The organism is Streptomyces sp. PA03-3a (genome assembly GCF_033792735.1).
Taxonomy (GTDB): domain Bacteria; phylum Actinomycetota; class Actinomycetes; order Streptomycetales; family Streptomycetaceae; genus Actinacidiphila.
This window is the reverse complement of sequence record NZ_JARAVM010000005.1, coordinates 225,937-280,688: the sequence shown is the minus strand read 5'-3', so window position 1 is coordinate 280,688 and position 54,752 is coordinate 225,937. Positions and strand designations below refer to the sequence as shown.

Here is a 54,752-nt window from a genome sequence, read left to right as displayed (position 1 = left end):
GTGCCGCAGCCGGTCGCAAGAGGCGGCGACGTCGAAGGCGTCCTGCCCCGGGCGCAGTGCTAACCGCGCCACCAGGCCGGTCCGGGTGGGGCGCAGTCGCAGGATGCGCGGTGCCCGCGAGGTGGGGGCCGGGCGGTTGGTGGCCCGCGCGAGGGCCATGCGCCAGCGGGACGGCGGCACGGTCAGCCCGCACGCTTCCATGACGGTGGTGTAGCGGACGAGGACCCGCAGGACAGCGAGGGTGACACCGAAGGTCAGCCAGTACCAGGCGGGGCGCCGCCACCGCAGGATCAGCGCGGTGGCGACGACCAGCAGCAGCGCGACCGTGAAGCGGGTCATGGCTCAGGCCGCCTTCGCGGCGCCGGCGAGCGAGGTGACCGCAACCGCGCGGAAGCTGATGCCGTGGCGGCGCTGGCCGTTGAACTCGTTCTCCCACGGCCGGGCGATCAGACCGGTGATCGCGACCGGGGTGCCCATCACCAGCTCGCCGGAGATGCCCGGCTCCGGGACGGACACCGACAGGATCTCGACCTCGCCGTTCGCCGCGAAGAAGAAATCACGGCGGGCTGCGCAGAGTTGAGCGAGCGTCAGTCGACAGCGGGGATGCGATAGGTAAAAACGAACTGGTCAGCGGCCATGAGCGTGTCGCACACCTCCACCACCCGCCCATCCACGGTGACCGCGTTACGGATCAGGTGGATCACCGGCGCACCAGGGCTGAGCGCCAGCTCCGAGGACTCCGCCTTGGAAGCCGGCCGAGCTTGCAAGGTCTCGACGTACTCGGCGAACTCGTGCCCGTGGTCTTCGAGTCGGGCGTAAATGCCACCGCCGCCCGGGTTCTCGGCGAACAGCTCGGGGATGTCCTTCGCGACGTCCCACGGCAGGTACGAGGTAGCCGTCTCGACCGGGGTGCCATTGCGGAAGTAGAGACGCCGCCGGGCCAGCACCTTCGCGCCGGCCTCCACACCCAGCCGCTCGGCAATGTCCTCGGGAGCCTCCACGGGGCCGATGTAGAGGACGCTGACCTTCGCCGTTGCGCCGGACTGCTCGGACTCGGCCAGGTATGCAGCCTTGCCGCCCCGGCGGAGCGAGCGGCGGAAGCGGTCCGACGACCGATGCCGCACTGGCGGGCGGTCCTTGACCGTGGAGCCCTTGCCGTGCCGTGTCTCCACAAGGCCGCTCGCGCGAACCTCCGTCATCGCTCTACGGATCGTGCCACCGGAGACGCCGTACCGGTCCATCAGTTCCGACTCGCTCGGCACCGTGTCACCAGGCTTGAGAACGCCCTGCCGGATCTGCAGAACGATCTCATCGGCGATCTCCACATACCGAGGCACCGACCTCTCCCCTCCTACCGCGGTTCCCATAGTCCTTCTCAGCCTCCTATGCTCCTGTACATGAGTAAATCGCAGGGGCCCACACCGACGCCAGCACTGCACTCGGTATCCGTAGCCGGAGCCGTAGTACGCGAGGACGGCCGGCTCCTCGCGATCCGCCGCGCAGACAACGGCACTTGGGAACTCCCCGGCGGCGTCCTCGAACTGAACGAGACCCCCGAGGCCGGCGTCAGCCGTGAGGTCTGGGAAGAGACGGGCATCCACGTCGAGGTGGACCAGCTCACCGGTGTCTACAAGAACACCACCCGCGGCATCGTCGCCCTGGTCTTCCGCTGCAAGCCCTCCGGCGGCACCGAGCGCACCTCCGATGAGTCCACAGCCGTCGACTGGCTCACGCCCGACGAAGTCGCAGAGCGCATGTCCGAGGTCTTCGCGATCCGGCTCCTGGATGCCCTGGACAATGCCGGCCCGCATGTCCGCAGCCACGACGGCAAGCGCCTCACCACGGTCCAATGAACGTCGAGCACAGCCGAAGGATGAGCCGCGACGAGGCAATATCCCTCGTCCAATGCCTCCTGACCGGCGACACAGCCGACGAGGCGCAAGCCTCTGAGCTCCTGACAGCCTTGGAGCGCGGGCTGCGGTGCCCGCACATCTCGGACTACATCTTCTGGGACTTCGACCCTTCGCTGCCGCGGAGAAGATCGTCGACCGAGCCATGGCGTACAAGCCCATCCCTCTTTGAAGTCTGCCGGGTCTCGATCGAGGCGTTACGCCGAGGGATGCCTGACCATCGACCAAGATGATCTTCCAGATAGGGACCGGGCTACCACCCGAACTCAGGCGCTCCGACAACGTCGGCACCGACCTGCGCGGCCAGCCATGCAGCCCGGTCGTCATCTCCAGGACGTGAGTGGATGAAGACCGTGTGCTCGGCGGCCCAGTCAAAGCAGTGGATATCACTGCTGTGGCATGCGATCTCCAACTCCGCGTACTTGTACTCTTCGTCCAGCCCAAGCTCGGGCACGGCAGGCCATTTCATGTCAGACCAGAGGAGGTAGCACTGGGTGACGTCTGCCCAGGTACGCAGCGCTTCCCTGGCCTCTGCAAATGTCCTGGCATCCCCCGAAAAGCTGACTGGCAGACCGACGCCACCCTTCCCGCGAGACTCAATCTCGGCTCCGGGCAGAGCTGCGGTAAGACGCAGCAGATCGTCATCACTGCTCGCCGAGGCATGCAGGAAGCTGCTCGGATTGTGCCAGGACGCAACCGACAGCAGCCTTTCAGCGAGACTCAGCGCCTCCCCGAGATTCGTGGTCCGCAAGACAGGCCACGCACGTGTGTTCCCCATGGCGGCATCCTGTCAGAGCCATCCTCCCTGCGGCACGCGCGACGAAACCGAGGCAGGGACACAGGCACGGATCCCGGTCTAGGTTCAGTTGATGTTTGACGGATTGGCGTCAGGTGACGCTTGACGTCTGGCCTAGACATCGCAGCCGACCATCTCGGCAGGTGGAATGTCTCCCTGAGATCCCATTCGGAGGAAATCGTCCGTCCCGTGGACGTAGTCAGCCCGGGGTCATGTCGTACTCGTCGACATCCAGAGCTGCGCCGGTGGCGGCGAGAAATCTCAGCACGTCAGGGTCCAAGTGCCAGCCGAACAGGTTGGGCTGATCTGACGCGGCGGCTCCGGGAGTGGCCTCGTCGCCGTTGAAGTAGCGCACGACTTCCAGTACGGCATGGCCATATTCCGCATCCTCAGCCGCCAACCTCGCGGCAAGTTCGGCGATGCGATCCGTGTACGGGCGGAGTCTGTCCAAGAGCCGCGCAACCAGCTCGTCAACCGACAGGCCAGGCTCACGGCACACGACCTTCCAACGATGGGTGACCGGCAGAGTCGGCGAATCGGCCCTGCGGCTTCCACGCACGGTCGTCTCGTCGGGCTCGATGCCCAACCACGCGGTCATCTCTTGCGCGGGCGTGCGGCTGCTGCTCAAGGCGAAGTAGACGTACTGGCGAAGCGGCATTGCGCGAGCGTAGCCCTGGATCTGTCGTAGGTGCTCGCCGCGTCGGCAACGAGCCAGGCAGCCCGTCCAGGCGTCGTCACCCGAATCAGACGCACACAGCCAAGCCGAGGAAGCGGTGTCAAGCATTAGGTGAAGCCACACTGTCAACCATCAACCGAGACAGGACAACAGGCACCGATCCCAGCGCGGTAAGACTTTCTCTACTTCATCAAGGCGCTCCCGCCGCGCAGAGCGCGGCGGCGCGCGGCCCGGCGTCTCGGGCCGCCGCTCCTGTCTTCGCCCCGCTCCGGCCCCGCCGCCGGCCGCCCGCCAGACGGCGAGGGGGGGCTGAGTGGAAACCCGCTGTGGCTGGGACGGTCGGCTCCGCGGCTTTACGCAGCCACCATGGGGCGAGCCTCGAAGATCGGGGCCCACATCGGGCTATTGCGGGCAGGCAAGGAGCCAGCCCGATTCGCGGCCAGCGTACGGGCCCCGATCTCTCGCCCCATGGCAGCTCCCGCCCAAAGCCGCTGCGTCGACCGCACTAGGAACCTGGCACGGGAGTTTTATCGAATGAGCGGTAGGAGCGGAACTATTTGTTCGATTTATACACCAATGGGAGGGATGGCAAAAATAAGCCCCTATCGGCTGCGAGGCGTCATCCCGTTTGATTTGTTCATTAGAAAAACTCTGAGTCACATGTCGCATGAGTGGACAAATGGTATTTCACTGGATCGAAACCTGAGGGACATGTTGCGTTCATCACTGCCCACCCCTATCCCCGTGAGTGCGATGGGCCATCTAATATGAAATGGCCCGCGAATCAAGTTGACAAGAATGCGGAGAAAAATGGGAATTCGGAAAACTTTCGCTATCCTCACTGCCACTCTTGGGCTCACAGCCGGAGCGGTGGCCGGGGCTAATTCCGCATCGGCATTTGAGCCCTGGCTACAGAACTATGCTTTGAGCGAAGACGGGGCGTTTTGCGCAACACCTTTTGGTGGCAGTGAAAGCAATGGCGCATACGTAACCCAATGGGAGTGCGACGAAGACCACAACACAAGCCAGCGTTGGCACTGGTACGGCAATCGCATCGTCAACAACAACAGCGGTAAGTGCCTGACTCCATATGGCGGCGGAACGGCCGACGGAACCATTCTTACAATCTATGACTGCAACAGCGACGCCAGCCAGAATTGGCAGGTCGTCTATGACGCCGAGACCGCTCAGTCCCGTATCAAAAATCTGCAAAGCAAAACGTACATAACCACCTATGGCGGCAGTAAAACGCACGGGGCCAATCTCACCCTCTGGAGGGAGAACAACACCGACGCCCAAAAGTGGCAATTTTGACCGGTCGAACTGAGGAAGGTGGCTCCACTCGAGTGTCAGCAGTGACTGGCGTTGGCCAACCGGAGTACGCTTCTGTGAACCCTAGACAGGGAGCGGTAGGTGAATGCCGGGGTACCGCGCACGAAGACTTGGATGGTTGCTCTGCTGGCACCAGAATAGACACTCACGGAACCGTTCTGATTCTGCTTCGAGGCGTAGCTTGAATCTGGGGTGTCTGGGCAGTCGAATTCGGACTGTCTAGACTTTTCCTAGCTGCCTTCCTGTTAACCGAGTCAACCGGGCCCCGAGCCTGAGCTCACGGCGAGTGTCGAGAATGAAGGAGTGGGGCCCGGCGCGAACCTGGGCCTGGCCCCACTCACGTGACAGTGGAAGAATGTGAACCTTGGTCAATTTCGCGCACGGAATCAGTTAACGCGAGGTGCAGCCCAGGTCGTTATGAAGACGGCATCTTTCGGGTGGCAGGTCGCAAAATTGTTCATCAGGTCACAAACTTGAGCGAGCAGCGTCTCGATCAGGCGCATTGACCGCTCAGGCGGAACTCACACGCTGGCGCCGGTCCAGTTGTGCACCGTGGTGCCTACCTGGCAGGACCACTGTACGGAGACTGCGCCGTTGGAGCTACTGCCTCCGTAGATGGTGAGGCAGAGGTTGCTGCCGCCGTTGACGAGCACTGATCCGCCGGCGGTTCCTGTGGCCCGCGACCATTCCTGAGCGGCACTGCCGTTGCAGCGCCACTGCGTCATCTCGGCTCCGTTGGAGGTACTACCGCCATAGACGGTCAGGCAGCGGTCGCTCTGGAAATTACGGATACGTGCTCCATCCCAGTACCAGTTCTGAGCGCTCGTTCCGTTGCAGTCCCACTGGATTACTTGTGCGCCGTCATTGAGGCTGCCGCCATACGGGAGCAGGCACTTGCCGCTGCTGACGTTCCGGAAGCGGACGGTCTCGATGGGGCGCGCTGTTGGCGCGAAGTCGAAGACCAGGCGCTGCGGGAGTACTCGGTCGTCCTGACCCACCTCGTTGACGCCGCGCACGCGCCCAGTGGACGCGTCCCAGTCCAGGTTCTGCGTCATGTCCGGGACCGCCGTCAGGACGTACGGGGCCGCGCCGGGTCCGGCCTTGTGGACGCAGGCGCTTTCCCGGTAGCCGGTGGCGAACGACGAGGGGCACAACCCGCTGATGAAGAAAGAGCCCTGCGTGAATACCGCGCCTTGCATGCCCCAGACGGGCGAGGTCCAGGCAGCGGAGGCGGTGACGGTGTTGTCGCTGCCCGTCTTTGGCAGGCCCTTCGCCAGATCGAGCGGCCACTCCACGAGACGGCCACCCGCCGCGCTACCGACATATTCGCTGGACAGCACGTTGCCAGTGGAGCGGTCGAAGCTGAGGGAGGTGAGGCAGGGAGCGTTCCCAGTGATCACCGTGCAGGGCGTACTGCCAGTCGGCGGCGTCCGGTAGAGGTATCCCCTAGGCAGGACATAGTCGAAGCCGGATGGACGGTTGGAGGCCCGCAGTAGATCATTCAAGCGGAAGACCTGCAAATATCGGCCATTGCCGATCAGAAGGTTGTCGTTGTACCAGACGACGCTGTCCGCGTGGGAGGCGAGCGGCGTGAGGGTGCCGTCAGCAGTAAGGGTCGTCAGGAGGACGTCGGTGTACCGGGGAGTGGCTGCGCCGCGATCTATGAAGCGGAGCTTTGCCAGTGTGTCGCCCTGGTTATGCCACGAGACGACATCCCAGCGGTGGTTGCGCCATGTTCCGTCGGCACTCTCACTGTGCGGTACTGAAAACCCCTGCGGGTTCCAGCCGTTCGCACCGCTGTCATCACCAGCGTTATTCCAGCAATAGCCGTCGGCATCGACACCCGGGTTAAAGGGAGTCGGAAAGCAGAGACCGTTTGTTCCCGGCGTCCCGGCCCCGGCGAGGGTCGTCAGTTCGATCGGACTCAGTTGAGGGTTGGCTGCCGCACCCTGACTGACGGCAGAAGTGGAGTCGCTGTCCAGGGACAGCTTGAACCCGCTCGCCGAGATCGGGCCAATTCCACTCGCCGCCTCCGCCGGGCTGACAACCGCGCACGTGCCACCCAATGTCAACGCGAAGACCGCAGCCAGGCGAGCCAAGCGCCCGACTTTCCGACGCGGCTTAGAAGAAATCGAACGATGCATCGCATGATCATGACATGAATGTCCAGACCGCGTTTGAGATCTGCCGTGTCCCGGGGCCGGAGGGGTCGTTCAGCCCCTGAGTGAGTGGCTCTGGGGGCGGGTATCCGTCGGACTGACGGATGAGCAGTGGGCTCTGGACGAGCCGTTACTGCCGGCGGCGAGGGTCGGACCGAAGGGCGGGCGGCGGGAGAAAAGCAGCCACGTCGGCGGATCGTGGACGCGATCTTCTATGTAGTACGCACCGGGTGCGCTTGGCGTCAGCTGCCGAGAGACTTCCCGCCCTGGCCCACTGTGTACTGGTACTTCACCTGGTGGCACGACGACGGCACCGTCGAACGGGTCCACGACACGTTGCGCGGCCGGGTCCGGCTGACGGCCGTGACGCGGAGCCGAGTGCCGGGCTGATCGACTCGCAGTCTGTGCGCACGGCCGACACGGTCCCCGTCGGCACCCGGGGCTTCGACGCAGGCAAGAAGGTGAAGGGTCGCAAGCGGTTCATCGTCACCACCAAACGTTAGGTGACCCGACAGTCACCACGAATCGCCCGGTTGGGCGCGCGCTGGTGCACCAAGTGACGGCAACGCTGACGGCAACGAGTGCGGACAGCGACGGCACCCGGCAACTTGTCGCGGAAGTCGAACGGGCTCGCTGAGCCAGGCCGCTTAAGTCTGCCCGCATCTTCTAAGCGCCGGCTCCGTCGCGGCTGACATCACCAGCTGACATCAACGTGGGCGGATGACTGCGGAGCGGGGCGGCCGGGGACCGACGATAGACCGGCCGTTCAACCGCCGTTTGACAGTCCATACGGAGCCTGGCCCGAACTTAGAAGCTGTTGTCTTTCCGCAGGTGATCGCTGCGTTTCCGCTGGTCAGGAATGATGTCGGTGGTTCGGCGGCAGGGATGACGTGTCGTGTCGTCTCTTGGGTGGAGGTGCCGGATGCCGTCGGTGATGGGGCTGTTGGAGGAGCGGGAGCGTGCTGCCCGGCAGAGGGTGGAGGTGCTGCAGGCCGAGTTGCGGGAGGCGGAGGCCGCGTGGGAGCGGTTCGTGATCGCCCGTGAAGCGGTCGGGCAGGTCCTGGCGGAACCGGGTGATCGCCGACAGGCACCGGTGGCGGTGGCCGATGACCGGCCGGTGACGGTGGCGGGTGCGGTGCGCGGTTCGGTGGTGCCGGTGTGGCGGGACGGCCTGGAGGCCGTGGTGCTGGCGCCGGACTACCGGCGGATCATGGAGATCCTGTCCCGTCTGGGTGATGGAGCGATGGACTGCCGGCAGCTCGCGGTGGCTCTCGGTCTCCAGCCGGTGCCCGCGAAGGTCGAGGGGGTGCGGTCGAAGGCCAAGCGCCTGGTCGCGCGGGGCTGGCTGGCCGAGCAGAATCCGGGGATGTTCAGCGTCCCCGCTTCGCGAGGCGGCGGCTCATGACCATGCTCATCGACCAGTGGATCATCGCCTCCGAACTGTCGGTGCGGGCCTCGTAGTCGCGGGTCAGGCGGCGAGAGCGCATCAGCCATGCGAACGTGCGCTCCACCAGCCACCTTTTGGGCAGCACGGTGAACCCGCTGGCGTCGTCGCTGCGTTTGACCACGGTCAGGGCGATCCGCAGGATGCTGCAGGCGAGGTCGACGAGCTGTCCGGTGTAGCCGCCGTCGGCCCACACCCGCGTGATCCGCCAGTGCCGCTGCCGCAGCCGGGCCAACAGTGTCTGCCCGGCCTCGCGGTCGGTGATCGACGCCGCGGTGACGGTGACGGCCAGCAGCAGCCCGAGGGTGTCGACCACGATGTGCCGCTTGCGTCCGTTGATCTTTTTCCCCGCGTCGAAGCCACGCGTGGCGGCCGGAACCGATGCCGCCCCTTTGACCGACTGCGCGTCGATGACGCCTGCGGTCGGTTCCGGATCCCGTCCCTCGGCACTGCGAACACGGTCGCGCAGCCGGTCGTGGAGTTCACCGATCAGGCCGTTGTCGCGCCAGCGCCGCCAGAACGCGTAGACGCGGTCCCAGGCGGGGAAGTCCGCGGGCATCGCCCGCCAGGTGATGCCGCCGGCGACCAGGTAGCGGATCGCGTCGATCATCTGCCGGTGGCAATAGCCCTCCGGCCGGCCGCCCCTGCCCTCCAGCCAGCCCGGCACCGGCAGCAGGTCCCGCACCACCGCCCACTCGACGTCCGTCAGATCCGACGGATACCGCCGGGAGCGGTGCGGACGATCGGCCGCGTTGCCGTACACATGCGCGAGACAATCACACGGCAGAGTGGCTGAGTTGGACCCGGCCGACGCGAGGGCGTAGAACTGCGACAACAGGGCCTCCTGGGCGCTCGTTGGTCTCGACAACCGCGAGATGCACAGGAGGCCCTGCTGTCATGCGTACTCGGCCGGAAGATCACCCACCCGGGAAGCCACACTCGAACCCACGCTCACCATGACCGGTAGAGCAACGGCTACTTACAAGGCGGTGGTCCTGCGTGCGGGAGGTCATGGTTCCCGCGCAGGCGGCCGGGCGGTGTCGGGGCGTTATGTAGGGCGCAGTCCGGCACCGAACGGCTCAGCACCTTCAGCAACCGATCAGGCAGGGATCCAGTCGGGCCACCACGGCGGGATGTTGCTGGGTGGACAGAGCCCGGAAGCGCCGAAAGGACCGCCGAGAGTCCCCTCTGTCTTGAAGTACCACCAAGCCAAGAAGGTCAGCGTCGTCACGACCAGCACCATCGACACACACCCCCGTAGTACGGTCGGCGCACGGAAGGTCAGCAACCAGGCAACACCGTGCAGGACGAGCGCACACAGGCCGTAGCCCACTATGTGCTGGGGCAGTTCGACGTACCAGAACCCGAACCTGTCGCCGGCCTCCATCCCTGCATCGCAGTACGCCCCCGCGCTGAAGGCCAGCAGCCAGGCTCCGTAGCCCACGGACATCCCGAAGACGGGCGCGCTGACCCACGGAATCCACGCATACGACCGCGCCTTGGTTTGGCTCATGATCTGGCATGACGCCACAGCGCCGTTTCCAGTTGCACGTGCCACAACCGTGCCACATCGAGCGGTCAGCCACGGTCAACGACGGCTCGCCGCAGTCGAGATGACCCGTAGAGCTGGGATCCCTCCAAACTTGACTTGACCTGCGCACCCTCGATGACCCTGACCACCAGGCTTACAAGGCAGATGTCGGCGGTTCGAAACCGTCCACGCCCACCAGTGAGAAGACCCCCAGCCGGTCATGGCTGGGGGTCTTTGACATCCAGATCTGACATCAACGGCCACGCTCACTCGCGGCCGGGACGCCTCCGCAGCAGCCGGTCCATGTGGCTGACGGCTTCACGCTGGGTGTCCTGCACCACGTGCGTGTAGACGTTCATCGTGACGGCGATCTGGGAGTGCCCGAGGATCTCCATCACGACGCGGGGCGCGACGCCGGCCGCGGTGAGCAGCGTGGCGCAGCCGTGCCGGGCGTCGTGCAGCCGGATCACGCGAAGCCCGGCGCTTCCCGCCACGCGCGTGAACGAGCGGTACAGGTTCCGCGGCTCGACGGGCCGCCCCGTGCGGGTGGTGAAGACGTAGTCGCTCTCGGTCCACTGCTCCCCCGCGCGCTCGCGCATGGCCGCCTGGCGCATGCGCTGCCACCGCAGGGGCGCGACGCACATCGCCGGCAGGGGAAGCGACTGCTTGCGGCGGCGCCCCTTGGGGTCGTCGTCGTACACCTCCCCATGGACGCGCTGACGCTGCTTGCGGACCCGGATGACGCGCTGCTCCAGGTCGACGTCCTGCCAGCGAAGACCGATGATCTCGCCGCGCCGGAAGCCGAGCGCGATGGCGATGACGAAGGCCGCGTAGAGCGGATCGGTCCGGGCCGCCGCGAGGAAGTCGAGCGTCTCGTCCAGCGACCACGGCGACAGATCGCGCTGTTCGACCTGCGGCGGCTCGACGAGCGACACCACGTGTTGCGCGCGACCAGCTCCTCGCGACAAGCAGCCGACAGCGCCGAGCGCAGCACCTTGTGCGACTCCTTCGCGGTGGCTGCGGTGGTCTGCTGCTCCAGGCGCACCAGGAAGCGGCGGACGTCAGCGACGCTCAGGGCCTCCAGCTTCTTGGAGCCGAGCAGCGGTACCAGGTAGAGCCGGACGTGCACTTCGTACTTGGCAAACGTGGTGCGCTTCCGCCGGGGCTTGATGACGTTCTCCAGCCGGCGTCGGCGGGGATGCGGCGGGCGCGGCCACGTCGAAGTCGACCAACTCACCGGCGTCTACAAGAACACCACCCGCGGCATCGTCGCCCTGGTCTTCCGCTGCAAGCCCTCCAGCGGCACCGAGCGCACCTCCGACGAGTCCACAGCCGTCGACTGGCTCACGCCCGAAGAAGTCGCAGAGCGCATGTCCGAGGTCTTCGCGATCCGGCTTTTTACTGCCGAGTGCGGCTCCGCAGCAGAAGCTACAGGGGCGGATGCATCGTTTGCTCTGGAGCAGATCGAGCAGCACGAGGGCTTTGCGACGCTGCGTTCTGTCGCCAAGAAGCTCCGGACCGCTGTCTCTAGTTACCAGCAGCTGGGCTGCGCCAACAACCCGACCGAAGCATCGACTCGTCACGCCTGCCTTGAGCCTGCGGCCCTCATCGCTCAAGGCTTCCCAGATCTCCGCAGCGGCGCCAACCTCGGCCTGCGGGGTGCATAGGTCAAGGTATGACTGGGCCGTCTGCGGGCCGTCCCAGGACGCACAACGGCGACCAACGCTGACAACCGTTGACGGCTCGATCGCAGGCCACAGGGCTGATCGCCGAAGTAGGCCCCGGCCAGCGTGCCCCCGAATCACTTCCAGAAGAACTGATCAGGGCTACTGGCACCGAGAGCCAAGACGATCGCCCGCTATTGTGCCGCCGTGGCTGAAGACTCGGTGATGATCACGCTGACTGGCGACCAGGCCCTCGTCCTGTCCGACTGGCTGGAACGTATGGAGAGCTCTGACGCCTTCGACGCCCTGATAGACGACCGGGCCGTTTGGTCGGCCTTGGACCGGATCTCGGGCACGCTCGACAAGTCGCTCGTAGCGATCTTCGCGCCCGACTATGCCGAGCGCCTCCAAGCGGCTCGACAGCGGATCAGCGGCTCCGACGGGGACTGACGGACGAGCGGTCCGTGCCACACCCGTGCCAGACGCGAAGGGGAAGAGCGGGCAATCACGGGGAACAGCGGCCAAGAACGACTGTCTTGCCAGGTCGGTGTTCTGCCAGCTCAGCTGAGGGCCGCAGCCTCAGTCTTCCAAACTGGGGCCGTAGCTACTTCTGCAACTCGCCGATTGATACCACAAAAGCGACAACTTGAATCGCCGTTTCCTTGTCCATCTGGCAGATGGCCAGGCCGAGCGCTCGTTCGCCGCGATCCCAGAAGTTGCCGCTGATCGCTCCTTGCTCTAGCACCAGCTCGGTGAAAGGGGACGTCTCACCCCCTGCGAGCCGATGCGTGATGTCGACCAGGCGCGGGTCACCCCAGGCGACTGCGGCGGCAATCTCGTAGTTGCGGTACACCGACGCCAGGTGCTCTCCGGCCGCCGCGGCGGCTGAACCATCATGGTCATCCCAGAACTCATCGGACTCAGCGAGCACGATCGCATGGCCGCTCTCGTTACTAGTAACGGTCAGACCACCGTGTACCCATTCGGTCCAAGACCCCGGAAAAGCCCGGGTCTCGAACTCGGCATAGAGCGCTTGAAGATCCACATCCGGCATGCCCAGAGGCTACATCTTGTTCATCCAGGGGCGGCGGTCGGACAAGATGGGGCCTTTCTTGCCGCGAGGCTATGGATCACAGCAGCCACAGCTCCCGCTGACATCCAACGTTGACATCAACGACCACGGGCAGCGGCAACACCCGGTAACCACCTGCGGCCCTCGTGGACGCGGTGGCCCGTAACCACACCGAGGCGAGATCGAACTTACAAGGCAGATGTCGGCGGTTCGAAACCGTCCACGCCCACCAGCCCCAGCGCATGGCAAAGGCCCAGGTCATCCGGAATGGCTCCGGAAACCTGGGCCTTGATCTTTTGCCGCCCTTGAGGGCCGCCGTGCCACTCACGTGCCAGAAAGTCCACCGGAATCCACATCGGAGCCCGTCCCCTTGACCCGCCGGATCTGGTCGTCCACATGCCCGGCGATCTCGTGGTCCCGGCCGTTGACGAGGTGCTGATAGATCAGCGCGGCCCGCACCGATGAGTGCCCCATGCGGTGCATCAGCTCCCGCGTGGAAGCCCCGCCCGTCGCGGCGAGAGTGTTGCCGGTGTGCCGCAGATCGTGGAAGTGGACGTCCGACCAGGTGCTGCCCGAACCGCGGCAAGCTTACGGGCCCCCGATCTCTCGCCCCAAGGCAGCTCCAGCCCAAAGCCGTTCCGCCGGCCACGTGATTCCGTGCGGGCACCAGCCAGAAGGATGCAACAGCGACCGACCAACTAATGAGTGCCCCGAGCATTGGGGGCAATGACGCCATCCCGGTATGCCTGGAGAGCCTGCCAACTGCGTGGATCGTCCTCACGGAGTAGCTCGCCTGCGGAGCAGTCGAACGGACGACAGCCCATGACCCGGGAGACGCGGAAGATCACAGGCAGCACGTCGTCCTCCCCGCCGCGAACGTGCAACATGACCGACTCGACGGGATCCCCCGTGCCGATATTGAACTCGATTACCCACGTGGGACGCAGCAATTGGCCCCATGCCGGATCCGTCAGATCGATGTCTGGGACAGCCGAGCGCAGAAGTTCAAGAACCTTTGAGCGTGAGCCCACAGGGAGCGGCACGTGATCGACAGGCAGATCATCGATGGATGTAAGTTCCTCCGGCAGCGGCAGCAGGAGAACGTCCCAGCTCATGGCACCCCCAGGTAGGCAGTTCGCCTCCGGCGAGGGTACCCCGTACCGCTGACACCGGTTCGCCGGATGACGTACAGATGACGTACAGGCGCCGACGGTCCTACGAAGCCGTTGCCGTACAGCAGCGAAGTACAGCAACGACCGCGACCGCAGCCGACCACCAGCAGCTCCACATGGCCGTCTGACCGGACGAGCTGACCTGAGCGACCGTCGTGCCCATAGTTCGCATCGAGGGGCGCGCGCATGCACTCGATGTTGGTGTCAGTCCCGCCATACACATGCCGTCCATGAGCACTCGCTACGAAGTCGTCTTCTCCTGCTACTTGAGCGACGACACCCCTGAATGGGTAATGGCCGCACTGCGATGGCATCTGGGCATGGACGCCGACTTTCCCGATGGTCTCGACGACCAAGACGGACAGCTGTACCCACTGCTGGTCCCCGACAGCTACGCCAACCGCCGTCTGCCCGGTGGAGACGCCGTGTCCCTGCACCGCGAGGTGCAAGAGTTCACGAACCATGGGGAGCTGTATGAATGGGAACTTTTCGCACGCAATCATTGGGTTGACGACTCGATGCTCTACCTTCGGAGCCTGTTGGACCTGCTCGCCCCGCACATCGCGCGGCCCGGCTACGGGGGCCACTTCCGCGACATCCACGACACCGACGTGACAATCTTCGACTTCCGCGACGGAACGTACGAGCCCATCGAGATATGGGGAGTCGACCCGCTTTGACAGGGCAGTGAGGGGTTCGCGCGCGCCTCACCGGACGGGAATCAGTGGGGAACCACGGGGACGGCCGTTTTGAGACGAAGAGCGGTCGTGCCACATCCGTGCCAGAACGAGCGGGGTCCCACGGGGAATAGAGGTGCACCAGGGTACGTGCTGCCGGACTCCGCCCAGGGCATGGAACCCCAGGTCAGGACAAGGGCCGTCCCACCTCGCTCCCAAAGCGGGTGTCGCAGGTACGAATCCTGCCTGAGGCACAAGGGAAAAGGCCCGCACCGATCATGGTGCGGGCCTTTTTGACGGCAGGGTTTGACGGCAACCGGGTCTCAGGCTCCCGGCAGTCGGCGCTTGAGTAGGCGGTCCATATGGCTGATGGCTTCCCGCTGGGTGTCGTGCGTGACGTGGGTGTACACGTCCATCGTGATGCTGATCTGGCTGTGCCCCAGGATCTCCATGATGACGCGGGGCGCGACGCCGGCCGCCGTCAGCAGCGTGGCGCAGCCGTGCCGGGCATCGTGCAGCCGGACCACCCGCAGCCCCGCTTGCGCGGCAACTCGGGTGAAGCTCCGGTACACGTTCCGGGGCTCCACCGGGCGGCCGTTCCTGGTCGCGAAGATGTGTCCGGCCTCGGACCAGACGACGCCGGTGCGCGTGAACGCCTCGCGCTGCCGGAGACGGTGCCAGCGCAGCGGCGCGATGCAGAGTGCCGGCATCGGGACGACGCGGCTGCGTCGGCTCTTGGGGTCGTCGTCGTACAGCGTCCCCCTACGACGCTGCGGCTGCTGGCGCACGTGGAGCACGCGGTTGTCCAGGTCCACATCCGACCAGCGCAGACCGACCAGCTCCCCGCGGCGCAGCCCCATGCAGATGGCCAGCACGAATGCGGCGTACAGCGGGTCCGTGCGCGACGCTTCCAGGAACGTCAGCGTTTCCTGCAGCGACCACGGGCGAATCTCCCGCTGCTTCATGCGGGGCGGCTCCACCAGGGCCGCCACGTTCCGAACGATCAGCTCCTCCCGCACTGCTGCCGTCAGCGCAGTACGCAGCACCCGGTGCGCCTCTTTCGCGGTCGCTGCGGTCTGCCCGTTCTGCACTCGGGTGATGAAGCGGCGGACGTCAGCGACGCTCAGCGACTCCAGCCGCTTCGTGCCCAGCAAAGGGATCAAGTAGATGCGCACGTGCGCCTCGTACTTGTCGTACGTGCTGAGCTTGCGGCGCGCCTGGACGAACTGCTCAAGCCAGTAGGGCAGCCACTCGGAGAGCTTCGCGGAACGGGTGGGCGTCGGGATGCCCTGGCGGTCACGCCGGACCAGCTCCTGACGCTTGGTGTCGCACTCCTCCCACGTGTTGCCGTAGACGGTCTTGCGCTTACGCGTGCCGTCCGGCTGCGGGACGTACACGCGGGCCTCGTACCGGCCGTCTTTGCGGCGCCAGATGCTGCCCGCGCCGTTGGGGTTGCGCTTCGCCATCAGGCTGCGGCCTCCTCGGTCTCGTGGGCGATGAAGTCCCGCAGGGCGTCGGCGGGGATGCGGCGGGCGCGGCCGATGGTGATGGAGACCAGGCGGCGCGAGCGGATCAGGTCGTAGACGGTGGAGCGTCCGAGCTTGAGCCGGGCCATGACTTCCGGCACGGTCAGCAGCTCTGCGGTGGCGGTCGTCATGCGGGCAGGTCCAGAGACTGCCCGATTCGCGACCGGGCCTTGGCCCCGAGTCCTGGGGCCTTGGCCCCGAGTCCTGGACACGGGTTATGCGGCTGGTGTCAGCGTAGTTGATGTTGCCCGAGACGCCGTTTCGTAGGCGATTGGGCTGCGGTATCCGAGGCGGGAGTGACGGCGTCGGGTGTTGTAGCGGTGTAGCCAGCGGAACGCGTCCAGGCGGGCTTCGCGTGCGTTGGTCCAGCTCTTTCGGCCCTGGAGCGTCTCGCGTTTGAGGGTCGCGTTGAAGGACTCGGCGAGCGCGTTGTCCGCCGAGCTGCCGATAGCGCTCATGGACTGTCGGACGCCGGACCTGCGGCAGGCGTCGGCGAAGGCCCGGCTGGTGTACTGAGCGCCGTGGTCGGGGTGCAGGACCGCGCCGGCGAGGCTACCGCGGGTGCGTTCGGCGGCGGCCAGAGCGTCGGTGACGAGCTCGGTGCGCATGTGATCTGCGATCGCCCAGCCTGCCGGGCGGCGTGAGGCGAGATCGATGACGGTCGCGAGGTAGAGGAACTTCCTTCCCTCCAGCGGGAGATAGGTGATGTCGCCGACGTACCTTCTGTTCGGCTCGGTCGCGGTGAAGTCGCGGCCGATCAGGTCCGGGGCCTTTACCGCGGCCGGGTCCGCGATCGTGGTGCGATGCCGGCGACGCAGCCGCACGCCCGCGAGATCGATGCTCCGCATGACACGCGCGATCCGCTTGTGGTTGACCCGCTCGCCCTCTTCGCGGAGCTCGGCGGTGATTCTGGGGACGCCGTAGGTGCCGTCCGATTCACGGTGCACGACCCGTATCCGTGCAGCAAGGCGGGCGTCGGACGCCGCCCGGGCGGCCCGGTCCGCAGCCGTCGCACGCCAGTAGTAATAGCTGGAACGGGCGATGCCGAGGATGGCGCACAGCCGCTTCACGCCGTAGCGGCGCTGGTGGTCGGCGACGAACTGGAAGCGGTTCACCAGCGCGTCTCCCCGGCGAAATACGAAATAGCCAGGTACGGCCGGGGGTTGCGGAAGACGGGAAAGGCCGTGCCCCTAAGGAGCCCCACGCATCCGCCAGCTTTGAAGGTCGGTCCTATTCGCCAGAATTGCCGAACGCGGCTTTGACCAGACTGGCGTCTCCGCTGTAAACCCTCATGCGCCGCACGTTCCCGTCGGCAAGCGTAAGATCGAATCCGGCAGTGCCCATGAACAGGTGCTTGTCCGCGGGGGCGACACTGGTGGTGGCAAGCGGGATCGTCAGCGCATCCTTGCCGACCCTGGCTTCCCATATGGCGTCCGCGGAGTTCGAAAGGCGCAACTCGCCCCACTGCGTCTTGACCTTGCTGTCCGGCATGACGAACAGTGCACGTACCCGGAGTTCAGTGCCCTGGCTGAAGTCGGCTACGTCCTTGGCCGAGCTGAGCGGGGCCCTGCGGATAGCCGCCACCCAACGAAAGAGCGGAGGCGTGCTGCCGAAGGATGATCTAGAGGAGACTGTCACGGGCTGCATGCTCGCACTCCGCATACCTGCTCTACAAGGTGCGTTGGACCAACTCTGTCGAAGCGACCACACGCACGAGGGTCGTCTGGGGACTCGCTGACCAGACTTTTTTGCCTCTGAGCCGCCTCGGGTTCGTCGCATCGAGTTCGAGTGCAGGCCCGTCAGCAAGCAGCCGCCCGCATGCTTGTCGACGGCAGTGACAGCAACGCCGGGAGACAACTGCGGAACGCGGCGGCCGATGACGGACGAGGGCCGTCCGTCGCGGGGGTTCCCGGCAGGCGGACTAAGGTACGGCGCGAACTTACAAGGCAGCTGTCGCGCGCGCTGTCTGGACATCCCCCGGACCGGTTGGAACAGGTGCGACCGGACGGAGCGCAGTGACACCGTACATCTCGAAGCGGGTGGCGGAGAGCAACAGCAGCCACTCGTCGCAGCCCTGCCACGGGTAGAGGTCACCGGCGCCTCCGCGCGCCACCCGCGGACCGTCACCGGTGCGTGGGCGGGCATCTGCCGGCGCGCCCTTGAAATGCGGTATCCACGCGTCAGCGCAGATTTCGTTCGCCGACCCCATCGCAGCCAGCCCGAAGGCGTTCTCGGCCGCGGCGGTCCGCTCCTCGTCGGCGAAGTCGTCGAGCACCTGGTCCTCGTCCGGCTTGCCGTCCCCGCGGAAGGTCAGGGTGGTCGTGCCTGCCCGGGCCGCGTACTCCCATTCCGCCTCGCTCGGCAGCCGGAACGGCCACGCGCCGAGCAGGTCGTCCAGGTCGTCCTCGACCCGGGCCGTGCCCGACACCGAATCGGCGAGGCTGTCCTCGTACTCGGGCAGCCAGTGCTGTACCTGCGCGACCGTCAGCGGATGCCGGGCGATCAGGAACGGCTCGACCCGCACTTCTCGCACCGGCTGGGCCTGGGCGGCAGCAGCGAAGAACGGTTCGAGGTCGTCCTCGGCGCCGCCGGCGCGCTCGATGGCGCGGACCGCGTCCAGTTCCGCGTCGGACAAGCCCATCCGGAACGTCCCACCGGGAACTGCGCGGAAGACCACTCCGGACGGCGTGTGCCGCCAAGCCGGTCGGCCGGCCACGATCTCTTGAGCCCACATGGTGCCGGACGCTAGCAGCGGGGCATCCCGGATGAACAAAGGGCTCTGCATTCCATCTGGCCGGTATAGCTACGGGTCACGAGGTGCCGTGCCGCATTCGTGCCACATCGGACGGCCGGCCACGGTCAATGACGGCGTGCGGCAGTCGAGACGACTCGTTGAGCAAGGGTTCATGGCCGCGTCTCGACGCCGAGTTCGACGAGCAGGCCCTTGATGCGCTGCTCGATCTCGTCGCGGATGGGGCGGACGGCGTCGACGCCCTGGCCGGCGGGGTCGTCCAGCTGCCAGTCGAGGTAGCGCTTGCCGGGGAAGTACGGGCAGACGTCGCCACAGCCCATGGTGACAACCACGTCGGAGGACCGCACCGCCTCGGTGGCGAGGACCTTTGGCACCTCGGCGGAGATGTCGATCCCGGCTTCCCTCATGGCCTCGACCACGGCGGGGTTGACCGCGTCGGCGGGGGCGGAGCCGGCCGAGCGGACCTCGACCCGCTCCCCGGCGAGGTGGGTGAGGAAGGCGGCGGCCATCTGGGAGCGGCCGGCGTTGTGGACGCAGACGAACAGCACGGACGGGACGGCAGAAGTGCTCACGGGGGTCTTCCTTGTTCAGTGACCAGTGACGGCGGGTTCGGGGTCGGCGGGTTCGGCGACGGACGCCACAGCCGGGGCGGTACGCCCGAACAGGACGGCGACCAGGCCGAGACCGAGGGCGGCGCCGATGAACTGGGCGACGACGAAGGGCGCCACGGAGGCGGGGGCGATGCCGGCGAAGGTGTCGGAGAAGGTGCGCCCGATCGTCACGGCCGGGTTGGCGAAGCTGGTGGAGGAGGTGAACCAGTACGCCGCGCCGATGTAGGAGGCGACGGCGACGGGTCCGATGCGCTGCCGTCCTGTGCGGCCGAGACCGAGGACGAGCAGGATCAGGCCCGCGGTGGCGACGACCTCGCCCAGCCACAGGTGCCCGGCGGACCGGTCGTGCGCGGACCAGGCCACGAGCGGTTCGGCGAACATCGCGTCGGCCAGGACGGCGCCACCGACGGCGCCGGCAACCTGCGCGGGTACGTAGGCCGCGACCTCACGCGAGGACGGTCCGTCGCCGGTGGCTCGGCCGGTCCACCATGCGGCGAGGGTGACGACGGGGTTGAAGTGCGCGCCGGAGACCGGGCCGAGCAGGGCGATCAGCACGCCCAGGCCGAACACGGTGGCGAGGGAGTTGGCGAGCAGCTGCACGCCCACATCGCGGGACAGCTCGGTGGCCTGGATGCCCGAGCCCACCACGACTGCCACCAGCGCGGCGGTGCCGACGAACTCGGCAGCGACACGGCGGCCGAGCGGAGAGGGGACGGTCATCCGCGGGCCCCGGCAGCGGCCTGCTCGGCCGGGGTCTGCAGAAGGGAGGAGAGCCGGGTGAGCGCGGGCGGCAGGACCCAGTAGTAGACCCAGGTGCCGCGCCGTTCGGAGCCGACCAGACCCGCTTCGCGCAGCACCTTCAGGTGATGGGAGATGGTCGGCTGTGACACGTCGAACGGCCCGGTCAGGTCGCACACGCATGCCTCGCCGCCCTCATGCGAGGCGATCAGCGACAGCAGCCGCAGCCGCACCGGGTCCGCCAGGGCCTTGAACATGCGCGCCAGGTCGACGGCATCCGCTTCGCCCAGGGGTTCACGGACCATCGGCGAGCAGCACGCGGCGGCCTGGTCGTCCTGCCCGAGGACCCGCAGCTCTGATTTCGACATGTGTCTATGTTGACGCCTGTCGATGCAGCTGGCAACCTCGGGGTTGTCGAACTGTATCGATGGATGTCGATACAGAAGCAGATGAGGGAGACCGTCATGTCCCGCGTTCAGCTCGCCCTGCGCGTCGCCGACCTCGAAGGGTCCATCGCGTTCTACTCCAGGCTCTTCGGCGCCGAGCCCGCCAAACTCCGCCCCGGCTACGCCAACTTCGCCATCGCCGAACCCCCGCTCAAGCTCGTCCTGATCGAGGGCGAGGACGGTCAGGACACGCGCCTGGACCACCTCGGCGTGGAGGTGGAGTCCACCGAGCAGGTCACCGCGGCCGCCGGCCGGCTCCAGGAGGCCGGGCTGGCCACCTTCGAGGAGAACGACACCTCCTGCTGCTACGCCCTCCAGGACAAGGTCTGGGTCACCGCCCCCGGCAAGGAGCCGTGGGAGGTGTACGTCGTCAAGGCCGACGCCGACACTCTCGGCAGGAGCGCGGACAGCACCCCGGCCGTGTGCTGCGGCTCCGGCGAGCACGGCGAGACCGCGCGGGACACCACCTCGGCCACCACCGGCGGAGGCTGCGCCTGCGGTCCCCGCTAGGCCGTGTCGTCACATGAGCTCCCCCAGCTACCGCTGGGAGGGGCCCCCACCGCCCGAAGGGCGGGCTCAGCGGCTCCCCAGCTGACGCTGGGAGGGGCCCCCAGGTGCGGTGCATCGCAAGGCGGAGGATCGTCCTCGTAGGGGGCTACTCGGACGATTCGACAACGCAGCGAGCGTGGGGGCACCTCCCAGCGTCAGCTGGGGGTACCGTGCCAGGCGTCGCTGAGTGGGGGCACCCCCGGCCGAAGGTCGGGGGAGGGCATGTGACGACACGGCCTAGGCCTTGGCCTAGGCCGCCGGGCGATACGGCCGGGAACCCGTGCCCGGTCGGCGTCCTTGGGCCGCCGAAGCGGCAACGGCGGGGGCCACGTGCGGAAGGGCCGGCCTGCGGTCGTCCAGGTCCACTGGGAACGCCCCGCTGACGGAAGCCGGGCGGGGCGTTCACGGACAACGTGCCGCCGTTGTCGGCGACGCGCCGGTCTGTTCAGGCGCGGTGGTAGACGTCCACCCGGGGGCCGGGCGGGAACTGCAGGCTGTCGACGCGCCGCCACGGCGTTCTGCGCACCGTGTCGGGGAAGACGCGGAGCCCGGCGCCGATGGTCACGGGGAAGACCATCAGCCGCAGCTCGTCGACGAGGTCGTGATCGAGCAGGGTGTGCACCAGCCGCGCACTGCCCGCGACCAGGATCGGCCCGCCGTCCTTCGCCTTGAGCTCGGCGACGCCCTTGACCGCATCGCCGGTCAGCACCGTCGTGTTCTGCCAGGCGGGGTCGGTCAAGGTGCCGGACACCACGACCTTCTGCATCGTGTTGAGCTGGTCGGCCAGCTCACCGGTCCGCTCCGGCCAGGAGCCGGCGAAGGACTCGTAGGTCACCCTGCCGATGAGCAGCGTCTCGGCGGCGAGCGTCTCCTCGACCTTGTACTGCCCCTGCTCGGGGCTCATGTGGTCGAACACCCACCCTGAGTGTGGATGGGTTTCCTCGCCTCCTGGCGCCTCCATCACGCCGTCCAGCGTCACGAACTCGGAAACGATCAGCTTTCGCACGGATCTCTCCTGGGAGTCTGCACCCGGCGCCCACCGGGTCTCCTCAGTGGACCGCTCACGGCGCGCGAACTCATCGGTGCCGCTGCGCGCCGGCGGCGCGGCCGGTGTCTCCGCACGTCGGCCGAGGGCACTCCCCCGCACGGCCCGGCGCCTGCACGAGTACCCAGGCGCCGTCGGCGAGCCGCTTCCCACGGGGGAACGCGATCACCCCCAGGGCGTCCTGTGGAGCGGACGCCCCGGACCCTGGACCTCCGGACCCTGAACCCCGGGACCCTGGACCCCCGGACCCTGAGCCTCCGGACCCTGAACCCCGGGACCCTGGACCCCCGGACCCTGGCCCGGCACCCCGGTCCCCACCTGCGGTGCAGGGCCGAGTTGGTCACCGGGCTGGTTCCCCGCGCCCGGGGCCTGCGCGGCTCCGGTGGCCCACAGCTGGTCGACGCGCGAGCGCTCGGTGGCGTTCGGATAGCGGTTGGTGCAGGACGGGCCGGGGCCGCCGCCCGACATCAGCTCACTGCACGGCCCGCTGTAGTCGTCCGCCAGGCCCAGCACATGGCCGGTCTCGTGGGTGACGACACGAAGCGAGTCGTCCTGCCGGTTCTGGGTGTAGTCGAGGAAGACGTAGCCGCTTCCGTGGCCGTTGGTGGAGGCGTACGACCCGCGCGAGTCGTTGCCCTCGTAGTAGGAGAAGTCGGCATCGGCGCCGCTCGAAGCCTCCTGGAGCTTGACGTTGGACACGGAGCTGTTCCATATCGAGGCCGCGCTCGATATCTGCGAGCGGAAGGTCGGCGCCTTGGAGTCGTTGTAGTAGACGGTCACCGCCTGCCCGTCGGGCTGGGCGGCGCGCTTGGCGGCGACCGACTTGAGCACGGCCTCGAAGAACGCCTTGTTGTTCGCGGCCTCCCCGGCCGACCCGTCGTACCGCGCCACGGAGGTACCGGCGGAAGCGGACGGGGTGGCGGCCGTCGCGGCACCGGCCACCGCGCCCAGCGCGCTGGAGGCCAGACCCACGCCGAGAGCGAGGGCGAGGAGCCTCGCGGACGTTCGGGACGACTTCATGTGAGGCTCCTACTCACTCGGTGACGCCGAGCGCCCGGTGCGCGGTCGAATCCGCGGGAACACCGGCTCTGAACTGCAGCGACGTCCTTTGGGTCGTCATTGTTAGAGCGGCTCGGCAGGGAGCGCAAAGGGTCCCGCCACTACGTCGCCTCGTAGGTCCCGGGACCTCGCCGGGGCGGTGCGCGGCCCTCCGCTTCGCATGTGGCGACGGGAGCGCATAACTGTTGCGCCGTCAGAATCCTTACGTCGCCGGGCAGTGGGCGTGCGTGTCGGTTGCATGGCATTCCGGGACGCACGCCAAAATCCGCATTCGGGCAAAAATGGACAAACGCGTAAATCTCGACCACGCCGTGTCTACTAAGCACGCCAGGTGGTAGGCGCGACGCTGTGACCGATGTCATAGAACATGGGCTTCCGTCTGTTTCGTGCTCCACCGGCCCCGAGCCGCCCCCCAGGCGTCGCCCTCGCCGCCGGGCGGCGTCCCCCACCACTGAGCCGCCGCCCCTCAGTCGGCCGGCTGACCGCCTCGACCGGGAAACGCACTGGTCGACCGGCGTCGCCCAGGACAGGATGCGGCCATGCGTCACGCCGATGAGGATGATCCCGGGCTGCTCGCTCTTGTCCACCGCTACGTCACGCCCGACAGGCGCTACCTCAAACTCGGCGGCCGGCTCATGCGCATGACCGGGCCTGAACGCGCCACATTCGCACGGGAGCTCGGCGAGGCCGCCCGCGACATCACACCCCGCGAGCTGACCATCCTGCTCGAAGGCAGCCGGCGCGAACGCAGGACCGCGGCCTGGCTCATCGCCGCCGCCCGCAGAACCGGGTTCCGCGAACGCCTCGGCGACACATGCTTCTCGCCAGCGAGGTCTGCCTCGCAGGCTCGGGCCTACTGCGTCACCCTCGCCACGTTCGCGACTCCCGCCGACGCCGACCTGCCGGCCGCCTACCTCGATCGCTACCTGCGACGCCCTGACCTCTCCTACGACCAGACCGCCGCCATGGGCGCTCTCCTGCACCTCGACGCAGAGCTCCGGTCCGATCGGGCGGCCCGGTTTCTGGCCCCGGACGGCCTATGGCGTCAGTGGATCGACGGGCCGCCCCGCAAGGAGCACCACGGCACGCCGGACGGCTACCGCGAGAGCGTGAGCCGGCTCTGCGCCTTCGCTGACGAGAGCGCCGAGCACGCCGGGCACCGCCCTGAAAGGCGGCTGCGAGTGCGGCCACCCCGGATCCGGATCCGGATCCGCCAACGGCTCGCTCCCGTTCGGGCATCTCCCCGCTCAGCCCAGTTGCTCGGCCAGGCCGACGATGACGCCCTCCGGGCCGCGAAGGTAGCAGAGCAGATAGCTGTCCTCGAACCGGGCGATCTCGCCGACGAGTTCGGCGCCGTGGGGGCGCAGGCGGGCGACGGTGTCCTCGATGTCGTCGACGGCGAACATCACGCGGTGCGTGCCCAGGATGTTGTGCGGCCGGTTGCGCGGCCCGGCGCTGGTCGCCTCGGGGCTGCGGTACTTCGCCAGCTCGAGCCGACTGTGACCGTCCGGGGTCCGGAGCATCGCGATGTCGCAGTGGACGCCGTCGAGTCCGGTGCACCGGTCGGCGAAGAGGCCCTCGATCTCCGCCCTGCCCTCAAGCTCCATGCCGAGTTCCTCGAAGAACGCGACGGCGGCGTCCAGGTCCTCGACGACGATGCCGACGTTGTCCATCCGCTGAATCGCCATCCCGGCTTCTCCTTCTTCCTCGTGCGGCCGGTGGTGGCCGCTGACACCCCTGGGACGGAGCCGGCGGCACGTTCTCGACATCAGGCGCACCGCCGGACCACGGGAGATCCGGGTCGCGCCTGAAGTGAGTCGTGCCGGCCGCAGACAAGAGCATGGCGCAGAAGCTCACGTGCGACCGCCGCGACGGCGGCGCACACGGAGGGCGGACGTACGTCGCATCGCAGGCGGCGATGCGCGGTTCCTGCTCACCACCGACGGATGGCTCGGCACGGCCTCCGGCCTCCGGCATCCCGGCAAGGCGGAGAGGGGGCCGGGGCGAGTGGTGACGCAGGGTGGTGCTGGACGGGTGAGCCCCGCGCCTGACGGACGGGGCTGACACGCAGGACGGCGGGCCGCAGCCGTGCCGCATCGACGGCGGTGCCGCGCGGTGGCCGCCGCCCGCGGCCCGGACCTCCGCGTCGGAGCCCGCCGGGACCGGCTCCGTCTGCCGCACGGCACCGGTGCGCGTCTCGATGACGGCCGGGGCGTCGGCGGGGATCTCCGTGCAGCGGCGCGTCGGCAGGACCGGAGGGTCCCGCGGCGCCGTCCCGGCGACTCTCGCCGCCGCATCGGCGACCCGGCCCGGAAGCCGCCCCGGCGGCTGGGCTCACCCGTTTGCCGACGGGCGCTTCACCCACCTGGCCCAGGTGCTGGCGGTGCTGGGGTGTGTCCGCCGTTCGCCGTGCTTCCATCCCGTCAGGAGGCACACATGATGCGTGAGGACCGACAGCAGGACACCCACCCGCAGGCGGGTGCGTCACGGCGGCATCTGCTCGCCGCGGCCACTCTGGCGCCGTTGCTGGGCGGGGCGATCTCCGCGTGCGCGCCCACCGGGACGTCGAAGCAGCACAACCACCCGTCGGTCATGCCCGTGCGCACCGCCCTGACGGACTGGAAGGAGGTGGCCCTCGCGCTGGGACGGACGGGCGACATCAGGCGCGAGTTCATGTACCACACGGGTCTGCCGCGCCGGGACCTCACGGTGGTCTCGCAGGGCGTCACCGTCAAACCGGGGCTCGCACTGGGCTCGCACGTGTCCTTCGTCCGCTACGCCGACGGGAACACGCTGCTGATGGGCGACGTGGTGGTCACCGAGAAGGAGATGCAGTCGTTCGCCGACGTGCTGCACGAGCGCAAGATCGAGCAGACCGCGATCCACAAGCACCTGCTGTCGCAGGACCCCGAGATCTGGTGGTTCCACGTCCACGCGCACGGCAAGGACCCCGTGGCCATCGCCAAGGGCCTGCGCGCGGCGCTCGACCGGACCGGCGCCCCGCCCCCGGGACGGCCGGACCACTCCGTACCGCGCCAGCTGGACATGGACACCGCCACCATCGACAAGGTGATGGGCGTCAAGGGCGGCATCGACGACGGGGTCTACAAGAACACCTTCGTGCGCCGGGAGACCATCACCGACAACGGCATGGTCCTGCCGCCGGGCCTCGGATCCACCAGCGCGATCAACTACCAGCCGCTGGGCAACGGCCGGGCCGCGGTCAGCGGCGACTGCGCCATGATCGCCAGCGAGGTCCAGAACGTCCTGGCGGCCCTCCGGAAGGCCGGGTGCCAGCTCGTCGAACTGCACAACCACGGGCTCGTGGACGAACCGCGGCTCTTCTTCGTGCACTTCTGGGCCGTGGGTGACGCGGTCAAGCTCGCCAAGGGGATCCGCAAGGCGTTGGACGCCACCAACGTCAAGGGGATGGCGGTGGAGATCGGCTGACCACGCGCAGCCGGTGGCTCCGTGTGACCCGGCCGCCGCTCCGCGCGGGACACCCGCTGCGGACGCGGCGGTCGGCCGTGTCTCCCCCCGGTGTACCGTCTCGGCAGGCGATCGGGGGACGAGGATCATGGCGAGACGGTGGTACACCGCCCTGGGTGTGAACCTGCTGCTGGGGATTCCGGGCGTTGTCCCGCTCTGGATGCTCTGGTACATCGCCTCCAACTGGCCGCTCGCAGAGCTCGGGTTGACCGTTCACGAGCCGACGGAGAACGACGGCGTCATGCCCGCGCTGGTGCTCTGCGGGCCCGTCGTCCTCCTGTTCGCCGTGCTCTGGTGGTTGGCGAACCGGCCTCTCGCCGAGCGGACGGCACTCACCGCGGGCGGCTACTGGCTGCTCAGCGTCTCGGCCACGCTCCTGCCGACGGCGGCGCTGTTCGCCAACTCCTGATCCCCCGCCGGTGCGCGGGCCGGGTCAGGCCGGCGTACGGACGCCGGGCTCCGCCGCGGCGGGCCTGGGGGCGACGCGGCGGCGGCGGGTGGGGATGCCCATCGTCGGGTTGGCGACGCCCCAGGCTGCGCCCTTGCAGACGAGTTCCTTGTAGACGGCGGCAACCCTCCCGGTCATGGCCGCGCCGACGGCGCGGTCGTCGGCGGTGACGAACTGGATCAGGCCCTCCTTGCGTCCCAGCGAGATGCACTGGTTGAAGTACCGCAGCGGCATGTCGGGGAGCTTGCCGCCGGTCAGGCGGGCGGCGATGGCGTCGGCGGCCTGCCAGGCGGTGGGGATGCCCGAGGCGCACGACATCCGCAGCGGCTTGCCGCCGGCGCCCGTCGCCATGGCGGCGTCGCCGATGGCGTAGACGTCCGGGTGGGAGACCGAGCGCATGGTGGCGTCCACCACGATCTGCCCCGTGTCGGTGGTCTCCAGGGTGGTGGCCCCGGCGATGGGGTGGACGGCGAAGCCCGTGGTCCACACGGTGACCGCGGCGGGGAGCGAGGTGCCGTCGGCGGTGGTGACGCGGTCGGGCTCGACGGCGGTGACGGTGGTGTGCTCGTGCACGGTGATGCCGAGCCGGCCGACGACCTTCCGCAGGTGCCGGGCGCCCTTCGGCGAGAGCCAGTCGCCGAGGCCGCCGTGGGCGGCGAGCGCGACGTCGAGGTCCGGGCGGGCCTCGGCGATCTCGGTCGCGGCCTCCAGGCCGGTGAGGCCGCCGCCGACGACGAGGACGGGCCGTCCGGCCTCCAGGCCGGCCAGGCGCTCGCGCGTGCGCAGCGCCCCGGCGCGGCCGGCGATCTCGTGGGCGTGCTCGGCGGCGCCGGGCACGCCCTGGTCCTTCCAGCCGCTGCCGAGCGCGTAGACGAGGGTGTCGTACGCCAACTCCTCGTCACCGTCCGCGCCGTGGACGGCGACGGTGCGGCGGTCGGCGTCGACGCCGGTGACCTTCGCCGCCTTCAGTTCGACGCCGGTGCCCGCGAACATCTCGCCGAGGGGCCGGGGCGTGAGGTCCTGGCCGGCGGCGAGCTGGTGCATGCGGACGCGCTCGACGAAGTCGGGCTCCGCGTTGACAAGGGTGATGGCGACGTCCTCGCGGCGCAGCCGCCGGGCGAGGCGCCCGGCGGCGCTGGCTCCGGTGTACCCGGCTCCGAGGACGACGATGCGGTGCTGCATGTCCTGGCTCCTGTCTGCTCTCCAGCGGATTCGCCACTTGAACCGGGCGGCCCGCCGTTTCCTGACAGGAACGTGATGTGAAGCACGTCACACGGGGATCGGAGGGGCGTCAGAAGGCGTGGAACAGGGGTTCCCCGTGGTCGCCGGCCGCCCATCGCCGGGTGGCGCGTTCGAGCTTGTCGGGGTTGACCTGGTTGCGGACGGCCGCGACGCCGTCGGCGGTGACCTCCAGGCACATGACGCCGACGACCCGGCCGTCGACGACCGCCACGACGGCGGGGTCGCCGTTGACGTCCGCCGCGTGGACCTCGGCCGTGCCGCCGACCAGGGCGCGCTTGGCCGCGCCGGGCGTGAACAGGCCCCGCAGGAACTTCGCGACGGCGAGGGCGCCTTCGAACGCCTTCGCGCGGGCCGGCACCTTCCCGCCGCCGTCGCCGACCGCGACGGCGTCCTGGGTGAGCAGCCGCACCAGCGGCTCGGTCCGGCCGCTGGTGGCGGCCGCCAGGAACTCCTCGACGACCCGCCGGGCCGCCGCCTCGTCGATCCCGGCGCCGGTCCCGCGGGCCCTGCCGTCCGCGACGTGCTTCTTGGCACGGTGGTGGATCTGCTGGCTGGCGGCCTCGGTGATGTCGAGGATCTCGGCGATCTCGCGATGCGGGTACGCGAAGGCCTCCCGCAGCACGTACACCGCGCGCTCGTTGGGGGTGAGGCGCTCCAGCAGGACGAGGACCGCGTAGGAGACCGATTCGCGCTGCTCGGCGGTGTCGGCCGGGCCGAGCATCGGGTCCCCGGCGAGCAGCGGTTCCGGGAGCCACTCGCCGACGTAGGTCTCGCGCCGTGCCCGGGCCGAGGTGAGCTGGTTGAGGCACAGGTTGGTGAGCACCTTGGTCAGCCACGCCTCGGGGACGTCGACGCGGTCGACGTCGGCGGCCTGCCAGCGCAGGAACGTCTCCTGCACGGCGTCCTCGGCTTCGCTCGCGGAGCCGAGCAGACGGTAGGCGACGGCCTCCAGACGGGGCCTGGACGCCTCGAACCGTTCCACGTCGTGCGGGGTCAGGGCCATGGCCCGGATCCTAGCCCGCGCGCGGCTGTGAGTCAGTGGCCGGCGTCGAGGCGGACGACGGCGCCGATCTCGACGAGCCGGTCGGGCAGCGCCAGGTCGGACACGCCCGTCACGGTGCCGGTGGGGCGGTGGTCGCCGCTGTACGCGGCGTGCGGGCGGGCGACGGTGTCGAAGTGGTCCCGCAGGCCCCGTGCCAGGACGGTGGTCTCGACGATCTGGTCGGACGGGCCCCGAAGCGCTCCAGCACGCGGTCGAGGTTGCCGAGGGTGGTCCTCATCTGCGGTTCGAAGTCGCCGGTCCCGATGAAGGTCCCGGCGCTGTCGTGGGACAACCGCCCCGAGATGGAGAGCGTTTCGCCGGCCCCGACGGTCACGGTGTCTCCTCGTCGTCGACCGGAACGGCCCCGCGCGCGGGGGCCGACAGCTGGGACCGGAACCGCCGTGGGGTGTGACAGGAATGACGCGAGCGCGGCGCCGGCCGGAGGGCCGTGGCTTTCGTCACGGGTCCTCCGGCCGGGTGGGGCGTGCCGCGGTGGCCGCCAGGGGCGGCGAGGCCTCAGCGGAAGGGGAAGAACCCGCCGAAGCCCCCGACGGGGACGACCACGGGGACGACGACGGCGGGGACGAAACCGCCGTAGAAGTTGTTGCCGTAGAACCCGTTGCCGCGGAAGCCGCCGATGCCGCCGAAGCCGCCGCCGCCCTGGACGTAGTTCGTCACGGCTGACTGAGGGGCGATGGAGGTCACGGTCTGCGGTGCCGCTTCGGCGGTGCCCGCCGCGACAAAGGCGAGCATCGGTGCCGCGAGCGCCGCGGCGACAGTCCGGCGGACGGTGATGTTTGCGCGCATGTCAATCTCCTTCGTACGGGAAGATTGGTGGACAACGGCCGTGCCATTTCCGACCGTCGTCGAACCGGCTTCGTGTGCCTGGAGCCGGTAGGACGAGGGGCACGTGACCCACGCGTTCTCGCTCACCGGGCAGGGACGCCGTGATGCAAGGCGGCAAACGCCGAGGAAACGACCGTGACACGGGTGGGGCCCGGAGTCAAAAGAAAGCGCCGCGCCTCAGCGTCATCGGGGCCGCTTTTCCGCAGGTCAGAGAGCGTGTGATCGGCTCGCCGGAAATCTTCGGGCCGCCTGGGAGGGCGGTCACGCACGAGCATCCCATGGCCATTACACGGGGTCCGGGGTCACCCTCCGTGGCCGCCGGTCCCAGCCGTGCCGTCGCCGGCCCACGCCATGCGATCACCGGCTCCCGCTCCCCGGGCACCGTCCGGCGAGGACCGTCCGATGCGGACCGTCCGGAGCCGACCGCCCGGAAGGGCCGAGGGGCCGGTCGCGCGGCGAGTCGTGCATGGCGCCGACCCTTCCATGCTTGACGCGTCAAATAAATAGCCCTATGTTCGGTTGACGCGTCAAGCATGAATGGAGCAGGGCGGGCTCCGCACCGTCGCCCAGGTGCCCGCCCGTGCAGTCCGCGCACCTCGCGCGGCCCGCAGGATGAGGAGTCACGACCATGGCACAGCCGCACGGCGAGGAACTGCAGGCGATCCTGGAGCGTCAGGCAGAGCTGAGGGACCGTTACCTCCTCCCGGCCGGGGAACGCCCCGCGCCCACGACGCAGGGGGTCCACCACGCCGCGTTCATCGCGCGGGACGTCGAGGAGACCATCCTCTTCTACCGGGACGTCCTGGGCCTCCCACTGGTGGACCTGATGGAGAACCGGGACTACCGCGGGTCGACGCACTTCTTCTTCGACATGGGCGCCGAGAACATGCTCGCCTTCTTCGACTTCCCGGGCCACCCCCACCCCGACTACGCGGAGACGGTCGGCGGCGGCCACCACATCGCGCTGTCGGTCACGCCCGAGGTCTTCGCCACCGTGAAGGAGCGCCTGGAGGAGAAGGGCATCGCGTACGCGGCCTTCCCGACCGAGGTCGCGGACAGCATGTTCCTGGCCGACCCCAACGGGCTGAGGATCGAGCTGATCACGGAGCCCAAGGGCTACGCCCTCGGCGAGTACATCCTCTGACACGAGCGATGCGGGCAGCGGGCGCCGAACGCCGGCCGAAGGGGCGGAGGATCACCTGACAGCCGTCGGTCCGGCCCCCGCACGCGCCGGGCCGCGGCCCGGACCGCCCCGCTCCCCCGGCTCCGCGGTGGAACACCGCGGAGCCGGGCACTTACGCCCCGCACCCACGCCCCGCGCGGCCGAGACCTGAGAACCCACGGAACTCGAACTCCGCTGCGATGAGGCCGACTTCGGCCCGCCGGCGGACACCCGGTGCGCCGGTACGGCCGGCCCGAGCCGTGGCGGCCGGGGAGAACTCCCGCGCGACGTCGCGTCGGTGGAGAGCGCGCAGGACACCATCGCCAGGCGCCGCCCATCGCGCCCGCGTCAATTGGGATGCGCCGGCGTACGGGGCCGGGTAACGTCCCCGTCCGACGCCTTCCGATGCGCCGTGCCCCGGTTACTTCCTGCGAACAAGTACACACCGGTGCACACCCTTGATCTCGGGAGGCGCCGCCTTCGCGTGGCCGGGCGATTCCGTGACCGCGCGTGCCCCGTTCCGCGTGTGTTCCCGCCGCGCGCCCTCCGACCGCCACCCTCCAGGGGGACATCTGCATGACCCGGTTCAACCGTCAGCGGGCCAAGACCGAGGCCAGGGAGGAGATCCGGGCCGAGATACCGGGCGTCACCGCGGGCGGTGCCACCTCCCCGCTCTCCCTGCACGGCCGCTGGGTCGTGGCGCCTCCCCGGTCCGCAGGGGCCGTGCTGCGGACGGTGTTCCCGCCGCCCGGCCGCAACCACGAGGCGGGAGCCGGATACGCGCGGGAGCCCAAGGCGGAGCTGTTCCTGCTCGCCGTCTCCCACATGGCCGGTCAGAACAGCTTCTACGAGGGCGCCGGGTCCCGCGACGACCGCTACGTCCGCCTGGTGCGGCGACTCGCCGTCGAGGACCCGCAGTGGACTCTCGGTCTGCTGCGCTGGCTGCGCACACAGGCCCACATACGAACGGCGTCGGTGGTGGGCGCGGCCGAGTTCGTCCGCGGCAGGCTGGACGCCGGGGCCGCGGGCTTCTCCCGGCAGGCCGTCGAGGCCGTGCTGCAACGCCCGGACGAGCCGGGCGAGTTGCTGGCGTACTGGACCTCCCGCTACGGGCGGAGGCTGCCGCAGCCGCTCAAGCGCGGGGTCGCGGACGCGGTGCGCCGGCTCTACACCGGCCGCGCGCTGCTGAGGTACGACACCCCCTCGCACGACTTCCGCTTCGGCGACGTACTGGAGCTCACCCACCCCGCCCCCGCGACCGGCCGTCCGTGGCAGGGCGGGCTGTTCCGGTACGCGCTGGACCGGCGGCACCGTCCGGACCGCGCCGTACCGCCGGCCGGGGAACCGCTCCTCGCCGCGCACCACGCGCTGCTCTCCGTACCGGTGGAGCGGCGGTACGCGCTGGTCACCGGGGCGGACGGGGCCGAGCGGCTGGCCGCGGCCGGGATGAGCTGGGAGGCGCTGGCGGGCTGGCTGCAGGGGCCGCTGGACGCCGCGGTGTGGGAGGCCGTGATCCCCTCGATGGGGGCGATGGCGCTCGTCCGCAACCTGCGCAACTTCGACCTCGCCGGGGTCGGCGACGAGGCGGCCGCGGAGGTGGCCCGCCGGATCTCGGACCCCGCCGAGGTGCTCCGCTCACGGCAGTTCCCGTTCCGCTACCTGGCCGCGCACCGCAACGTGCCCTCGCGCCGCTGGGAGGAGCCCCTGGAGAGGGCCCTCGGGCACTCGCTGGCGAACGTGCCCGCGCTGCCCGGCCGGACGCTGGTCCTGGTCGACCGTTCGGGCTCGATGTTCGACCGGCCGAGCGCGGACACCGAGCTCAACCGGGCCGACTCCGCCGCGATCTTCGGCACCGCGCTGGCGATGCGGGCCGAACGGGCCGACCTCGTCCAGTTCGGCACCGGCAGCCTGCGCGTCGAACCGGCGCGGAACGAGTCCGTCCTGCGGGCGCTGGACCGGTTCGGCGACCTCGGCGGCACGAACACCGCCGCCGCTGTCACCCGGCACTACGCCGGGCACGACCGGGTGGTCGTGGTCACCGACGAACAGGCCTTCTGGTCGCCCCTGGGCGACCCGATGGGCGCCGTCCCGAAGCACGTCCCGGTGTACACGTGGAACCTGGCGGGGTACGCCATGGGCCACGCCGCGACCGGGCCGCACCGGCACACCTTCGGCGGCCTCGCGGACGCGGCGTTCCGGCTGATCCCGCTCCTGGAGGCGGGGCGGGACACCTCGTGGCCCTGGGACCCCGCCGCCGTCACGGACTGACGGGCCGGGTCAGGCCTTCTGCCCGGGCTTCGCGGTCTGCTCCGGCTGCTCCGGATTCGCCGACTGCGCGTCCTTGCCGCGCAGCGCCTTCTCCACGGCGTCCCGTACCCGGCTGTCCTCGCGCTGCTTGCGCCGTACGCGGCCGCGGCGCCGGAGGACGATCGCGGCGGCGACGGCCGCGGCGAGCAGGACGATCAGCAGGAGCAGGATCCAGGGCACGGCCCAGCCGTGGGCGGTGGCCTCGACCGGGTCCAGGGGGTTGATGGAGCCCGACGCGTCGGTGAGCATCGGGGTGAGGGTGGCGGTGGCGGTCAGGCTGACCGCGGGTGCCACGCCGTGGACGGGCACCTTCACCTTCCAGCTCTCCCCCGGCAGCAGCTCCGGCGGCGCGGCGATGTCGCCGGCCTTCGCCCGCAGCCATCCGAACGGGCCCGCCACCGAGACGGACTGGCGTGCCGACAGCATCGCGTTGCCGGTGTTGTGGATCGTGTACGTGACGGTGGCATCGCCCGTGCCGAAGGGGTTGGCCGGGCCGCTGTAGTCGACGTGGAGGTCCTCGACGGCGAGCTTCGGCTTGAGCGCGCCGCTGACCCGCAGCTTGACGCGGATGCCCAGGCGCCGGTCCACGTTGATGCCCTGGGCCTCGTCGGACTGCTTGAGCGAGGTCAGGATGCCGCCGACGTAGTCGCCGGGGGTGGCGTTGTCCGGGACGGTGACGGTGAAGGGGATCTCGGCGGTCTTGCCGGGCTTGATGACGACGCTGTCGCGGTCGGCGTGGACCCAGGCGCCGATCCCGACGGACTTCTTGTCCTTGGTGAGCAGGTCGAGCTGCCCGGTGTCGGTGGTGTAGCCGTCGGACGCGTAGAGCGCGAGCCGCAGCGGGGCGGTGCTGCGGTTGGCCACGACCATGGCGTCCTTGACCTGTCCGCCGGGGTTCGCGGAGTAGCTGTAGCTGGACCGGTCGTCGCCGAACGCGTTCGCGGCCGTCCTCACCGTCCAGGTGACATCGCCGTCGGCCGCCCGGGCGGGGCCCGCGTGGAGGCCCACGAGGGCGAGGGCCGCGAGCAGGACCAGGACGGCGGTGCGGGCGAAGGGCGTCGTGCGGCGCGGTGCGGACGGGAGCATGTCGGGGTTCTCCTGGAGCGGGAGGCGGGGCAGGCACCGACGGTGCCTGCCCCGCCGTCAAACGGGTACGGTCAGCTGCTGAGCGCAGTGATCGTGAGGGTGGCGCGGTAGCCGCCCTTCTCGACGCTGTCCGGGATCTTCAGATCCAGGTCGGCGCCGAGCTTGGCGGAGCCCCGCGGGTGGCCCTGCTCGGCGGAACCGAGGCCGCGCGAGACGGACAGGCCCTGGCCGTGGTCGTCGTAGCCGGAGTTCACCGGGTCGCCGGCCTTGGCACCGGCGCCGCCGTCCAGGACGTACGGCGTCCAGCCGAGGTAGGAGCCGGAGAACGTCTTGTCGGCGTCCTTGAAGTCACCCACGTTGGCCGAGATCGACCAGGGGGCGAGCGAACGGCGGCTGTCGGAGACGAGGATCGGGTTGATCTTGCCGCCCGCGACGAAGTGGTCGCCGTCCTGCTCCTTGGCGGTACCGAGGTCCACCAGGCCGTTGTAGCCGTCGATGGTCCAGCCGAACTCGCCCGGGGCCGGGTTCGGGACGTCGACCTGCAGGTCCTGCTTGTCCCCGTGGTACGGGTGCACCGTGACGTCGTCGACGTGCGAACCGACCGGCTGGTCGGCGCCGTTGGCGGCGCTGCGGATGTTCTCGACCACGAGCTTGTCGTTGCGCACCTGGACCTTGACGTAGGTGCGGACGTGCTCCTGGTTCTGGACCGAGTTGTACCAGTAGCTGTTCGGGTTCAGCGGGTCGGCGCCGTTGCCCGCGCCGCTGGTGCCGCTGCTGTCCGGCTTGGTGATGTCGTAGTACTTCGAGCCCGAGGCGGAGTTGGCCGTCACGTAGAGGACGCCGCCGGGACCCGGGTACACGTCGGAGGCGCCGGGCTGCTCGGCCGGGTTCTCCTTCTCACCGTTCTTGATCAGGTAGCTGCGGGAGTAGCTGTGGTCGTGGCCCTGCAGGACCAGGTCCACCCCGAGCTTGGAGAACGTCGTCGGGAAGTCCAGACGACGCTGCTTGTTCTCGCTGTCCTTGGCGTGCGAGGCCGGCGAGTAGATCGCGTGGTGGTAGACGAGGACCTTCCACTTGGCCTCGTTGCCGTGCTTGTTGATGACGTCGGTCACGTAGTTGACGTGCGCCGCGTCACCGCCGCCGTTGGCGGAGTTGTAGCTGTTGCTGTTCAGGTCGATGAACAGGACATCCTTGTAGATGTACCAGTAGTCACCGCCCGACTTGGTGCCGTCCGGGTTCCCGTTGTCGTAGTACGGGGCCGAGCGGTCGGTGTTCGGGGTGGTGAAGTGCTGCTCGTAGGCCTTGCCGCCGACGTCGTGGTTGCCGATGGTGGCGGCCCACGGGTACTGGCGCAGTCCGTCGGGAGCGAGGAAGGAGTTCCACTGGGACTCGGTGTTGGCCGTCTCGACCTGGTCACCGCCCGACACCAGGATCTCGGCGTTCGGGTTGGCCCGCAGCGAGACGTCGACCGTGTCCTGCCAGCCGGCCTGGTCGGCGGCCAGGTTGCCGGACGAGCCGATCTGCGGGTCGCCGTAGAACAGGAAGTCGTACTCGCCCTCGAAGTCCTGCGTCTTGAAGGAGTACGTGGAGGACCAGTTGCCCTCGCTGCCGACGCGGTAGGAGTACTGGGTGTTCTCCTTCAGGCCGGTGATCGTCGCGTGGCGGTTGAAGCCGCCGCTGGTGGCGATGTTCGCCGCGCCGATGGCGTCGAAGGTGGCGGAGCCGGCCGGGAACTGGCCGTCGGTCACCTGCGCGGTCGGCGCGACCTGGATCTGCTGCGCCGTGTCGGCGGAGGAGTACCACGTCACGGTGCGCTGGGTCTCGTTGGCGCCGACACCGAGGACGATGCCGCTCAGGGTGGCGGTGTCGGCGGCGGACGCCGAGGTCACCAGCCCGTTGCCGAGGGCAACCGTCAGGCCGAGGAACGCCGCGGTGGCCCCGGTGGCCACACGGCGCCGCGCGGACCCGGAGGTCCGCGAGGAGTTGCTCGATCTCATCTTTGTCTTTTCCTTCTGTGCACGAATCGTGTGCATCGAGTGGAGACCCCACGCTGACCTCGGCAGGTAAAGCGAACATAAATGCGAGCCACGCGAAAGTTGAACTTCGCACGAGCCCTGGACGGAGTCTCAGAATCCGGACACTCGTTGCACGAACCACACCAGGCCCATCACGGACACCCCTGCCGATATCCCGCCCGTGGCCCACAGCCCGGCCCGCGCCGAGCGCCGGCGCAGCACGATCAGCAGCGGGAAGACGAGGGCGATGATGGCCAGTTGGACCGCCTCGATGCCGACGTTGAACACCAGGAGGGACCACAGCAGCGTCCACGACCACGCCTCGTCGATCCCCAGCGCGCCCGCGAAGCCCAGGCCGTGCACGAGTCCGAAGCAGAACACGACGCCGAGGCGGGTCCAGCCGGCCCGGTCCAGGCTGAAGTGCCCCTGCCCGGGTGCCTCCAGCTCGGTCGCGTGGTCGCCGCGCCGCCAGATCCGCCACAGGTACCAGCCGGCGACCACGGCGATCGACAGCGCGATGACGGGCTCCACGATCCGCGCGGGCACGTCGACCGCACCCAGCGCGGCGAGCATGAACGTCACCGAGTGCGCCAGGGTGAAGCTGGTGGCCGCCAGCACGATCTCGCGCGGCCGCCGCGAACCGGCGATCAGGGCGAGCAGGAACAGGATGTGGTCGATCCCGGTCAGCAGGTGCTCGGCGCCGAGCCGGAAGAACTCCCAGAACCGCTCGTACCAGGACTGGCCGAGGGAGAAGGACGGGTGCTCGGCGTCGAGCGCGGCACTGCCCGAGCTGCCGTCGAGCGCGTACGTGACGATGGTCTTGGTGCCCTTGACGTAGCCCTCGGAGTCGGGGAACAGTCCGCTGCGCACCTCGCGGTCCTCGCCCTGCGGGCAGTTCCAGTCCACCCGGAGGGTGGCGTACGGCACGCCCTCCTGCCGGCCCATCGTGAAACCGCCGGCCGGGGTCGCGGCGCAGGGCTTGCCGCCGGAGGTCACCGAGAAGCGCTCGGTCGCGTACGCCACGGCCGACTTCGCGTGCGCCTCCAGCGCCGCGGCCTGCGCGGCGGAGTCACCGGCGTCGAACGCGGCGGTCCCTTCACGGAAGAGGGTGTCGTCGTGCTGGTAGTCGGCGGCGGACACGACGAAGAGGTCGTACTCGAGCTTCAGGGTGGTCCGAATGCGGCCTCCGTCGGCCGGGGCGACGTCCACGTAGACGGTCGAGGTGAACCCGTGCGCGAACGCGGACTGCTGCCCCAGGCCGAGGAAGGCGATCACCGCCGCGATGATCCCGACGAGGCTGCGGCGGAGGCGATGTGACATGTGGCTCCTTCAGGTTGCCACTGCACGGTGCACGTCATGGGTGAACCGGAACCGGCCGGCCGGCGAATCGTGCGAAAACAAGTTCGAGAACAGCCCCCCACGGATGGAGCCGAAGCGGGACGGATTGCAGGATGGGGACGGCACCACCTGTCACCACCCGGAGGTCGATCGCCTTGCGCCCCCCGCTTCGTGCCGCCGCCACCCTGGCCGCGGCCGCCGCGCTGCTCACCGGATGCGGCTCCGGCGACGACTGGTCGGAACCGCATCCCCGGCCCAGTGCCGTCGGAACGCCCGGCCCCGGCTTCGTCGACCGCGCCGCGCCGCCCGCCCCCGAGGCCACCGCCACCCCGCGGCCCGGCTCCTGGTCGGGGGTCCACCCCTCGAAGGGCTACCGCGTCGTCCTCCTCACCTCCGGCGACGACCGCCCCACCAAGAGGCTCGTGACCGCCGTGGAGGAGTGGGCCGAGGCCGAGCACGTCGACCTCAGGAAGGTCGTCGCCGACCATCCCGCCGACCTCCTGGCCACCGTCACCCGAGGCCTGGAGATGCACGCGGACCTCATCGTGAGCGCGGGCAACGCCCTGATCGACCCCCTCGCCACGGTCACCCCGAACCACCTCTCCCAGCAGTTCCTCGTGGTGGGCGCGGAGTTGGCCGAGCCCACCGCCAACGTCACCGCGGTCGACTGGTCCGGCGCGTCGTTCCGCGGCGAGGGCCTCGGCATGTCCTCGACGTACGACCCCGCCACCTTCACCCCCGCCCGCTGCGCCGCGGCGATCCGCGCGGGCGTCGCGGCCGTGCTGGGCGGCGTGACCGGGATCGTCCTCTGGCTGGACGAGCACGCGGGGTAGCATCCTCCGCGCCCATCCCCCGGCGATCCGCGCTCTCGTCCGGTCGGCTGCTCGTGGTCCACGACGCCGGCCGCGGCGGCGACGCCATCGGTGCGCCGAGGACCGCCGCGCGCTCGCGGAGACGCTCCGCTTGATCCAGCCCCGTCCGCGCAGGCCGCGACGTGGCGGGCCAGGCCTGTGCGCAGTGCCGTCACCCTGGAACGCGCCTGCGGTGGCACCACATGGCAGCACGTGGTGTCATGTGGTGCCATCCGGCGCCACATCGCGCCATGAGGGGCACATCAGACCCTCACGGCGCCACGATGACTCAGACTGCCACCATGACATTTCCGCAGGTCAAGAAGGCACAGTGCACGTTGACGCCCCTCGTGACGCCATAGCGGCTTGCACATGGCACCACAGTGGTGCCATGATGGCGTCATGGACCTCACCCCGTATGTCGACACCCTCCGCCGCGAACTCGCGGTGGCCGCCGAAGCCGGCGGGGAGGAAGCCCGCGAGCTGGCAGAGCGGCTCACCGCTCCCCTGGAGTCGGCGACCCGCCTGACCATGCTCAACGTGCTCTCCGCGGCGATGGACGAGATCACCCGCGAACTCGCCCCCGGCTCGGTCGACGTACGGCTTCGCGGGCTGGACCCCGACTTCGTGGTGACGCTGCCGCCCGCCGGCGGCGGCCCCGCGGAGATGGGCGCCGCGCGCGTCGAACCGCTCAGGACCCCCGTCCCGGCCGAGGGCGACGAGGGCGGCACCGCCCGCGTCAACCTGCGCCTGCCGGCGCACCTCAAGACCCGCGCCGAGGAGGCCGCGAGCCGCGAGGGCCTGTCGGTCAACGCGTGGCTGGTGCGCGCCGTGTCGGCCGCGGTCGACGGCGCGCCGCAGCCGCGCGCGACGGAGGGGACCCGCACCACCGGACAGAGCTTCCGGGGCTGGGTGCGCTAACCGCGCCCGAGCCGCGCTCCACTTCACCCACACCACGTCCCACCAGCGGGGACGGCCCAAGGACTCAGAAGGACGGGACAGCCATGCCTGCTTTCGACACCACCGGACCGATCTCGGTCACCGCCCATGTGGGCGCCGGTTCCATCCGGTTCACCGCGGGCGACCGCTCCGACACCGTCGTCGAGGTGCGGCCGCGTGAGCCGAAGCGCGACAAGGACGTGCGGGCCGCCGAGCAGACCGAGGTCGCCTTCGCGAGCGGTGTCCTCACCGTCAGGACGAAGGAGCGGTTCCTCATCGGGCCCAGCGGCGTCGTCGACGTGACGGTCGAACTGCCCACGGGCTCGGACGTCGACGTGACCGGCTCCTGGACCCAGGTGCTCGGCGAGGGCCGGCTCGGCGAGGTCCGGGTGAAGACCTCGTCCAACGACGTGCGCTTCGACACCACCGGCCCGCTGCAGCTGACCGCCTCCCACGGCACGGTCACCGTCGACCGTGTCGAGGGTCCGGCCGAGATCACCACCAGCTCCGGCAGCCTGCGCGTCGGCACCATCGACGGCCCCGCCGACATGAAGAACTCGCACGGCACCACGACCGTCGGCGCCGCGCTCGGCGAGCTGCGGGTGCGCGGAGCCCACGGCAACGTCGACATCGCGCGCGCCGAGGGCTCGGTCACCGCCACCGTCGCCCACGGCAACCTGCGCGTCGCCGAGGTCGCCCGCGGCGCCGTCCGGCTGGAGACCTCCTACGGCGCCATCGAGATCGGCGTCCGCGAGGGCACGGCCGCCTGGCTCGACGTCAGCTCCGAGCGCGGACAGGTGCGCAACACGCTCGCCGGCTCCGAGCCCCCGCAGAAGACCGAGGACACCGTCGAGGTCCACGCCCGGACCCGCTGGGGCAACATCGAGATCCACCGCGCCCAGGCCTGAGCCGCACGACCTAGGTCGCGTCGTCCTCGCCTTCGCCCCCGTCCCCCGCCCGCTTCAGCCTTCGATCGGAGGGCCTCATGCCTTCATCTGTCATGCCCACACCCAGGAAGCACGACGCCCGCACGTCGCCGGCCGCCGTCTCCGCCGTCGGACTGCGCAAGTCCTTCGGCGACAGGACCGTCCTCGACGGCATCGACCTGTACATCCCCGCCGGCTCCGTGTTCGCTCTGCTGGGTCCGAACGGCGCGGGCAAGACGACGGCCGTGAAGATCCTCTCCACGCTCATCACCGCCGACGGCGGGCAGGCGCAGGTCGCCGGCCACGACCTGGCGACCGATCCGCAGGCGGTCCGTGCGGCGATCGGGGTCACCGGACAGTTCTCCGCCGTCGACGGGCTGATCACCGGCGAGGAGAACATGCTCCTCATGGCGGACCTGCACCACCTGTCCCGGAGCGAGGGCAGGCGGGTGGCCGCCGAACTCCTGGCGCGTTTCGACCTCACCGACGCCGCCGGCAAGCCCGCCTCCACGTACTCCGGCGGCATGAGGCGCCGCCTGGACATCGCCATGACCCTGGTCGGCGGGCCCCGCGTCATCTTCCTCGACGAACCCACCACAGGCCTGGACCCCCGGTCCCGCCACACCATGTGGCAGATCATCCGCGAACTCGTCACCGGCGGCGTGACCGTCTTCCTCACCACCCAGTACCTCGACGAAGCCGACGAACTCGCCGACCGCATCGCCGTACTCGTCAACGGCACCATCGCCGCCGAGGGCACCGCCGAAGAGCTCAAGCGCCTCATCCCCGGCGGACACGTCCGCCTCCGCTTCACCGGCCCCGCCGCCTACCGCGACGCCGCCACCGCCCTGCCCACCGCGACCGGCGACGACGACGCCCTGACCCTGCGCATCCCCAACGACGGCAGCCAGCACGCCCTGCGCGCCCTCCTGGACCGGCTCGACGCCGCCGGCGTCCACGCCGACGAGCTGACCGTCCACACCCCCGACCTCGACGACGTCTTCTTCGCCCTCACCGGCGACGACACCCGCGTCCCCGACCAGCCCACGGAGGCCCTGCGATGAGCACCCTGTCCGTCGCCCTGCGCGACTCCTCGACGATGCTGCGCCGCAACCTCCTGCACGCCCGCCGCTACCCCTCCCTCACCCTGAACCTCCTGCTCACCCCGATCATGCTGCTCCTGCTGTTCGTCTACGTCTTCGGCGACACCATGAGCGCCGGCATCGGCGGCGGCGCCCCCGACCGCTCCGCCTACATCGCCTACCTCGTCCCCGGCCTGCTCCTGATGACCATCGGCAGCACCACCATCGGCACCGCCGTCTCCGTCTCCAACGACATGACCGAGGGCATCATCGCCCGCTTCCGCACCATGGCCATCCACCGCGGCTCCGTGATCGTCGGTCACGTCATCGGCAGCGTCCTGCAGTCCGTCGTCAGCGTCGTCCTCGTCGGCGCGGTCGCCGTCGCCATCGGCTTCCGCTCCACCGACGCCACGCCCCTGGAATGGCTCGCCGCCCTCGCCCTCCTGGTCCTGTTCGCCACCGCCCTGACCTGGATCGCCGTCGGCATGGGCCTGGTCAGCCCCAACGCCGAGGCCGCCGGCAACAACGCCACGCCGCTGATCCTCCTCCCGCTCCTGTCCAGCGCCTTCGTCCCCCTCGACGCCATGCCCGGCTGGTTCCGGCCCGTCGCCGAGTACCAGCCCTTCACCCCCGCCATCGAGACCCTCCGCGGCCTCCTCCTGGGCACCCCGATCGGCGTCAACGGCTGGATCGCCACAGCCTGGTGCGCCGGCCTCACCGTCCTCGGGTACCTGTGGGCCACCGCGAAGTTCAACAGCACCGGCAGGTTCTGACCCCGTACCGCGCACCACGGCAGGAGGGCCCGCGAGGAACGCGGGCCCTCCCGCCGTGGTTCAGTCCCTCGTGAGGTGGGTGTCCATCACCGTCACCAGCCCCGCCCGCCGCGAAGTCCCCTTCGGCGCGCGGGTCTGGTCCAGCCGCAGCGCCGCGGCACGGCCGCGCAGGGTCAGGGTCATGAGCTGGTTGCCGAACCAGGGCCCGTCCAGTTTGCCCCAGCGCAACGCGGGCGCGGCGGCGCGGCCGTGCCGGGTGAGGGCGCGGCCGACGAGGCGGGCGGGACCCGTCCAGGCGAAGCGGAAGGCGAGCCGCATGTAGCCGGGGATCGTGTTGTGGACCGGGGAGCAGGTGAGTTGCAGCAGCCGGGAGCGCAGGGGCGTGCCGGGGCGGTGGGCCTCGGCGGTGTAGGCGTGGTGGACGTCGCCGGACAGGACGCAGATCGTGGCGGGGGCCTCGGGATCGTCGGCGGCGTCGGTGAGGATCCCGGCGAGGTCGTCGAAGGAGTCGGGGAAGGCAGACCAGTGTTCGAGGTCGCCGGCCTGGCGCAGGCGTTCGCCGCGATGGGTCCAGCGGTGGCCGCGGCTGCCGCGGCAGATGGCGGCGCTCCAGGCTTCGGCGGCGTGGACGGCGTGCGGGAGGAGCCAGGGCAGGGAGGTGCCGATGAGCAGGTGGTCGAAGCTGCCGTCGGGGCGGGCGTTCCGGCGCAGCCAGTCGAGTTCCTCCGGGTCGAGCATGGCGCGTTCGTGCTCGTCCAGGACGCGGGCTGCGCGCGAGTCGACCATCAGCAGGCGGGTACGCCCGAGGTCGCGGCGGTAGCTCCAGCGGGTGTGCGCCGGGTCGGCCTCCACGCGGGCGGCGAAGGCGCGCAGGGTCTCGGTGCCGTCGTCGGCCGCGCGGACCGCCGCGAGCAGCTTGTCCGCGGCGAGTTCGGCGGGGGTGAGGTTGCCGAGGTGCTGGTGGACCCAGTACGAGGTCAGGCCGCTGGTGACGCGTTCGTGCCACCAGGCCGTCTCCCGCATGGTGTTGCGCCACGTGTGGGAGGTGTTCCAGTCGTCTATGACGTCGTGGTCGTCGAAGATCATGCAACTGGGCACGGTGGACAGCAGCCAGCGGATGTCCGGGTCGAGCCAGGACTCGTAGTAGAGGTGGGTGTATTCCTCGTAGTCGGCGACCTGGTCCCAGGGCGGCTCGTTCAGGTCGCGGCGCCGGGCGAGCCAGCGGCGGGTGGCCGCGGAGGTCTCGTCGGCGTAGATCTGGTCGCCGAGCAGCAGCAGGAGGTCGGGGCGGGGGGCGTCACCGGAGGCGATGTGGTGGGCGAGCGTGTCCAGCGCGTCCGGGCCGAGGGGGTCGGGTTCGTCCGGGGGCGGTGCCGCCCAGCGGCAGGAGCCGAACGCGACGCGCAGCGGCCGTCCCTCCGCCTCACCGTCCCCGCCGCCGTCGCCGTCGTGTGCGGCGGTGCGGATGGTGCTCGGCGGGTACGGGGAGTCGGGCAGCGGCCAGACCTCCTGCCCGTCGAGGAGGACGCGGTACGCCGTGGTGGTGCCCGGGCGCAGCCCGCCCACGGTGACGATCGCGTAGTGGTGGCCGGCGATCTGCCAGGTGTGTTCGGTGCCGTCGGCCCCGTCGTCGCACACGACGGTCACGGTGGCGGGGCGGTCGGCCTCGACCCACACGGTGGCCGTGTCCTCGTCCACGTACCTCAGCAGCGGGCCCAGGCGCAGTTGTGCCATGGCGGTCGGCCTTCCCTCCGTCGTCGTGAGTTGTGGACGTCGGAGGGAAGGCGTGAGTTCCCAGCGCCGTGGTCCCGGCGGCCGGGGCGGAGCCGGGACGCGGGATCAGCAGCCGCTGAGCACGCTGCTGAGCTTGCTCTTCTCGGCGGAGTCGACCGACAGGCCGTAGTAGTACTTCACCTGGACCCAGGCGCGGACGTACGTGCAGGCGTAGGCACTGCGCGACGGCATCCAGGTGGCCGGGTCCTGGTCGCCCTTGGTCTGGTTCACGTTGTCCGTGACGGCGATGAGCTGCGGGCGGGTGAGGTCGTTGGCGAAGGACTGGCGCTTGGCGGTCGTCCAGGCGGAGGCGCCCGAGTCCCAGGCCTCGGCGAGCGGCACCAGGTGGTCGATGTCGAGGTCGGAGGCGGCGGTCCAGGTGGCGCCGTCGTAGACGGAGTACCAGGAGCCGCTGGTGGCGGCGCAGGCCGAGTCGGTGACCACACCGCTGCCGTCGCGCTTGAGCACGGTCTCGCGGGTGTTGCAGGCGCCGCTGATGGTGATCCAGTGGGGGAAGAGGTCGCGGTTGTACCCGGTGCGGTTCTCGGTGGCCACCTTGAGCGAGGCCAGGTAGGTGCGGGCGGTGGCCGCGCTGACGGGCGTGGGGAGCGCCGCCTGGGCGGTGGGGCCGTTCAGAGTCGCGAAGCCGGCGAACAGGCTGGTGAGGGCCATGAGGAGACCTAGGCGTCGACGCGCGTAGACACCGCGCCGCGCGAGAGCACTGCGTATTCGGGACATTGGTAACTCCCTCTACTGTGGGGGTGTTTGGCCGCTGAAACCGCTGGCCATCCTTCTGCTGGGACGTTTCTGCGCGACAAGCGGCAGGTAACAGGTTGGCGACATGGACACGTCATGTCTAGGGGTCGGACGGCACCGGATCCGCGACATGGCGTCCCTTCGCACCGGCCGGTTCCCCCACGGGCCGGGGCCCGCCGCACGACGCTTCGGACGGCGTCGGCGGTCGAGCACCCCGAGCAGATCGCCGGGGTGCTACCGATACCCGACGGCCACTCCCACGACGGGCGGACCTGCGAGCAGGCCGTCGTTCAGTCGGCGAGCCGAAGATGCGGGGCGGCCCCGCCGGCGCCGAACTCGGTCACCGCGTCACGGACGATGGCCTCCAGCCGGGCGTGGTGCGCGCCGCGCCAGTACGGGCGCTCGCACTCGGCGCACTGTGCGAACACGTCGTAGCTGCGCCGGGTGCCGTGCTCCAGCTTCTCCCAGACCGCGTCCCTGTCGGCCTCCCGCAACTGCCCGTTGCATGCCGTGCAGCGCGTCCAGGGCTCCAGGACGGGCGCGAACCGGCCGAGCACGTCGCGCAGTTGCTCGTCGGGCTGGTCGCTGTAGACGTACGCGCCCGCCCACAGCTCCCGGCGGCGCAGCAGGCCGCGGTCGCGTGAGAGCATCACCCGGCGCTCGGCGGCCGACCGGGCGGCCAGCGCGGGGTCGCCGATGTCCTCGCTCTCATACGCGGCGTCGACCCCCAGCAGGCGCAACCGCCGGGCGAGCGTGCCCAGGTGAACGTCGAGCAGGAAGCGCAGCGGCGCGCCCGGCACCGACTGCGGCCGGGTGACGGGCTCGACCTCCACGTGGTCGCCCGCGGCCGGCACGTACGAGACGGGGACCTCGCGGCCGTCGGCCAGCAGCCGGCCGACCTCGGTGAGCGGGACCCCGAGCGACTCCACGACGTGCCCCAGGGTGGACACCCCGTCGGTGACGACGGTCGTCCGCCCCTCCCGTCGCGCGGAGGCGGCGAAGAGCCGCAGCGCGGAGGCGAAGCTGATGCCGATCTCGGGTCCGTTCAGGCCGCTCACTCCGTCAGGATGTCACCCCGGGCGGGGGTTGTGGGGGCCGGGGTCGGTGGTTGCGGCCGGTTGTTGTGTGCCTGTTGTTCGCGCCTGCGGCGGGCTGTTTCCCCGCCCTCCCGCCCGATTGCCCCGGATGGTTGGTGCGGGCCTCGCGCGGTTCGTGGTGGGCCGGGGACGGGGCCTCCGGGGCTGGGCATTCTGTACCGCATATTTATGTGCATGGCGGGCACCTGCGCTCGGTGCCCCGGGTGCCGCACAACAAATACACGTCAGCGTCCAGAACGCCCACCCCTACGACCCCGCCCCCTCCGTATCGTTCGGCGACCAACGCCGGTGGGGAGTGATGGGACCCACCCCTCCCGGCACCGCTGGAAGCTGCCACCGGCAGGAGGGTTCCCGGCCGCAGGCCGAGCAAGAGTGCGCGCACCGGTGGCCAGGGGTACCTCCTCCGCGGGGCTTGCCTGCGTCACGGCGAGCGCGAGGGGTGGGGGCGCACCTTTGTCCTTCGGTGAGCGGCCGAGCCCGCGCCCGCTCACCTTGCCGACGGCAACGAACTGGGCGGGGGGCAGCCCGCCGCAGGCGCAAAACCCGCACACCAGAGTGGACCGCTCACCCTTCCGCCGGCATCAGCACGAGCGCGCCGGGATGGCCGTGGGCGTCGGGTAAGGCATGTGCGGCGACCCTGGACCGCCTCCTCACCACCCTCCGGCCGTCAGTCGCGCCACGATACGGAGGGGCGGGGGAGTTGGGGGTCCCCCCGGCCGAAGGCTGGGGGAGGGTGGATGTTCTGGACGCTGCGGGATATTTGTGTGCGGCATCCGGGGCACAACAAGTACCGCCCGCCATGCACGTAAATAACCCAGTCCAGGACGTGCAGCCCCGGAGGCCCCGCCCCCGGCCCACCACGCACGCGCGACGCGGTCACTGACCGCGCCGGATGGGGGTCCCCCCGGCCGAAGGCTGGGGGAGGGCGGGAGGGCGGGGGACAGCCCGCCGCAGGCGCAAACGCACCCGCACACAACAACCGGCCGCAAGAACCGACCCCGGTCCGGGCGCCGGAGGCGCTAGCTGATGTGCAGCAGGAACGACCCGTCCGCCGCCGCCTCGACGCGAACCCGCGCGAGCGTGTCGACGTGCGCCGTGGGCTCGTGCGCCGCCGCACGGGGGCCGACGCCGACCACGCGCATGCCGGCGGCCTTGGCGGCCGCGATGCCGACCTCGGAGTCCTCGAAAACCACGCAGTCCTCGGGCCCGAAGCCCAGCTCGGCGGCGCCCTTGAGGAAGCCCTCGGGGTCGGGCTTGCTGGCGCTGACGCTCTCCGCGGTGACCATGACGGCGGGCAGCGGGAGGCGGGCGGCGCTCATGCGGGCCCGGGCGAGGGCATCGTCCGCGGAGGTCACCAGGGCGTGCGGACGGCCCTGCAGCGCGGCCATGAAGGCCGGGGCGCCCTCGACCGGGACGACACCGTCGACGTCGGCGGTCTCCTCGGCGAGCATGCGGGCGTTGTCGGCGTGGTTCTCCGCCATCGGGCGGTCCGGGAGCAGCACCGCCATCGTGGCGTAGCCCTGGCGGCCGTGGACGACCTTCATCACGGCGTCGCCGTCGAGCCCGTGCGTCGCGGCCCACCGGCGCCAGCAGCGCTCGACCACGGCGTCGGAGTTGACCAGCGTGCCGTCCATGTCCAGCAGCAGAGCGCGGGCGGGTACGACGGTGGACGGCGACAGCATGGAACTCCCTCGGACGTACAAGCAAGTGGCCCGCCCGCCGGTCAGGGGAAACGGGCGGAACCACTTTGTTCCTACACGATACAAAACCGTGCGGTGGTTCCGCCAGTAGGGGTGCCCGGAGCGCGGACGGCGCCGGGGCCGCCCCCGCCCCACATGTCTCAGGCCGCGGCGTCCACGTACTGCAGCAGTCCGTAGGTGAAGCCCGCGCTCCGGCGGGCGGCCCCGGGCGGGGCCTGCGGGTCGGTGAACTCCAGCCGCCAGCGGGTGGGGGCGTCGCCCTCAAGGGGCCGCGCGGGCGGGAAGGCCCGGGCCACCTCGTCGACGGTGCAGGACCAGGGCGTGAGGTCGGCGAGGCCCGACAGCCGCGGCCCCCGCTCCCCCGGCGCGCGGACCAGCCACTCGTTCCAGACCGCCCCGCCGCCCGGAGCGCACAGCACCTCGAACCGCAGGGTCGGCCACAGCGGGACCGGCCACAGCAGCGCCGGGCAGGTGACGTCGCCCACCGTACGACGGAGCACCGCCTCGGGCGGCCCGAGCACCGCACGGTAGCGGCGCTCGCCGCGCGGGAAGCCCCTGGCGTGCCCCCAGGCCTGCCAGCGGCGGTTCGCCTCCCGCATCTCGGTACGGCTCGCCCCGAGCGTGCGCAGCGCCTCCTCCACCAGTTCGGGCCGGTGGTCGGCCATGCGCCGCAGCAGTACGAGCTGGAAGCCCCTGGGCCCGAAGTCGTCGATCGCCACGCCCCCCATCCTGCCGGAGCGCCCGGACGGCCGGGCACGACGGCGCCCGCCGCGGGACCGGGTCCCGGGGCGGGCGCAGTGCGCGGGATGCGGCGGCCGGTCAGTCCCAGCCGTTCCCGTTGCCGTCGTCCTGGTCCGGCGTGGTGCCGCCGGTCTTCGCCTCCAGGGCCGCACGGGTGTTGGGCCCGTAGACACCCTGCGGGTCGCCCTTGACCCCGTTGAAGAACTGGAAGCGGGCGACGGCGTCACTCACCTTTCGGCTGTAGTCGCCGTCGGAGGGGCCGTAGTAGAGCCGTACCGCCTTGAGGCGGTTCTGGAGGTCCACGACGGCGGGACCGGTGTCGCCGCGCTGCAGCGTCACGGGCGCGGCCGGCGGGGGCGGCGAGCTGGGCGTCTGGGAGACCTGGCCGCTGGCGGAGGCCGTCGGGCGGGACGCGCTGGCGCTGGGCGTCGGGGCGCCGGTCGTGACCGACGCCGAGGCGCTCGCGGAGGCGAGCGTGGAGGGGGTGACGCTGGGTGAGGCCGAGCGCGAGGCGGAGGCCGAGGCCGAGGGCCGCGTGGAGGAGGGCAGTTCGACCGCGGGTTCGGAGGCGCCCTGGTCGGGGGCCGCCTCGGTGCGGTCCGGTATGCCGGTCAGCTGGGCGGTCAGGAAGACCGCGCCGACGGCGAGACCGACGGCCCCGATGCCCGCGCCGGCGACGAGCGCGCCGCGGCGGCGGCGATGGGCCCCCGCCCGGCGCCGGCCCTCGGCACGGGTGGGGTAGGGCACCAGGTCACGCGACGTGGCGGCCACCGGCACCGGCAGCAGCCGGTCCGAGGAGACCGTGCCGAGGTCGATGAGGTCGGTGTCCTCCTCCCGCCCCTCCGCCCCGGCGGCCGCCTCCGGCGGCATGGGCGGCACGGGGGCCAGAGGCGCGGTCGGCGGATCCGCGGCATGCGGCGGGAAGGCCTCCGCGGCCCCCCCCGGTACGGCGGCCGAGACGGCCTCCTCCGCGTCCGCGTAGCCCTCGGGTCCCGGCACGTACGGCCGCACCCGGAGGGACTCGTACTCGTGCTCCTCCTGCGAAGCCGGTGACCCCGGCTTGTCAGACGCCACCGGCGCCCCCTCCCCATCCCCTGACAGACGCAGTGATTATGCAGACCGCGGTGGGCCGGTGCCCAGGCGCCTCCGGCCCCGACGGTCGTACAAACGGAGCCAATCTCGTGGAAAGGGTGTGAATATTTATAGGGAAGTGAGGTGAACGCGGTATCGGAGCCCCGGTACCCGAGCGGAACGAGTCCCTATGGCGCAGGACGACACCGCTGCCCCAGGGGGGCGGGCCACGGCGGACGGCCCGGCGGAGGTGACCGACAAGCGGTCCGTGTACGTCGCGATCGGCGCGCTCGCGCTCGGACTGCTGCTCGCCGCCCTCGACCAGACGATCGTGTCCACCGCGCTGCCGACGATCGTCAGCGACCTGGGCGGTCTCAAGCACCTCTCCTGGGTGGTCACCGCCTACCTGCTGGCCTCCACCGCCGCCACCCCGCTGTGGGGCAAGCTCGGCGACATGTACGGACGGAAGAAGCTCTTCCAGTCCGTCATCGTGATCTTCCTGATCGGCTCCGCGCTGTGCGGCCTCTCCCGCAGCCTGGGCGAACTCATCGCCTTCCGCGCGCTGCAGGGCCTGGGCGGCGGCGGACTGATCGTGCTGTCGATGGCGATCGTGGGCGACATCGTGCCGCCGCGCGACAGGGGGCGCTACCAGGGTGTGTTCGGGGCGGTGTTCGGCGCGAGCAGCGTGCTCGGGCCGCTGCTGGGCGGGCTGTTCGTGGACACCCTCAGCTGGCGCTGGGTGTTCTACGTCAACCTCCCCCTCGGCATCGCCGCGCTCGCCGTCATCGCCGCGGTGCTCCACATCCCGGTCCGGCGGACCACGCACCGCATCGACTACCGCGGCATGGTGCTGGTGGCGGCCGCGGCAACGGCTCTGGTGCTGATGACGTCCCTGGGCGGTACGACTTGGGCCTGGGGCTCCTGGCAGGTCGTCGGGCTCGCGGTGCTGGGCGTGCTGCTGATCGGGCTCTTCGTCCTCGTCGAGCGGCGGGCCGAGGAACCCGTGCTGCCGCTGCGGCTGTTCCGCATCCGCACCTTCTGGCTGTGCTCGGTGATCTCGTTCGTCATCGGCTTCGCCATGTTCGGCTCGCTGACCTTCCTGCCGACCTTCCTGCAGGTCGTGCACGGCTACTCGCCGACCTGGTCCGGCGTGCACATGATCCCGATGGTGGTGGGCATGCTGGTGGCCTCCACCGCCTCCGGCCAGATCGTCTCCCGCACCGGCCGCTACAAGGTCTTCCCGATCGCCGGGACCGCCGTCACGATCCTCGGGTTGTTCCTGCTGCACCGGCTCGACGAGACCACCGAGGTCTGGGTGCTGAGCACGTACCTGCTCGTCTTCGGCCTCGGGCTCGGCCTGGTGATGCAGGTGCTGATCCTCGCCGTGCAGAACGCCGTGGGCTACGCCGACCTGGGTTCGGCCACTTCCGGCGCGACCTTCTTCCGCTCCATCGGGGCGGCCTTCGGCGTCTCCATCTTCGGCGCGATCTTCGCGACCAACCTCGCGCGCGGGATCACCGCCGCCCTCACCGGGCTCACCCTGCCGCCCGGCTTCGACCCGGCCATGGTCCAGTCCGATCCGCGCGGTGTGCGACAGCTCCCGCCGTCCCTGCGCGACCCGGTGCTGCACGCCTACTCCACCGCCATCACCAGCGTCTTCCTGTGGGCGGTGCCGGTCTGCGCGCTGGCCTTCGTCCTGGCCTGGTTCCTGAAGGAGCAGCCGCTGCGGCGCACGGTCACGGTGCCCGACGCGAGCCAGACGATCGGCACCAACCCGGTCGACCGCTCCTCCCTCGACGAGATCGCCCGCGGCCTGAGCGTCCTCGGCAGCCGCGAGGCCCGCCGCGACCTGTACGCACGGATCACCGAGCTGACCGGCCTCGGCCTCCAGCCCGCCGCCGGCTGGCTGCTGCTGTACATCGCCCGCACCGGCTACGCCGACCCCGTCGACCTCGCCGTGCAGACCACGGTGCCGTACAACGTCATCGAGGCCGCCGCCTTCGAGGTCGAGGAACACCGCTACGCCGTCCGCCGCGGCAACCCGCTGTACCTCACGGAACGCGGTCAGGAGGTCGTGGCGCTGCTCACCGAGGCCCGCCGCAAGGTGCTGGCCGAACTCCTCGGCGACTGGGACCCCGAACGCCACGCCGACCTGGCCGCCCTGCTCACCCGGTTGACCACCGAGCTGTGCGGCCAGGACCAGGACCGCCCCGGCCCCCACCGCCCGACGGCGTGAGCCGACCGGACAGCCGGGACAGCCGGGAGGGTCACCGCGGTGACGCGGCGAAGGCGGCGAGCGCGGTGAAGTCGGCCTCGCGCAGGCCGACCCGCGGGTCGACGTGGTGCAGGAGCGCCCGGCCGGGATGGTGAGCGGCCACCCACTCCGCGTCGGCGGGGCTCTGCTCGTCGTCGACCCAGGCGAAACGGCGGCCTCCGGCGTACGCCACGAGCGCCTCGGTCTTCCAGTGCACGAGGTCGGGACGGTGGGCCGACAGCGCGGCGCCGAAGTCGACGTACGGCAGTTCGGGGAGGCCGAGGACCGGGCCGATCCAGTGGTTGGCCTCCGCCATCCACGTGGTGGCCCAGCACAGTTCGAAGCCCAGCCCGAGCAGGGCCTCGCCGTGGGCGGGGTTGAGCCACACACGCAGCGGGCGGGAGGAGATGCCGGGCACCGGCACACGCAGCGTGGTGTAGCCCTCGGGACGGCGGCTGGGCTTGGCCGCGTACGGGTTGAGCGGCCCGTCGACATCGAGGAAGAGCAGCGGCCTTTCCATGGCCACAGCCTGGCGTCCGGTGATCGCCGACGGCAAGCGATTTCCGCGGCCGGTGGGCGGCGCCCCGCGGGACGGGGCGCCACGCGGATTCAGGCCTGCTTCGGCGCGGCCTGCTGGACGACCTCGAAGGACCACACGGTGGATCCGGTGGCGGCCGGCCTGGGTCGCTCGCCGCCCTCGCCGCCCTCGCGGTGGGCGGCCTGCATCGGGCCGGACATCCAGTTGCGGAAGTCCTCCTCGCTGCGCCACCGCGTGTACACGAGGTACTGGTCGGTGCCCTCGACCGGACGCAGCAGCTCGAACCACTCGAAGCCGTCCGAGCTCTCCACGGCGCCCGCGCGCGAGGCGAACCGCTTCTCCAGGACCTCGCGCTGCTCGGCCGGGACGGTCAGTACGTTGATCTTTACCACGCTGGGCACATGACACCTCTCACCAAGAAGGGACCCGGTCGGGCCCCCGATCCGGACATGTGCGTGCAGTCTCCTACATCAGGCGGCCCGGGAAGCGCGCGGCCGACGGCAAGTCGCCCCCGGACGCGCGGCGCACCACGACGCGTGCGGCGCCGATCACCGCGGCGACCGTCACGGCCGCGCGACGCGGGTGAGGACGACCGCGTAGCGGCATTCCGCATCGCTGGTGTTGGCGAAGACGTGCGGAACGGGTTCGTCGATCTCGATCGAGTCGCCCGCGCAGAGTTCGTGCACGGCGTCGCCTTCGTGGAAGGTCAGCCGGCCGTCGAGCACCCAGACGGCCACCCGCTGGAAGGCCAGGGACGCCGCCGGATACGGCACACGGGCCCCGGGTGGCAGGTGGACCTCGGCGATGTCGGCGGGGAAACGCGGCCCGGTGATCTGGCGGCGGCGGTAACCGGTGGCCGGATCGTGCCATTCCTCGGCGTCCGCCGTCCGGTGCACCCCGGTGGCCTCGGCAGGGGCGAGCAGGGCGGAGAGGGGGATCTGGAAGGCGGCGGCCAGTTTGCCGAGGACGACGGCGGTGGCCGGCCCTTCCTCGGCGGATCGCCCCGTCAGGTCGCCGAGGACCTCATGGCCGCCCGTGAGAGCGGTGCGACCCAGGTGTACCTCGCCGGCGGCCAGGGCCTCGGGCTCGACGAGGGCCTCCAGGCCGCCGACGTGGACCGATGGCTGGAGCTGCTCGGTGAGGTGATCGAGGAGGCCGACCGCCTCGGCGTCCGCGCGCCGTGAGCACCGGCGGGCGGCGGGCGGCGGGCGGCGGGCGGCGCGGGACGGGCCGCCGCGGCTCGCACGTCCCCGTCGGACCGGCTGAAAATCACGTGCTCCGGGCCGGTCCGCGTGTCACGCTGCCCGGCGGAGTCATCGTCCCCGACCTGGAGGAGTTCGCTGTGCCCGAGAACGGTGCGCATGCGGTGTCGGCCCTTTTCTCGCAGGGGCGGCTCACGGTCATCCCGCGCCGGGCGGTGCGGCGCGAGCAGTTGCTGCGGCACCTGACCGAGACCCTGTTCCGACCGGGGCGGGACTACCGGGAGCGCGAGGTCAACGAGGCGCTGCGAACGGTGCACGACGACTGTGCGGCCCTGCGCCGCTACCTGGTGGAGGACGGCTGGCTGGAACGGTCGGCGGACGGGTCCGCGTACCGCAGGAAGCGCTGAGCCGCGGCCCGCACGGACTCGGGCGGACTCGGGCGGGGAAGGCCGTCAGCGGGTGGCGCTGTCGCGCGGCCGGCCCGGGCCGTCGGGACCCGCGGGTCCGGGACCGCCCGTCGCGGGCTGCCGCCGCCCCGGTGCGAGCAGCAGGACGCACACGGCGATGACCCAGAGCCCGGCGAGCCCGAGGCCGATGAAGCCGGCGAACGGGATGAACATCAGCACGCCCAGGACGAAGGCCGCCCATCCCAGCCAATGCGGCAGCGGACCCGCGTCGCTCCGGGAGACGGCCGGTCCCGCCCCGAGCAGCATGACGCCGATGCCCGCCAGGATGGGCAGGAACAGGTCGCTGCCGAGGGCGTTGAGGGCCTGGAGCGCGCCGCCGCCGACCAGGGGGCGGTCGCTGGCCTCGACGAGGCTGAGGGTGAGTCCGGCGCTGATCCAGAAGCCGAGGGCGGCCAGGATGCCGCCGGCGAAGGCGACCTGGGGCAGCCAGCCGGTGCGGTCGGACGCG

53 protein-coding genes and 7 pseudogenes (2 of these 60 only partly in view) are annotated in these 54,752 nt (G+C 70.2%); 21 read left to right on the top strand and 39 right to left on the bottom strand.

Annotated elements, in window-relative coordinates:
- The 3 genes and pseudogenes from PV342_RS08510 to PV342_RS08500 form a co-directional block, all read right to left on the bottom strand.
- Nucleotides 1-339, bottom strand: partial view of an FtsK/SpoIIIE domain-containing protein gene (locus PV342_RS08510; protein ID WP_500316392.1) — the start only. Its footprint begins 1,008 nt before the window's first position; only the first 339 of its 1,347 coding nucleotides appear in the window; its start codon is at nucleotides 337-339; its stop codon lies beyond the left edge, outside the window.
- Nucleotides 340-342: 3 nt separating this feature from the next.
- A pseudogene (locus PV342_RS08505) lies at nucleotides 343-558 on the bottom strand (SCO3933 family regulatory protein); the annotation flags it as partial.
- 29 nt (nucleotides 559-587) lie between these two features.
- Entirely contained in the window at nucleotides 588-1,367 is a 780-nt protein-coding gene (locus PV342_RS08500; RefSeq protein WP_500316390.1) for a GntR family transcriptional regulator, read from the bottom strand.
- An 18-nt stretch (nucleotides 1,368-1,385) separates the two neighbouring features.
- Between PV342_RS08500 and PV342_RS08495 the strand changes: the two genes are divergently transcribed.
- Entirely contained in the window at nucleotides 1,386-1,853 is a 468-nt protein-coding gene (locus PV342_RS08495; RefSeq protein ID WP_500316388.1) for an NUDIX hydrolase, read from the top strand.
- 310 nt (nucleotides 1,854-2,163) lie between these two features.
- Here the strand turns inward: PV342_RS08495 and PV342_RS08490 are convergent, their stop codons facing one another.
- Entirely contained in the window at nucleotides 2,164-2,688 is a 525-nt protein-coding gene (locus PV342_RS08490) for a hypothetical protein (RefSeq protein ID WP_500316387.1), read from the bottom strand.
- A gap of 217 nt (nucleotides 2,689-2,905) precedes the next feature.
- On the bottom strand, nucleotides 2,906-3,364 hold the full coding sequence (locus PV342_RS08485) for a DUF4279 domain-containing protein (RefSeq protein ID WP_500316385.1): 459 nt from the start codon (nucleotides 3,362-3,364) through the stop codon (nucleotides 2,906-2,908).
- Between the two features lie 828 nt (nucleotides 3,365-4,192).
- On the opposite strand from PV342_RS08485, the gene PV342_RS08480 reads away from it, so the two are divergent.
- Nucleotides 4,193-4,696: an RICIN domain-containing protein gene (locus PV342_RS08480; protein ID WP_500316383.1), complete on the top strand. Its 504-nt coding sequence runs from the start codon at nucleotides 4,193-4,195 to the stop codon at nucleotides 4,694-4,696.
- 539 nt (nucleotides 4,697-5,235) lie between these two features.
- Here the strand turns inward: PV342_RS08480 and PV342_RS08475 are convergent.
- On the bottom strand, nucleotides 5,236-6,858 hold the full coding sequence (locus PV342_RS08475; protein ID WP_500316381.1) for an RICIN domain-containing protein: 1,623 nt from the start codon (nucleotides 6,856-6,858) through the stop codon (nucleotides 5,236-5,238).
- Nucleotides 6,859-6,970: 112 nt separating this feature from the next.
- Here PV342_RS08475 and PV342_RS08470 point away from each other — a divergent pair.
- Nucleotides 6,971-7,364, top strand: a pseudogene (locus tag PV342_RS08470) (transposase); the annotation flags it as partial.
- A 431-nt stretch (nucleotides 7,365-7,795) separates the two neighbouring features.
- The gene (locus PV342_RS08465) at nucleotides 7,796-8,278 is read left to right on the top strand and encodes a hypothetical protein (RefSeq protein WP_500316380.1); all 483 of its coding nucleotides are present in this window, start codon (nucleotides 7,796-7,798) and stop codon (nucleotides 8,276-8,278) included.
- On the opposite strand, the gene PV342_RS08460 is transcribed toward PV342_RS08465, so the two are convergent.
- The 3 genes and pseudogenes from PV342_RS08460 to PV342_RS08450 form a co-directional block, all read right to left on the bottom strand.
- Complete coding sequence (locus PV342_RS08460; protein ID WP_500316378.1) at nucleotides 8,244-9,152, bottom strand: IS5 family transposase; 909 nt, start codon at nucleotides 9,150-9,152, stop codon at nucleotides 8,244-8,246. The genes PV342_RS08465 and PV342_RS08460 overlap by 35 nt on opposite strands.
- Nucleotides 9,153-9,416: 264 nt before the next feature.
- A complete protein-coding gene (locus PV342_RS08455; RefSeq protein WP_500316376.1) occupies nucleotides 9,417-9,830 on the bottom strand; it encodes a hypothetical protein in 414 nt (137 codons plus the stop codon).
- Between the two features lie 284 nt (nucleotides 9,831-10,114).
- Nucleotides 10,115-11,031: pseudogene (locus PV342_RS08450) on the bottom strand (tyrosine-type recombinase/integrase); the annotation flags it as partial.
- Nucleotides 11,032-11,062: 31 nt separating this feature from the next.
- Between PV342_RS08450 and PV342_RS08445 the strand changes: the two are divergent.
- Nucleotides 11,063-11,290, top strand: a pseudogene (locus PV342_RS08445) (NUDIX hydrolase); the annotation flags it as partial.
- 429 nt (nucleotides 11,291-11,719) lie between these two features.
- Complete coding sequence (locus PV342_RS08440) at nucleotides 11,720-11,962, top strand: hypothetical protein (protein ID WP_500316374.1); 243 nt, start codon at nucleotides 11,720-11,722, stop codon at nucleotides 11,960-11,962.
- A gap of 154 nt (nucleotides 11,963-12,116) precedes the next feature.
- On the opposite strand, the gene PV342_RS08435 is transcribed toward PV342_RS08440, so the two are convergent.
- The 3 genes and pseudogenes from PV342_RS08435 to PV342_RS08425 all read right to left on the bottom strand — a co-directional run bounded on the left by PV342_RS08435 (nucleotide 12,117) and on the right by PV342_RS08425 (nucleotide 13,699).
- Complete coding sequence (locus PV342_RS08435; RefSeq protein WP_500316372.1) at nucleotides 12,117-12,566, bottom strand: hypothetical protein; 450 nt, start codon at nucleotides 12,564-12,566, stop codon at nucleotides 12,117-12,119.
- Between the two features lie 342 nt (nucleotides 12,567-12,908).
- Nucleotides 12,909-13,166, bottom strand: a pseudogene (locus PV342_RS08430) (tyrosine-type recombinase/integrase); the annotation flags it as partial.
- Between the two features lie 116 nt (nucleotides 13,167-13,282).
- Nucleotides 13,283-13,699, bottom strand: coding sequence for a hypothetical protein (locus PV342_RS08425; RefSeq protein ID WP_500316370.1), 417 nt, complete (start codon nucleotides 13,697-13,699; stop codon nucleotides 13,283-13,285).
- 287 nt (nucleotides 13,700-13,986) lie between these two features.
- On the opposite strand from PV342_RS08425, the gene PV342_RS08420 reads away from it, so the two are divergent.
- A complete protein-coding gene (locus PV342_RS08420) occupies nucleotides 13,987-14,436 on the top strand; it encodes a hypothetical protein (RefSeq protein WP_500316368.1) in 450 nt (149 codons plus the stop codon).
- A 320-nt stretch (nucleotides 14,437-14,756) separates the two neighbouring features.
- On the opposite strand, the gene PV342_RS08415 is transcribed toward PV342_RS08420, so the two are convergent.
- The 8 genes and pseudogenes from PV342_RS08415 to PV342_RS08380 all read right to left on the bottom strand — a co-directional run bounded on the left by PV342_RS08415 (nucleotide 14,757) and on the right by PV342_RS08380 (nucleotide 20,428).
- Complete coding sequence (locus tag PV342_RS08415; protein ID WP_500316366.1) at nucleotides 14,757-15,899, bottom strand: tyrosine-type recombinase/integrase; 1,143 nt, start codon at nucleotides 15,897-15,899, stop codon at nucleotides 14,757-14,759.
- On the bottom strand, nucleotides 15,899-16,090 hold the full coding sequence (locus tag PV342_RS08410; RefSeq protein ID WP_329187345.1) for a helix-turn-helix domain-containing protein: 192 nt from the start codon (nucleotides 16,088-16,090) through the stop codon (nucleotides 15,899-15,901). Before PV342_RS08410 ends, PV342_RS08415 begins: the two co-directional genes overlap by 1 nt.
- 84 nt (nucleotides 16,091-16,174) lie before the next feature.
- Nucleotides 16,175-17,095, bottom strand: a pseudogene (locus PV342_RS08405) (IS3 family transposase); the annotation flags it as partial.
- Nucleotides 17,096-17,189: 94 nt separating this feature from the next.
- Complete coding sequence (locus PV342_RS08400; protein WP_386993567.1) at nucleotides 17,190-17,450, bottom strand: hypothetical protein; 261 nt, start codon at nucleotides 17,448-17,450, stop codon at nucleotides 17,190-17,192.
- A 448-nt stretch (nucleotides 17,451-17,898) separates the two neighbouring features.
- Nucleotides 17,899-18,693: a formylglycine-generating enzyme family protein gene (locus PV342_RS08395; protein WP_500316441.1), complete on the bottom strand. Its 795-nt coding sequence runs from the start codon at nucleotides 18,691-18,693 to the stop codon at nucleotides 17,899-17,901.
- Nucleotides 18,694-18,863: 170 nt separating this feature from the next.
- Nucleotides 18,864-19,283, bottom strand: coding sequence for an arsenate reductase ArsC (locus PV342_RS08390; RefSeq protein WP_386993568.1), 420 nt, complete (start codon nucleotides 19,281-19,283; stop codon nucleotides 18,864-18,866).
- Between the two features lie 15 nt (nucleotides 19,284-19,298).
- Nucleotides 19,299-20,042, bottom strand: a complete 744-nt coding sequence (locus PV342_RS08385; RefSeq protein ID WP_500316363.1) for an aquaporin — start codon at nucleotides 20,040-20,042, stop codon at nucleotides 19,299-19,301.
- Nucleotides 20,039-20,428: an ArsR/SmtB family transcription factor gene (locus PV342_RS08380; RefSeq protein WP_400809381.1), complete on the bottom strand. Its 390-nt coding sequence runs from the start codon at nucleotides 20,426-20,428 to the stop codon at nucleotides 20,039-20,041. Before PV342_RS08380 ends, PV342_RS08385 begins: the two co-directional genes overlap by 4 nt.
- 96 nt (nucleotides 20,429-20,524) lie before the next feature.
- Here PV342_RS08380 and PV342_RS08375 point away from each other — a divergent pair, with 96 nt between their 5' ends.
- Nucleotides 20,525-21,016, top strand: coding sequence for an ArsI/CadI family heavy metal resistance metalloenzyme (locus PV342_RS08375; protein WP_386993571.1), 492 nt, complete (start codon nucleotides 20,525-20,527; stop codon nucleotides 21,014-21,016).
- 484 nt (nucleotides 21,017-21,500) lie between these two features.
- On the opposite strand, the gene PV342_RS08370 is transcribed toward PV342_RS08375, so the two are convergent.
- Together PV342_RS08370 and snpA are read right to left on the bottom strand one after the other, a co-directional pair.
- Entirely contained in the window at nucleotides 21,501-22,061 is a 561-nt protein-coding gene (locus PV342_RS08370; RefSeq protein WP_400809376.1) for a dihydrofolate reductase family protein, read from the bottom strand.
- 204 nt (nucleotides 22,062-22,265) lie between these two features.
- Nucleotides 22,266-23,120, bottom strand: a complete 855-nt coding sequence (gene snpA, locus PV342_RS08365) for a snapalysin (RefSeq protein WP_500316361.1) — start codon at nucleotides 23,118-23,120, stop codon at nucleotides 22,266-22,268.
- Between the two features lie 578 nt (nucleotides 23,121-23,698).
- Between snpA and PV342_RS08360 the strand changes: the two are divergent.
- Nucleotides 23,699-24,298, top strand: a pseudogene (locus tag PV342_RS08360) (DUF6000 family protein); the annotation flags it as partial.
- A 108-nt stretch (nucleotides 24,299-24,406) separates the two neighbouring features.
- On the opposite strand, the gene PV342_RS08355 reads toward PV342_RS08360, so the two are convergent.
- Entirely contained in the window at nucleotides 24,407-24,847 is a 441-nt protein-coding gene (locus PV342_RS08355; protein ID WP_386993574.1) for a VOC family protein, read from the bottom strand.
- A 748-nt stretch (nucleotides 24,848-25,595) separates the two neighbouring features.
- Between PV342_RS08355 and PV342_RS08350 the strand changes: the two genes are divergently transcribed.
- Together PV342_RS08350 and PV342_RS08345 are read left to right on the top strand one after the other, a co-directional pair.
- Nucleotides 25,596-26,609: a DUF1259 domain-containing protein gene (locus PV342_RS08350; RefSeq protein WP_018556809.1), complete on the top strand. Its 1,014-nt coding sequence runs from the start codon at nucleotides 25,596-25,598 to the stop codon at nucleotides 26,607-26,609.
- A 127-nt stretch (nucleotides 26,610-26,736) separates the two neighbouring features.
- Nucleotides 26,737-27,057, top strand: a complete 321-nt coding sequence (locus PV342_RS08345) for a hypothetical protein (RefSeq protein ID WP_400809366.1) — start codon at nucleotides 26,737-26,739, stop codon at nucleotides 27,055-27,057.
- Between the two features lie 24 nt (nucleotides 27,058-27,081).
- On the opposite strand, the gene PV342_RS08340 is transcribed toward PV342_RS08345, so the two are convergent.
- From PV342_RS08340 to PV342_RS08330, 3 genes are all read right to left on the bottom strand, one after another.
- On the bottom strand, nucleotides 27,082-28,278 hold the full coding sequence (locus PV342_RS08340; RefSeq protein WP_500316359.1) for an NAD(P)/FAD-dependent oxidoreductase: 1,197 nt from the start codon (nucleotides 28,276-28,278) through the stop codon (nucleotides 27,082-27,084).
- Between the two features lie 109 nt (nucleotides 28,279-28,387).
- Nucleotides 28,388-29,341 (bottom strand): RNA polymerase sigma-70 factor, encoded by a 954-nt coding sequence (locus tag PV342_RS08335; protein ID WP_400809358.1) that lies wholly within the window; start codon nucleotides 29,339-29,341, stop codon nucleotides 28,388-28,390.
- A 555-nt stretch (nucleotides 29,342-29,896) separates the two neighbouring features.
- A complete protein-coding gene (locus PV342_RS08330) occupies nucleotides 29,897-30,187 on the bottom strand; it encodes a hypothetical protein (protein ID WP_018556805.1) in 291 nt (96 codons plus the stop codon).
- 667 nt (nucleotides 30,188-30,854) lie between these two features.
- Between PV342_RS08330 and PV342_RS08325 the strand changes: the two genes are divergently transcribed.
- Nucleotides 30,855-31,370: a VOC family protein gene (locus PV342_RS08325; protein WP_391578118.1), complete on the top strand. Its 516-nt coding sequence runs from the start codon at nucleotides 30,855-30,857 to the stop codon at nucleotides 31,368-31,370.
- A gap of 594 nt (nucleotides 31,371-31,964) precedes the next feature.
- Nucleotides 31,965-33,656: a TROVE domain-containing protein gene (locus tag PV342_RS08320; protein WP_500316357.1), complete on the top strand. Its 1,692-nt coding sequence runs from the start codon at nucleotides 31,965-31,967 to the stop codon at nucleotides 33,654-33,656.
- A 9-nt stretch (nucleotides 33,657-33,665) separates the two neighbouring features.
- Here PV342_RS08320 and PV342_RS08315 read toward each other — a convergent pair whose 3' ends face one another.
- The 3 genes from PV342_RS08315 to PV342_RS08305 form a co-directional block, all read right to left on the bottom strand.
- Nucleotides 33,666-34,781, bottom strand: coding sequence for a WxL protein peptidoglycan domain-containing protein (locus PV342_RS08315; RefSeq protein WP_500316356.1), 1,116 nt, complete (start codon nucleotides 34,779-34,781; stop codon nucleotides 33,666-33,668).
- Nucleotides 34,782-34,852: 71 nt separating this feature from the next.
- Nucleotides 34,853-36,778: a purple acid phosphatase family protein gene (locus PV342_RS08310; protein WP_386993584.1), complete on the bottom strand. Its 1,926-nt coding sequence runs from the start codon at nucleotides 36,776-36,778 to the stop codon at nucleotides 34,853-34,855.
- Nucleotides 36,779-36,907: 129 nt separating this feature from the next.
- Complete coding sequence (locus tag PV342_RS08305; RefSeq protein WP_400809342.1) at nucleotides 36,908-38,116, bottom strand: HupE/UreJ family protein; 1,209 nt, start codon at nucleotides 38,114-38,116, stop codon at nucleotides 36,908-36,910.
- 173 nt (nucleotides 38,117-38,289) lie between these two features.
- Here PV342_RS08305 and PV342_RS08300 point away from each other — a divergent pair, with 173 nt between their 5' ends.
- The 5 genes from PV342_RS08300 (at nucleotide 38,290) to PV342_RS08280 (ending at nucleotide 42,705) form a co-directional block, all read left to right on the top strand.
- Complete coding sequence (locus tag PV342_RS08300) at nucleotides 38,290-38,967, top strand: type 1 periplasmic-binding domain-containing protein (protein WP_018556799.1); 678 nt, start codon at nucleotides 38,290-38,292, stop codon at nucleotides 38,965-38,967.
- Between the two features lie 420 nt (nucleotides 38,968-39,387).
- Nucleotides 39,388-39,906 (top strand): hypothetical protein, encoded by a 519-nt coding sequence (locus PV342_RS08295; protein WP_500316353.1) that lies wholly within the window; start codon nucleotides 39,388-39,390, stop codon nucleotides 39,904-39,906.
- Between the two features lie 83 nt (nucleotides 39,907-39,989).
- Nucleotides 39,990-40,832, top strand: coding sequence for a DUF4097 family beta strand repeat-containing protein (locus PV342_RS08290; RefSeq protein WP_360999257.1), 843 nt, complete (start codon nucleotides 39,990-39,992; stop codon nucleotides 40,830-40,832).
- Nucleotides 40,833-40,909: 77 nt separating this feature from the next.
- Complete coding sequence (locus tag PV342_RS08285) at nucleotides 40,910-41,914, top strand: ATP-binding cassette domain-containing protein (RefSeq protein ID WP_386993591.1); 1,005 nt, start codon at nucleotides 40,910-40,912, stop codon at nucleotides 41,912-41,914.
- Entirely contained in the window at nucleotides 41,911-42,705 is a 795-nt protein-coding gene (locus tag PV342_RS08280; RefSeq protein ID WP_500316351.1) for an ABC transporter permease, read from the top strand. The genes PV342_RS08285 and PV342_RS08280 overlap by 4 nt, the downstream gene beginning before the upstream one ends.
- 60 nt (nucleotides 42,706-42,765) lie before the next feature.
- Here PV342_RS08280 and PV342_RS08275 read toward each other — a convergent pair whose 3' ends face one another.
- The 6 genes from PV342_RS08275 to PV342_RS08250 form a co-directional block, all read right to left on the bottom strand.
- Nucleotides 42,766-44,439: an alkaline phosphatase D family protein gene (locus tag PV342_RS08275; RefSeq protein ID WP_500316349.1), complete on the bottom strand. Its 1,674-nt coding sequence runs from the start codon at nucleotides 44,437-44,439 to the stop codon at nucleotides 42,766-42,768.
- A gap of 105 nt (nucleotides 44,440-44,544) precedes the next feature.
- Nucleotides 44,545-45,216 carry an HNH endonuclease family protein gene (locus PV342_RS08270; protein ID WP_386993594.1) on the bottom strand — a complete coding sequence of 224 codons (672 nt, stop codon included), beginning with the start codon at nucleotides 45,214-45,216 and terminating at the stop codon, nucleotides 44,545-44,547.
- A gap of 308 nt (nucleotides 45,217-45,524) precedes the next feature.
- Entirely contained in the window at nucleotides 45,525-46,283 is a 759-nt protein-coding gene (locus tag PV342_RS08265) for a Mut7-C RNAse domain-containing protein (protein ID WP_026250573.1), read from the bottom strand.
- 1,067 nt (nucleotides 46,284-47,350) lie between these two features.
- Nucleotides 47,351-48,013: an HAD-IA family hydrolase gene (locus tag PV342_RS08260; protein WP_500316346.1), complete on the bottom strand. Its 663-nt coding sequence runs from the start codon at nucleotides 48,011-48,013 to the stop codon at nucleotides 47,351-47,353.
- A gap of 158 nt (nucleotides 48,014-48,171) precedes the next feature.
- On the bottom strand, nucleotides 48,172-48,759 hold the full coding sequence (locus tag PV342_RS08255; RefSeq protein WP_037730909.1) for a hypothetical protein: 588 nt from the start codon (nucleotides 48,757-48,759) through the stop codon (nucleotides 48,172-48,174).
- A 91-nt stretch (nucleotides 48,760-48,850) separates the two neighbouring features.
- A complete protein-coding gene (locus PV342_RS08250) occupies nucleotides 48,851-49,846 on the bottom strand; it encodes a peptidoglycan-binding domain-containing protein (protein ID WP_500316343.1) in 996 nt (331 codons plus the stop codon).
- A gap of 187 nt (nucleotides 49,847-50,033) precedes the next feature.
- Here PV342_RS08250 and PV342_RS08245 point away from each other — a divergent pair, with 187 nt between their 5' ends.
- Complete coding sequence (locus PV342_RS08245) at nucleotides 50,034-52,079, top strand: MDR family MFS transporter (RefSeq protein ID WP_500316341.1); 2,046 nt, start codon at nucleotides 50,034-50,036, stop codon at nucleotides 52,077-52,079.
- Between the two features lie 31 nt (nucleotides 52,080-52,110).
- On the opposite strand, the gene PV342_RS08240 is transcribed toward PV342_RS08245, so the two are convergent.
- From PV342_RS08240 to PV342_RS08230, 3 genes are all read right to left on the bottom strand, one after another.
- Complete coding sequence (locus PV342_RS08240) at nucleotides 52,111-52,617, bottom strand: HAD domain-containing protein (RefSeq protein WP_400801767.1); 507 nt, start codon at nucleotides 52,615-52,617, stop codon at nucleotides 52,111-52,113.
- 89 nt (nucleotides 52,618-52,706) lie between these two features.
- The gene (locus tag PV342_RS08235) at nucleotides 52,707-53,036 is read right to left on the bottom strand and encodes an antibiotic biosynthesis monooxygenase family protein (RefSeq protein ID WP_329188103.1); all 330 of its coding nucleotides are present in this window, start codon (nucleotides 53,034-53,036) and stop codon (nucleotides 52,707-52,709) included.
- Nucleotides 53,037-53,198: 162 nt separating this feature from the next.
- A complete protein-coding gene (locus PV342_RS08230; protein ID WP_400801764.1) occupies nucleotides 53,199-53,531 on the bottom strand; it encodes a cupin domain-containing protein in 333 nt (110 codons plus the stop codon).
- Between PV342_RS08230 and PV342_RS08225 the strand changes: the two genes are divergently transcribed.
- Entirely contained in the window at nucleotides 53,526-53,819 is a 294-nt protein-coding gene (locus PV342_RS08225; protein WP_500316338.1) for a hypothetical protein, read from the top strand. The two genes, PV342_RS08230 and PV342_RS08225, sit on opposite strands and share 6 nt — an antisense overlap.
- A 158-nt stretch (nucleotides 53,820-53,977) precedes the next feature.
- On the top strand, nucleotides 53,978-54,244 hold the full coding sequence (locus tag PV342_RS08220) for a DUF2087 domain-containing protein (protein ID WP_392604630.1): 267 nt from the start codon (nucleotides 53,978-53,980) through the stop codon (nucleotides 54,242-54,244).
- Between the two features lie 45 nt (nucleotides 54,245-54,289).
- On the opposite strand, the gene PV342_RS08215 is transcribed toward PV342_RS08220, so the two are convergent.
- Nucleotides 54,290-54,752 carry the 3' portion of a hypothetical protein gene (locus PV342_RS08215; protein WP_386993604.1) on the bottom strand. 215 nt of this gene lie beyond the right edge of the window, so the window shows 463 of its 678 coding nt (coding positions 216-678); its start codon lies off the right edge, out of view; the stop codon is at nucleotides 54,290-54,292.

Bases quoted from the DNA above. Each gene is read 5' to 3' on its own strand.
- PV342_RS08270 (WP_386993594.1), bottom strand. From the start codon at position 45,216: ATGTCCCGAATACGCAGTGCTCTCGCGCGGCGCGGTGTCTACGCGCGT.
- PV342_RS08435 (WP_500316372.1), bottom strand. From the start codon at position 12,566: ATGCCGGATGTGGATCTTCAAGCGCTCTATGCCGAGTTCGAGACCCGG.
- PV342_RS08355 (WP_386993574.1), bottom strand. From the start codon at position 24,847: ATGGCGATTCAGCGGATGGACAACGTCGGCATCGTCGTCGAGGACCTG.
- snpA (WP_500316361.1), bottom strand. From the start codon at position 23,120: ATGAAGTCGTCCCGAACGTCCGCGAGGCTCCTCGCCCTCGCTCTCGGC.
- PV342_RS08310 (WP_386993584.1), bottom strand. From the start codon at position 36,778: ATGAGATCGAGCAACTCCTCGCGGACCTCCGGGTCCGCGCGGCGCCGT.
- PV342_RS08305 (WP_400809342.1), bottom strand. From the start codon at position 38,116: ATGTCACATCGCCTCCGCCGCAGCCTCGTCGGGATCATCGCGGCGGTG.
- PV342_RS08320 (WP_500316357.1), top strand. From the start codon at position 31,965: ATGACCCGGTTCAACCGTCAGCGGGCCAAGACCGAGGCCAGGGAGGAG.
- PV342_RS08375 (WP_386993571.1), top strand. From the start codon at position 20,525: ATGTCCCGCGTTCAGCTCGCCCTGCGCGTCGCCGACCTCGAAGGGTCC.
- PV342_RS08465 (WP_500316380.1), top strand. From the start codon at position 7,796: ATGCCGTCGGTGATGGGGCTGTTGGAGGAGCGGGAGCGTGCTGCCCGG.
- PV342_RS08455 (WP_500316376.1), bottom strand. From the start codon at position 9,830: ATGAGCCAAACCAAGGCGCGGTCGTATGCGTGGATTCCGTGGGTCAGC.
- PV342_RS08425 (WP_500316370.1), bottom strand. From the start codon at position 13,699: ATGAGCTGGGACGTTCTCCTGCTGCCGCTGCCGGAGGAACTTACATCC.
- PV342_RS08335 (WP_400809358.1), bottom strand. From the start codon at position 29,341: ATGGCCCTGACCCCGCACGACGTGGAACGGTTCGAGGCGTCCAGGCCC.
- PV342_RS08475 (WP_500316381.1), bottom strand. From the start codon at position 6,858: ATGCATCGTTCGATTTCTTCTAAGCCGCGTCGGAAAGTCGGGCGCTTG.
- PV342_RS08240 (WP_400801767.1), bottom strand. From the start codon at position 52,617: ATGGAAAGGCCGCTGCTCTTCCTCGATGTCGACGGGCCGCTCAACCCG.
- PV342_RS08490 (WP_500316387.1), bottom strand. From the start codon at position 2,688: ATGGGGAACACACGTGCGTGGCCTGTCTTGCGGACCACGAATCTCGGG.
- PV342_RS08325 (WP_391578118.1), top strand. From the start codon at position 30,855: ATGGCACAGCCGCACGGCGAGGAACTGCAGGCGATCCTGGAGCGTCAG.
- PV342_RS08330 (WP_018556805.1), bottom strand. From the start codon at position 30,187: ATGCGCGCAAACATCACCGTCCGCCGGACTGTCGCCGCGGCGCTCGCG.
- PV342_RS08260 (WP_500316346.1), bottom strand. From the start codon at position 48,013: ATGCTGTCGCCGTCCACCGTCGTACCCGCCCGCGCTCTGCTGCTGGAC.
- PV342_RS08290 (WP_360999257.1), top strand. From the start codon at position 39,990: ATGCCTGCTTTCGACACCACCGGACCGATCTCGGTCACCGCCCATGTG.
- PV342_RS08340 (WP_500316359.1), bottom strand. From the start codon at position 28,278: ATGCAGCACCGCATCGTCGTCCTCGGAGCCGGGTACACCGGAGCCAGC.
- PV342_RS08280 (WP_500316351.1), top strand. From the start codon at position 41,911: ATGAGCACCCTGTCCGTCGCCCTGCGCGACTCCTCGACGATGCTGCGC.
- PV342_RS08245 (WP_500316341.1), top strand. From the start codon at position 50,034: ATGGCGCAGGACGACACCGCTGCCCCAGGGGGGCGGGCCACGGCGGAC.
- PV342_RS08315 (WP_500316356.1), bottom strand. From the start codon at position 34,781: ATGCTCCCGTCCGCACCGCGCCGCACGACGCCCTTCGCCCGCACCGCC.
- PV342_RS08345 (WP_400809366.1), top strand. From the start codon at position 26,737: ATGGCGAGACGGTGGTACACCGCCCTGGGTGTGAACCTGCTGCTGGGG.
- PV342_RS08500 (WP_500316390.1), bottom strand. From the start codon at position 1,367: ATGGGAACCGCGGTAGGAGGGGAGAGGTCGGTGCCTCGGTATGTGGAG.
- PV342_RS08380 (WP_400809381.1), bottom strand. From the start codon at position 20,428: ATGTCGAAATCAGAGCTGCGGGTCCTCGGGCAGGACGACCAGGCCGCC.
- PV342_RS08410 (WP_329187345.1), bottom strand. From the start codon at position 16,090: ATGACGACCGCCACCGCAGAGCTGCTGACCGTGCCGGAAGTCATGGCC.
- PV342_RS08415 (WP_500316366.1), bottom strand. From the start codon at position 15,899: ATGGCGAAGCGCAACCCCAACGGCGCGGGCAGCATCTGGCGCCGCAAA.
- PV342_RS08495 (WP_500316388.1), top strand. From the start codon at position 1,386: ATGCTCCTGTACATGAGTAAATCGCAGGGGCCCACACCGACGCCAGCA.
- PV342_RS08485 (WP_500316385.1), bottom strand. From the start codon at position 3,364: ATGCCGCTTCGCCAGTACGTCTACTTCGCCTTGAGCAGCAGCCGCACG.
- PV342_RS08275 (WP_500316349.1), bottom strand. From the start codon at position 44,439: ATGGCACAACTGCGCCTGGGCCCGCTGCTGAGGTACGTGGACGAGGAC.
- PV342_RS08255 (WP_037730909.1), bottom strand. From the start codon at position 48,759: ATGGGGGGCGTGGCGATCGACGACTTCGGGCCCAGGGGCTTCCAGCTC.
- PV342_RS08420 (WP_500316368.1), top strand. From the start codon at position 13,987: ATGAGCACTCGCTACGAAGTCGTCTTCTCCTGCTACTTGAGCGACGAC.
- PV342_RS08285 (WP_386993591.1), top strand. From the start codon at position 40,910: ATGCCTTCATCTGTCATGCCCACACCCAGGAAGCACGACGCCCGCACG.
- PV342_RS08400 (WP_386993567.1), bottom strand. From the start codon at position 17,450: ATGCCGGACAGCAAGGTCAAGACGCAGTGGGGCGAGTTGCGCCTTTCG.
- PV342_RS08395 (WP_500316441.1), bottom strand. From the start codon at position 18,693: ATGTGGGCTCAAGAGATCGTGGCCGGCCGACCGGCTTGGCGGCACACG.
- PV342_RS08295 (WP_500316353.1), top strand. From the start codon at position 39,388: ATGGACCTCACCCCGTATGTCGACACCCTCCGCCGCGAACTCGCGGTG.
- PV342_RS08350 (WP_018556809.1), top strand. From the start codon at position 25,596: ATGATGCGTGAGGACCGACAGCAGGACACCCACCCGCAGGCGGGTGCG.
- PV342_RS08385 (WP_500316363.1), bottom strand. From the start codon at position 20,042: ATGACCGTCCCCTCTCCGCTCGGCCGCCGTGTCGCTGCCGAGTTCGTC.
- PV342_RS08480 (WP_500316383.1), top strand. From the start codon at position 4,193: ATGGGAATTCGGAAAACTTTCGCTATCCTCACTGCCACTCTTGGGCTC.